The sequence below is a fragment of the Streptococcus sp. SCPM-O-B-15304 (M98) genome, from assembly GCF_058200215.1.
In genome coordinates this window covers 1-49,655 of record NZ_JBYQGQ010000015.1, presented here as the reverse complement: position 1 = coordinate 49,655, position 49,655 = coordinate 1, and the positions used below count along the sequence as shown (strand labels likewise).

The following is a 49,655-nucleotide window of genomic DNA, read 5'->3' as shown; positions in this document are numbered from 1 at the left end:
AGAAGAAATTCTTACGGTTTTTTGATTGGTCTACTTAATGGAAAAGTGGTAAATAAGCAAACAAGCAAAAAAACGTTGAGAATTTCAACGTTTTTAAAATATAATGGAGCCGGTGGGAGTCGAACCCACGTCCAAACACCTGCTAACATATTTGTCTACAACCATAGGTTATGTATTGTTTTAACAGCTCCTCGACACATAACTCAAGCCTAGGAACTGCGAGTCTATAAATCTCTTATCAAACTGCTAGACAAAGTTTGATCATATCTCGCTAATAATAAGACCTGTCATTGAACACGAGCGATCCAAATCGGGTCACGCCTGCTGGTTTTTAGGCAGCTAGAGCGTAAGAAGTGTTATTTTTTGCAGTTATATTTAACTGAGCGTTTACGTCGCCACACGAGTCGCAAAATATGCCTCATAATGCCTGTCGAATCCGTAACGACCCCAAAAGACAATACAATTATTATACCTTATCTGAGGGGAAATTGCAAAAGTCAAGTAAACAAATGGAAAGAGACTTTGGTATGTATATGTTTTATAAGTGGGTGCTTAGAGCGATGAAGAGTCATTAACTTAGTAAGAAAATCAAGAGAAAAACTGGAAATCATGTTATAATAAAAAGATAGAATCGTAAGAAAGAGTGGATGATTTTTTTGATAATTCCTACTTATAATTGGCAATTCACTCCGCAAGTTGAGGATGCGGATTTTACAAAGATAGCTAAGAAAGCTGGTTTGGGCCCTGAAGTAGCTCGTTTGTTATTTGAACGAGGCATCAAGGATGAGCCCAGTCTGAAAAAATTTTTAGAACCTTCTTTGGAGGATTTGCATGATCCCTACCTTTTAAATGATATGGAAAAGGCAGTGGAGCGGATTCGCTATGCTATTGAACAAGGGGAACTGATTCTCATTTACGGGGACTACGATGCAGATGGGATGACTTCGGCTTCCATTGTCAAGGAAAGTTTAGAACAGTTGGGTGCTGAGTGCCTGGTTTATCTTCCAAATCGCTTTACGGATGGCTATGGTCCAAATGCCAGTGTCTACAAATATTTTATCGAACAGCAGGGTGTGTCTTTGATTGTGACGGTGGACAATGGTGTGGCTGGGCATGAAGCCATTGATTTGGCCCAGTCTATGGGAGTGGACGTCATTGTGACCGACCACCATTCTATGCCTGAGGTTTTACCAGATGCCTATGCTATTATCCATCCTGAACATCCAGGGGCGGACTATCCTTTCAAGCATTTGGCGGGTTGTGGGGTCGCTTTTAAGTTGGCTTGTGCCCTTTTGGAAGAAGTACAGGTTGAGTTGTTGGACTTGGTTGCCATCGGTACAATTGCCGATATGGTCAGCCTGACGGATGAAAATCGTATCATGGTCCAATATGGTCTTGAGGTCTTGCGCAATACTCAGCGAATGGGATTGCAAGAAATGTTTGAAATCGCTGGGATTTCGAGTAGTGATGTGACAGAAGAGACAGTTGGTTTTCAGCTAGCACCGCGTTTAAATGCTCTAGGACGTTTGGATGATCCCAATCCAGCTATTGATTTGTTGACTGGATTTGACGATGAGGAAGTGCATGAAATCGCCCTTTTGATTCATCAAAAGAATGAAGAACGTAAGGAAATTGTTCAGTCCATTTACGATGAAGCCAAGGACATGGTGGATCCTGATAAAAGTGTTCAAGTTTTGGCCAAGGAAGGCTGGAATCCGGGGGTTCTTGGAATTGTAGCTGGACGCTTGTTGGAAGAACTAGGTCAGACAGTTATTGTGCTAAATATCGAAGATGGGCGCGCCAAGGGAAGTGCTCGAAGCATAGAAGCAGTCGATATCTTTGAAGCCTTGGACCCACATCGAGAACTGTTTATCGCATTTGGAGGTCACGCAGGTGCTGCAGGTATGACCCTCGAAGTGGATAAGTTGGAAGTCTTGTCTGATGTTTTGGAAGCATATATCCGAGAAAAAGGTGCAGATGCCCAAGGTAAAAACAATCTATTTTTAGACGAAGAACTGGATTTAGAGGCCTTGAGTTTGGAGACGGTGAAAAGTTTTGAACGTCTAGCTCCTTTTGGGATGGATAACCAAAAACCTGTCTTCTATATTCGAAATTTTCAAGTTGAAAATGCTCGCGTTATGGGGGCTGGTAATGCTCATCTCAAGCTGAAAATTTCAAAAGGTGAGGCCAGTTTTGAGGTAGTCGCTTTTGGTCAAGGGAAATGGGCGACTGAATTCTCACAGACCAAGCAACTGGAATTGGCAGTGACTCTCTCTGTTAACCAATGGAATGGACAAACAAGCTTGCAGTTGATGATGGTTGACGCCCGTGTAGAAGGTGTCCAGCTCTTTAACATTCGTGGCAAGAATGCCCTGTTACCAGAAGGGGTAGCCGTTTTGGATTTTAGGCAAGAGTTACCTGATGTGACCTCTTGTTCAGCTATTGTCGTTAAGAATATTCCTGAGGATATATCCCTTCTTAAGAAAATCTGTCAGGAACAGGAATTTTCAGCTCTTTACTTTAAAAATGATATAGCCAAAGCTTACTACTTGACGGGCTATGGCACAAGAGAGCAGTTTGCTAAATTGTATAAAACCATCTATCAGTTCCCAGAGTTTGACATTCGCTATAAACTCAAGGATTTGGCGGCCTATCTCAAGATTGAGCAAATCCTGTTAGTCAAAATGATTCAGATATTTGAAGAGCTTGACTTTGTGACCATTGAAAATGGAGTCATGAGGGTGAATAAAGAGGCTGAAAAGCGCAATATAGCTGAAAGTCAGATTTATCAAAAACTGAAACAAACTGTTAAAGAGCAAGAGATAATGGCGCTTGGAACAGTCCAAGAAATCTATGATTTCTTGATGGAAAAAAGTGAATAGAGATTGTAAGAGTTGGCTTGCTGACTCTTTTTGTTTGCTATCAAAAACTACATCAATGAAAGGGATTTAGTGCTATAATGAGAGGAGTGAAGGACTGTTGAACCTTGTTGAAGAAAGTTAAACTCTTCGAAAATCTCTTCAAACCACGTCAGCTTTATCTGCAACCTCAAAGCGGTGCTTTGAGCAACCTGCGGCTAGCTTCCTAGTTTGCTCTTTGATTTTCATTGAGTATTAGTATCAAAAGTACCAGAGAAGTTAGTCGGAGTAGAAAATGGATAAAGAGAATAAAAAGAAATTACTGGCAGAGTATAAGCAGCAACAAAAGAAAGAATTTGAAGCTAGTTTACCGATAACAAGGGAGATTTTTTTAGATTTGTTTGATTTTTTGGATCAGGAGTTAGAGTCGCTGACTTGTCCTGCTGATTTTACCTTGACTATATCCTTTCTAAAAGGGCGTGATTTATACTCTTCGAAAATCTCTTCAAACCGCGTCAACGTCACCTTGCCGTACTTAAGTACAGCCTGCGGCTAGTTTCCTAGTTTGCTCTTTGATTTTCATTGAGTATTAGAAGTGGAAGTGATTTTGGGATTTTTAGAAGCAAATGGAGCCTACTGTGACTGCGAAGTCCTTTATAATGTTGCTGACTTATTTGAAGATTAGACAGGATGGGAGCACCAATTGTCTCATTTGCCCCTCTTATTAGTGCTGCTTTGTCCGTTATTGAACGGAAAGAGGTAGTTGAAGTGCGATTATCTGTAAGATTCATTTTGAAAATTAGTAAAAAAATGGTATAATGAATGGAAAAGATTCGGTTGAAAGTGAATTGGACTTTCAGAAAAAGAGAGCTTTTAAAGCTCTACAAACAAGTTGAAGTGACTATTCGGAGGAAAAATGAATACTATTAAATTAACAACACTTGGGGGTGTGCGTGAAAATGGTAAGAACATGTACATCGCAGAAATTAACGACTCGATTTTTGTATTAGATGCAGGTTTGAAATACCCTGAAAATGAACAGTTGGGTGTCGATGTCGTTATTCCCAACATGGACTATTTGTTTGAAAATAGCGATCGTATTGCTGGGGTTTTCTTAACACACGGGCATGCGGATGCGATTGGCGCCCTCCCTTATCTCTTGGCAGAAGCTAAGGTTCCTGTATTTGGCTCAGAGTTGACCATCGAACTGGCTAAACTATTTGTTAAGGGAAATGACAGCGTCAAGAAATTTGATGATTTCCATGTGATTGATGAAAATACAGAGATTGATTTTGGCGGAACGGTAGTATCCTTCTTCCGTACAACTCACTCTATCCCAGAAAGTTTGGGTGTGGTCTTAAAAACGTCTGAAGGAAATGTTGTTTACACAGGAGATTTCAAGTTTGACCAAACGGCTAGTGAATCCTACGCCACTGACTTTGGACGTTTAGCCGAAATTGGTCGTGAAGGAGTCCTGGCTCTTCTAAGTGATTCTGCCAATGCAGATAGCAATATCCAAGTAGCCAGTGAAAATGAAGTTGGTGTAGAAATCACGCAAACCATCTCTGACTGGGATGGACGTATCATCGTTGCTGCAGTTGCAAGTAATCTTTCCCGTATCCAGCAGGTTTTTGACGCAGCTGCGGAGACAGGACGTCGTGTTGTCTTGACAGGATTTGACATTGAAAATATCGTCCGTACAGCTATTCGTCTGAAAAAATTGTCTTTAGCAAGTGAAAATCTTTTGATTAAACCAAAAGATATGTCACGTTTTGAAGATCATGAGTTGATCATTCTTGAAACTGGACGTATGGGTGAACCCATTAACGGCCTACGCAAGATGTCTATCGGTCGTCACCGTTATGTTGAAATCAAAGAAGGTGACCTAGTTTATATTGTTACAACACCATCAATCGCCAAGGAAGCGGTTATGGCACGTGTAGAAAATATGGTCTACCAAGCAGGTGGAGTTGTCAAGCCAATTACTCATAGCTTGCGTGTGTCAGGACATGGGAATGCGCGTGATTTGCAATTGATGATCAATCTCTTGCAACCTCAGTATCTCTTCCCGATCCAAGGAGAATACCGTGAGTTGGATGCCCATGCTAAGGCCGCTATGGCAGTTGGTATGCTACCAGAACGTATTTTTATCCCTAAAAAAGGGACTACTATGTCTTACGAGCATGGGGACTTTGTTCCATCTGGTGCAGTTACAGCAGGAGATGTCTTGATTGATGGGAATGCCATCGGAGATGTCGGTAATGTCGTCCTTCGTGACCGTAAGGTCTTGTCAGAAGATGGGATTTTCATCGTGGCTATTACTGTTAACCGTCGTGAGAAAAAAATCATTGCTAAAGCTCGAGTGCACACGCGTGGATTTGTCTATCTCAAGAAGAGCCGTGATATCTTGCGTGAAAGTACAGAGTTGGTGAACCAAACGGTTGAAGACTACCTCCAAGGTGAGGAATTTGACTGGGCAGACCTCAAAGGTAAGGTACGTGATCATTTGTCCAAGTTCCTCTTTGACCAAACCAAGCGCCGCCCAGCTATCTTGCCAGTAGTCATGGAAGCAAAATAGAATCAAATAGCAGGAGAAAGTCGAGTTTCGGCTTTTTCTTATCTTAAACGAATAAGGAGCAAGTTATGGCAGTAATGAAGATTGAGTATTACTCAGAAGTTTTAGATATGGAGTGGGGAGTGAATGTTCTCTACCCAGATGCGTCTCGGGTTGAGGAGCCAGATTCTACGGATATTCCTGTCCTCTATCTCTTACATGGGATGTCAGGAAATCATAATAGCTGGCTCAAACGGACCAATGTAGAGCGCTTGGTACGAGGGACTAATCTGATTGTTGTCATGCCTAATACAAGTAACGGTTGGTACACAGATACTCAGTATGGCTATAACTACTATACAGCTTTAGCAGAAGAACTGCCTAAAGTGCTCAAACGTTTCTTCCCTAATATGTCTAGCAAGCGTGAAAAGACTTTTATCGCTGGTCTATCAATGGGAGGCTACGGTTCCTTCAAGTTGGCCCTATCAACCAACCGTTTCTCACATGCAGCTAGTCTTTCTGGTGCTCTCAGTTTCGAAGAGTTTTCTCCTGAAAGCCAAGATTTAGGGACGCGTGCCTACTGGCGAGGTGTTTTTGGCAAGCTTGATAACTGGGAAACTAGCCCTTACTCACTTGAAACTCTTGCTAACAAGTCAGACAAGAAGACCAAACTCTGGGCTTGGTGTGGTGAACAAGATTTCTTGTATGCTGCCAATAATCTAGCAGTGAAGAATCTCAAGAAACTTGGTTTTGATGTGACCTATAGCCACAGTGCAGGGACCCATGAGTGGTATTATTGGGAAAAACAATTGGAACGGTTTTTGGCTACCTTGCCAATTGATTTTGTTTTGGAAGAACGCTTGTCTTAGTTTTAGTTTTCTTTCAGCTTACTTGAGTAAAATAAGGAATCTATCTTTAGAATGGGAAACCAGGACTAAAAGGTGGATTCTTATTTTTTTAGGAAAGGCGGGAAATCATGTTCTGGATTATTCGTGTTCTATGTCGATTGTTACTAGGGATTTGGCGCATGTTCTGGCGCCTTGTGTGGACTCTTGTAGTCTTAATTCTCATTGCTTTAGGGATTCTCTGGTATATGACAGGGGATTTATCTGGTGTCTTCAATCAAGCGGGGCAACTTGTTCAAGTTGGTCAGGCAGGTTGGCATCAATGGCAAGAAACTGGTAAGTTACAAGGTTTGTCTCAGACCGATCATCATCAAGATTCAGGAGTAAAATGGCCCCAAGCACAGGCGACAATTTATATTGATCCCCAAATGGATACAACCTTTCAAAAGGCTTATGCCGAAGCTATTGCCAATTGGAATCAGACCGGTGCTTTTAATTTTGTAGTTGTGACAGAACCTGACCAAGCAACTATTTTTGCGACTGAAATGAATGATGGTTCCACTTCTGTTGCCGGTGAGGCTGAGAGTCATACAAATCTCCTTACTAAACAATTTACTTCGGTAACAGTTCGTTTGAATCATTATTATCTATCTAATCCAAACTATGGCTATACCTATGATCGTATCTTGCATACAGCAGAGCATGAGTTAGGACATGCCATTGGGCTGGAGCATACTAATGAAGTGTCAGTCATGCAGCCAGCAGGTTCTTATTATGGTATTCAGGCTCAAGATGTTCAAGCGGTTCAAGAACTATATGAGTCTGGGGAATAAGTGATTTTCAACGAAAAATAGAGCTCCTTGATGTAAGCAATGAAGGGGGCTTTTTGCTATAATGGAACTATGAATAACTTGATTAAATCAAAACTAGAGCTCTTGCCGACCAGCCCTGGTTGTTACATTCACAAAGATAAAAATGGTACGATTATCTATGTAGGAAAGGCCAAAAATCTACGCAATCGTGTACGGTCTTATTTCCGTGGAAGTCATGATACCAAGACAGAAGCATTGGTATCTGAGATTGTAGACTTTGAGTTTATTGTTACGGAGTCTAATATTGAAGCCCTCCTTCTGGAAATCAACCTGATTAAGGAAAATAAGCCTAAGTACAATATTATGCTCAAGGACGACAAGTCCTATCCTTTCATCAAAATCACCAATGAGCGCTATCCTCGCTTGATTATCACCCGTCAGGTCAAAAAAGACGGAGGTCTCTATTTTGGACCCTATCCGGATGTGGGCGCAGCTAATGAAATTAAACGGCTATTGGATCGGATTTTCCCATTTCGCAAGTGTACCAATCCACCATCAAAGGTCTGTTTTTATTACCATATCGGCCAGTGCGTGGCTCACACCATCTGTAAGAAAGACGAGGCTTATTTCAAAGCCATGGCTCAAGAAGTCTCTGATTTTCTAAAGGGGCAGGATGATAAAATCATCGATGACCTCAAGGAAAAGATGAATGTGGCAGCTCAGAGCATGGAATTTGAGCGTGCGGCGGAATATCGTGATTTGATTCAGGCCATTGGGACCCTTCGGACTAAGCAGCGTGTTATGGCCAAGGATCTCCAAAACCGCGATGTCTTTGGCTACTATGTAGATAAGGGTTGGATGTGTGTTCAGGTATTCTTTGTCCGTCAAGGTAAGCTCATTGAGCGTGATGTCAACCTTTTTCCTTACTACAATGATCCAGATGAAGACTTCCTGACTTACGTTGGGCAGTTTTATCAAGAAAAATCTCATTTGGTTCCTAATGAAATTTTGATTCCTCGGGATATTGATGAAGAGGCAGTCAAAGCCTTGGTGGATACCAAGGTTCTCAAACCCCAACGTGGGGAGAAAAAACAACTGGTCAATCTCGCTATCAAAAATGCGCGTGTAAGCTTGGAGCAGAAATTTAACCTGCTAGAAAAATCAGTTGAGAAGACACAAGGGGCTATTGAAAATCTAGGACGACTTTTACAAATTCCAACCCCAGTCCGTATCGAGTCCTTTGATAACTCCAATATCATGGGGACTAGTCCAGTTTCTGCCATGGTTGTTTTTGTCAATGGGAAACCGAGCAAGAAGGATTACCGTAAGTACAAGATAAAAACAGTTGTGGGACCAGATGACTACGCAAGTATGCGAGAGGTTATTCGCAGACGCTATGGTCGAGTTCAACGTGATGGCTTGACACCGCCAGATTTGATCGTCATTGATGGGGGACAAGGTCAGGTTAATATCGCTAAGCAAGTTATTCAAGAAGAGTTGGGGTTAGATATTCCCATCGCAGGTCTGCAAAAGAATGACAAGCACCAAACACATGAATTGCTTTTTGGCGATCCGCTTGGGGTGGTAGAGTTATCTCGCAATTCTCAAGAATTTTTCCTCCTACAACGCATTCAGGATGAAGTTCACCGCTTTGCGATTACCTTCCACCGCCAACTACGTTCTAAAAATTCCTTCTCTTCTCAATTAGATGGAATTGAAGGTTTGGGTCCAAAACGCAAGCAGAATTTAATGAAATATTTTAAATCTCTGACAAAAATCAAGGAAGCCAGCGTGGATGAGATTGTCGCCGTTGGTATACCAAGAGCAGTGGCAGAAGCGGTTCATCACCACTTGAATCCTCAAGAGCGTGTAGAACTAGCTCAGGTAGTAGAGTCACCTGCTGAATACAAGTGATAAAGTAGTAAGAAAAGGTTTTTGCTTTAGCGAGTGCAAGCTAGTCAGAATTGTGGTAAAATAGATAAGATATGACTAAAGAATTTCATCATGTAACGGTCATGCTCCATGAGACCATTGATATGCTAGATGTAAAACCTGATGGTATTTACGTTGATGCGACCTTGGGAGGAGCAGGACACAGCGAGTATTTATTAAGTAAGTTAAGTGAGAAGGGGCATTTATATGCCTTTGACCAGGACCAAAACGCTATTGATAATGCACAAAAACGTTTGGCGCCTTACATTGAAAAGGGCATGGTCACCTTCATCAAGGATAATTTCCGTCATTTGAAGGACCGCTTACATGACTTAGGTGTGACTGAAATTGATGGAATTTGTTATGATTTAGGTGTGTCAAGCCCGCAGTTAGATCAGCGTGAACGTGGTTTTTCCTATAAGAAGGATGCACCACTGGATATGCGCATGAATCAGGAAGCTAGTTTGACCGCTTATGAAGTCGTTAATCACTACGACTATCATGACTTGGTGCGAATCTTTTTCAAATATGGAGAAGACAAGTTCTCCAAACAGATTGCTCGGAAGATTGAACAGGCGCGTGAGTTGAAGCCGATTGAGACAACAACGGAATTAGCAGAGATTATCAAATCTGCTAAGCCTGCCAAGGAACTCAAGAAAAAAGGTCATCCGGCCAAACAAATTTTCCAAGCCATCCGTATTGAGGTCAATGATGAACTTGGAGCTGCAGATGAGTCCATCCAACAAGCTATGGAATTACTAGCAGTGGACGGAAGAATCTCAGTCATTACCTTTCATTCGCTGGAAGATCGCTTGACCAAGCAATTGTTCAAGGAATCTTCGACGGTAGAGGTTCCAAAAGGCTTGCCATTCATCCCGGATGATCTCAAGCCTAAGATGGAATTAGTCTCTCGCAAACCGATTCTACCAAGCAAGGAGGAGTTGGAGGCCAATAATCGTTCCCACTCAGCCAAGCTACGAGTAGCTCGAAAAATTCACAAGTAAGGGGATAAAATGGTAGACAAAAGAGAAACGACGAGCCAATTACTGCAAGCTCGTATCAAGAGATTTTCACGTGTTGAAAAGGCCTTTTACCTTTCAATTGCCATTACAGCCCTTGTCTTAGCCATCAGTGTGGTCTATATGCAAACCAAGCTTTTACAAGTCCAGAGTGAACTAACGACTGTTAATGCTCAAATTGAAGAAAAGAAAACGGAGTTGGATGATGCTAAGCAAGAAGTCAATGAATTGATCCGTTCAGAGCGTCTGACAGGGATTGCAGATTCGCAAGAACTGAAATTAAATAATGAAAATATCCGATCGGCGGAGTAGTATATGAAAACCTGGAAAGAAAAAATAGTACACTTTGCCATTAAGAATCGCAAATCTCCCCTTGAAAACCGCAGACGAGTTGGGAAGAGTCTCAGTCTCTTGGCCGTCTTTCTCTTTGCTGTTTTTTTGGTTAACTTTGCGGTGATTATTGGTACGGGGAAGAAGTTTGGCGTTGACCTGGTCAAAGAAGCAAGTAAAGTTCACCAAACAACTCTAACAGTTCCTGCTAAGAGGGGGACCATTTATGATCGTAATGGAACTCCGATTGCAGAAGATGCAACATCCTATAATGTTTATGCGGTCATTGATAAGGACTATAAATCAGCTAATGGGGATGTTCTATATGTAGAGGAATCTCAGTACAATAAGGTAGCCGAAATTTTCCATAAGTACTTGGATATGGAGGAATCCTACGTCAAAGATCAACTCTCTCAACCAAATCTCAAGCAGGTTTCCTTTGGTGCTAAAGGAAATGGAATTACCTACGCTAATATGATGTCTATTAAACAGGACTTAGAAGCTGCCAAGGTCGAGGGTGTCAATTTTACCACTAGTCCCAATCGAAGTTATCCAAATGGAAAATTTGCTTCATCCTTTATTGGTTTAGCTCAGTTGCATGAAAATGAAGATGGTTCAAAGAGTCTCATTGGGACGTCTGGTGTCGAGAGTTCCTTGAATAGCTTGTTAGCGGGAACAGATGGTATCATTACCTATGAAAAAGACCGTCTAGGTAATATTGTTCCTGGTACAGAACAAGTCACCCAACAGACCGTAAACGGGAAAGACGTCTATACGACCCTATCTAGTCCTTTGCAGTCCTTTATGGAAAGTCAAATGGATGCCTTCCAAGAAAAACTAAAAGGCAAGTATATGACAGCAACCTTGGTCAGTGCTAAAACAGGGGAAATTCTTGCAACGACGCAGAGACCAACCTTCGATGCTGATACTAAGGAAGGGCTGACTAAGGACTTTGTTTGGCGTGATATCCTCTATCAAAGTAACTATGAGCCGGGGTCAACCATGAAGGTTATGACGCTCGCTGCTGCTATTGATAATAACACTTTCCCAGGAGGAGAAGTTTTCAATAGCAGTGAATTAAAAATAGCGGATGCGACGATTCGAGATTGGGATGTTAATGCTGGTTTGACTACTGGTAGGATGATGACTTTCTTACAAGGTTTCGCTCTCTCCAGTAATGTTGGAATGAGTCTACTTGAACAAAAAATGGGAGATGCTACTTGGTTGGATTATCTCAATCGCTTTAAGTTTGGGGTGCCGACGCGTTTTGGTCTGACTGATGAGTATTCAGGTCAATTGCCTGCAGATAATATTGTCGATATTGCCATGAGTGCATTTGGTCAGGGGATTTCTGTAACGCAGACCCAGATGCTACGTGCTTTTACAGCCATTGCGAATGACGGAGTTATGTTAGAACCAAAGTTTATTAGCGCCCTTTATGATCCAAATGATCAGTCAGTTCGGAAGTCGCAAAAAGAAGTTGTGGGTAATCCTGTTTCTAAAGAAACGGCTAGTTTGACTAGGGAAAACATGATTTTGGTTGGTACAGACCCTATTTATGGGACCATGTATAATCGTAATGATAATAAACCAGTAATTACTGTTCCTGGTCAGAATGTTTCTGTCAAATCTGGAACAGCTCAAATTGCCGATGAGCAAAACGGAGGATATTTAGTTGGGAAAACCAATTATATCTTTTCTGTAGTAACCATGCATCCTTCTGAAAATCCTGATTTTATTCTTTACGTAACAGTTCAACAGCCAGAACACTTTTCTACACCTTGGTTTGGAGAATTTGCTAATCCTATTCTTGAACGAGCTTCTGCTATGAAAGAATCTCTTAATCTTCAGTCTACAGCTAAAAATCTGGATCAAGTTACAACAACAACTAGTTATGCAATGCCAGCGACCAAGGACTATAGTCCGGGAGATATGGCAGAGGAACTGAGACGCAATCTTGTTCAACCAATCGTTATCGGTTCAGGAACAAAAATCAAGGACAGTTCAGTGGCAGAAGGAACAAATCTAGACGCTAATGAGCAAATCTTACTCCTTTCAGACAAGGTAGAAGAGATGCCTGACTTATATGGCTGGTCTAAGAAAAATGTTGAAACCTTTGCCAAATGGCTGAATCTTGAAGTTGAGTTTGAAGGTACAGGAGAAACTGTTAAAAAGCAAAGTGTTCGTTCCAATACAACTTTAAAAGATTTACAGAAAATAAAAATAACATTAGGAGATTAGAATGCTTATTTCTATCTTTGCTGGAGTGATTGCCTTTATTCTAACAGTCATAGGAATTCCAGCCTTTATCCGTTTTTACCATAAAGCACAGATTACCGGTCAACAGATGCATGAGGATGTTAAACAACACCAAGAAAAAGCTGGGACACCAACCATGGGAGGACTCGTCTTTCTCCTAGCAGGAGTTTTAGTTAGTCTGGTCCTTGCTCTCGTGACCAATCAATTAACCAATAATGTCGGAATGATCCTCTTTATCCTGGTCTTATATGGTTTGGTCGGTTTCTTGGATGATTTCCTCAAGGTTTTCCGCAAAATCAATGAAGGACTCAATCCTAAACAGAAGCTTTTGCTTCAGTTGGTCGGAGGGGTTATCTTCTATTTCTTCTATGAAAGAGGAGGAGATATCTTAAATGTATTTGGTTTTCCCTTGCATTTAGGTGTTCTTTATATTCTCTTTGCCCTCTTCTGGTTGGTCGGTTTTTCAAATGCAGTTAATCTGACTGACGGAATCGATGGCTTGGCAAGTATTTCGGTGGTGATTAGCCTATCTGCCTATGGAGTGATTGCCTATGTGCAAAATCAGCTTGATATCTTACTAGTGATTGTAGCTATGATTGGTGGTCTTCTTGGCTTCTTTGTCTTTAACCACAAGCCTGCTAAAGTTTTCATGGGAGATGTTGGTAGCCTAGCTCTTGGAGGGATGTTGGCGGCTATTTCCATGGCGCTACACCAAGAATGGACGTTACTCTTGATTGGTTTGGTCTATGTTTTTGAAACCACATCTGTTATGATGCAAGTTACCTACTTTAAGTTGACTGGAGGAAAACGTATCTTCCGTATGACACCAGTTCATCACCATTTTGAGTTGGGTGGTTTTTCTGGGAAAGGTCAAGCTTGGAGTGAGTGGAAGGTTGATTTCTTCTTCTGGGGAGTGGGCTTGCTTGCTAGTCTCTTGACTTTGGCTTTCATGTATTTATTCTAAAAATAGAATATTGATTATAAGAGAGAAGGATTTATGCCCTTCTCTTTTTCTATTTGTAGCAGTTTATTGCATCCCCATCTCAAAAATAGGTAAATTTATGGTAAAATGGAGAAAGAGAGTTGAAATGATGAGTTATTTTAAAAAGTATACATTTGATAAATCTAAGTTTAAGTTAGGGATGCGAACGTTTAAAACAGGGATCGCTGTTTTTTTAGTTCTCATGATTTTTGGTTTTTTTGGTTGGAAAGGACTTCAGATTGGAGCCTTGACTGCAGTTTTTAGTTTAAGAGAAGACTTTGATAAGAGTGTCCACTTTGGGACATCACGTATTCTCGGAAATAGTATCGGTGGTTTTTATGCCCTGATTTTCTTTCTCTTGAATAACTTTTTTCATGGAGCCTTCTGGGTAACCCTTCTTGTTGTTCCGATTTGCACCATGTTAACCATTATGACAAATGTTGCAATGAACAATAAGGCAGGTGTTATCGGTGGAGTTGCGGCTATGTTGATTATTACCTTATCAATTCCAAATGGTGAGACAGTTTTGTACGTATTTGCCCGAGTTTTTGAAACCTTTATGGGTGTTTTTGTAGCAATTCTTGTAAATTACGATATTGATCGTTTACGGAGCATTTTACTGAAAAAAACAAAATAATGTCACAAGATATAACATTATTGATTGACGATTGAATTTTTTTAGACTATAATAGACAGAAAGAAGGAAGTGTACATGAAGGAAAAAGAATTTCGTCGCAATATGGCAGTTTTTCCTATTGGTAGTGTTATGAAGCTGACCGATCTTTCGGCGCGTCAAATTCGTTATTATGAAGATCAGGACTTGATAAAACCTGATCGAAACGAAGGTAATCGCCGTATGTACTCGCTGAATGATATGGATCGGTTGCTTGAGATTAAGGACTATATCTCTGAAGGTCTGAACATTGCTGCTATCAAGAAAAAATATGCTGAACGTGAGGCGAAAGCCAAGAAACCAGTTAGTCAAACTGAAGTGCGTAGGGCACTTCGGAATGAAGTTCTTCAACAAAGTCGCTTTGCTTCTCAACAATCACCTTTTGGTCGCGGTTAGGCAACCGCAAATCGTCATATATAAGGAGAAAAACCATGCCAATCACAGCTGCAGATATTCGTCGTGAAGTTAAGGAAAAAAATGTAACCTTTATCCGTCTCATGTTTTCAGATATTTTGGGAACAATGAAAAACGTCGAAATTCCTGCTACAGATGAACAACTAGACAAGGTCTTGTCAAACAAGGCTATGTTTGATGGATCTTCTATTGAAGGGTTTGTTCGTATCAATGAATCAGATATGTACTTGTACCCTGACCTGGACACTTGGACTGTCTTCCCTTGGGGAGATGAGAACGGTAGTGTCGCAGGATTGATCTGTGATGTCTATACAACAGAAGGAGAGCCATTTGCTGGAGATCCTCGAAGCAACCTTAAACGAGCTCTTCATCACATGGAGAAAGTTGGATTCAAATCTTTCAATCTTGGTCCGGAACCAGAATTCTTCCTATTCAAGCTTGATGAAAATGGAGACCCAACTCTTGAGGTGAATGACAAGGGTGGTTACTTTGATTTGGCGCCTACAGACCTTGCTGATAATACCCGTCGTGAGATTGTAAATGTCTTGACCAAGATGGGATTTGAAGTAGAAGCCAGTCACCACGAAGTTGCCGTAGGTCAACATGAGATTGACTTTAAGTACGATGAAGTTCTTCGTGCATGTGACAAGATTCAAATCTTTAAACTTGTTGTAAAGACAATTGCGCGTAAACATGGTTTGTATGCAACCTTTATGGCTAAACCTAAATTTGGTATCGCTGGTTCAGGAATGCACTGCAATATGTCCTTGTTTGATGATGAAGGGAACAACGCCTTCTTTGATCCAAATGATCCAAAAGGAATGCAATTGTCAGAAACAGCTTATCACTTCCTTGGTGGTTTGATCAAGCACGCCTACAACTACACAGCTATCATGAACCCGACCGTTAACTCATACAAACGTTTGGTTCCAGGCTACGAAGCGCCGGTTTACATCGCTTGGGCTGGTCGTAACCGTTCACCACTTGTCCGCGTTCCTGCTACTCGTGGAATGGGAACTCGTTTGGAGTTGCGCTCAGTAGACCCAATGGCAAATCCATATATCGCTATGGCTGTGCTTTTGGAAGTTGGTTTGCACGGTATTGAAAACAAAATCGAAGCACCAGCGCCAATCGAAGAAAACATCTATATCATGACTGCAGAAGAGCGTAAAGAGGCTGGCATCACAGACCTTCCATCAACTCTTCACAACGCTTTGAAGGCCATGACAGAAGACGAAGTGGTTAAAGCAGCTCTAGGTGAACACATCTACACTAGCTTCCTTGAAGCTAAACGCATCGAGTGGGCAAGCTATGCAACCTTCGTTTCACAATGGGAAATTGATAACTACCTAGATCTATACTAATGATAAATCAGAAAGATTGTCCGTGAGGACGATTTTTTTTCTTGCAATTTATATCGAGATGTGATATATTTTATATAACGAGATGCGATATATCGAACTAAATAGGAGGTCTGATTAAATGGAATTAACAGATAAGATTAGGCGTGTCTACCTTCCCATGACTGAAACGGGTTTTTATATTCTGTTCTGTCTGCAAAAGGAGAACCATGGCTATGGTATTACTCAAAAGGTTAAAGAGATGACAGATTCGCAGGTTTCCATTAGTCCTGGGACCATGTATGGAACCCTGTCAAAGATGGAAAAAGATGGTTTGATTTCCTTTGTTAGAGAAGAGGAAAAACGAAAGATTTATCAGATAACTGACTTGGGTCAGAAAGTTTTAGAAATTGAAGTCAAACGTATTGAACGGCTCTACAGAAATAGTCGGGAGGAGCTTTGATGGAAAAGAAAGTTGTTTATAGAATTGCTACCATTGCGGATTATGATAGAGAGGCTCTCTATCTCGGAGAAATGCATGCTCAGGGCTGGAAACTTAAGGAAGTAAGCTACTCTAACTTAGTAGTTGCGGTTAAGTATACTTTTGAAAAGTGCCAACCAGAGCAGGTGGTTTATCAGTTGGACTTTTATCCTATGAAAAAATCAGAAAGAGCTTCCTATTTACAACTGTTTAAAGATTGTGGCTGGGAGCATATTACAGACTTTAATGGGTTTTCCTATTTTAGAAAGCTTTATTCTGGAGTTGAGTCGGATGCCGAGTTTGAAATTTATAATGACGCGGCCGGGAAGTTAGCCATGGTCAAGCGCATTTTAATAATGCGGATGCTTCCTATTTTGCTTCTCTTTTCAGCTCTACTACCGGTTTTCTCAAAGTTTGTCAGTGGAGGTAGTTCTTTCAGTTGGGGAATGTTCTTGATTGTTATCATAAACTGTACTTTATTGATAGTTTTCACGATTCAGATTTCTTATATTTTTTGGAGATTGCTTCAAAAGTGGAAAGAATTATCTGATAAATAAGACCATTTTGGAGGTTAGACAATGAATAGCAAAGTACAATTTCGAATGTTTACCATTTTTGATTTGGATAAGGTAGAAGATTATTTACATGAGATGCATCTGAAAGGTTGGAAATTTAAATCGAATCGTTTTGGCTTTTTCTATTTTGAGCAATGCCGACCAAATGATATGATTTACCGTGTGTGGGATACTAGCTACCTTAGAAAAAATGAGGTAGATTTACAAAGTATTAAGGATAGAGGATGGGAGTTTGTGGAAAATTGTTCTTATTCTGTGTTTCGAAAAGCAACTTGTGATGTAGATTCAAATGATCAATCTTTCATGGACAATCGTCTTCGATGGGCTGATGTGAAATCTAGACTTCGTACATCTACAGTTTCTATCTCTGGCGGTTTAGTTGTTTGTATGAGCTTGTTTCGCGAAAGTCTCTCTCAGTCTTTCTTCCTTATTTTTGCCCTTTATGCCCTCATGATTTCCTATCTAATCTATAGTTTTTACAGACTTAAAAAGAAATATCTTGTGAATGTAGGATGATTTTCTAGGTCCTCAGACCGATTTTTAGCACTCTTGATAAAAGAGTGCTAATTTTTTGAGTTTTTGTCTTGACATTCTTTTCTAAGGGTGTATAATAGAATCATAAGTTAGCACTTGGATGTGTCGAGTGCTAAAAAGATCTATCAGAGAGGAGTGACGAGATGGTTACGGAACGTCAGCAGAGTATTTTAAATCTGATTATTGACATCTTTACCAAAACGCACGAACCTGTTGGATCCAAAGCCTTGCAAGAGTCTATCAACTCTAGTAGTGCTACCATTCGAAATGACATGGCGGCTTTAGAAAAGCAAGGTTTGCTTGAAAAGGCACATACTTCCAGTGGTCGGATGCCGAGTGTGGCTGGTTTTCAATACTATGTCAAACACTCCTTATCCTTCGACCGTTTAGCCGAGAATCAAGTTTATGAGATTGTAAAAGCCTTTGATCAAGAATTCTTCAAGCTAGAGGATATTCTTCAAGAGGCAACGAGAATCTTGACAGACTTGAGTGGTTGTACGGTTGTAGCGCTGGATGTAGAACCAAGTAGGCAGAAGCTGACAGCTTTTGATATTGTTGTCCTCGGGCAACATACAGCTCTTGCTGTTTTTACGCTTGATGAGTCTAGAACAGTTACCAGTCAGTTTTTGATTCCGAGAAATTTCTTGCAGGAGGATTTAAATCGCCTCAAGACCATGATTCAAGAACGTTTCTTGGATCAGACTGTTTTGGATATTCACTATAAGATTCGGACAGAGATTCCGCAGATTATCCAACGTTACTTCACAACAACGGATAATGTTATGGATCTCGTCGAACATATCTTTAAAGAAATGTTCAATGAAAATATCGTGGTTTCTGGGAAAGTCAATCTCTTGAATTTTGCTAATCTAGCAGCTTATCAGTTTTTTGATCAGCCACAAAAGGTTGCTTTGGAGATTCGAGAAAATCTGATTGGCGACCAGATGCAAAGTGTCCGAGTTGCGGATAGCCAAGAATCCTGTTTAGCTGACTTAGCAGTGATTAGCAGTAAGTTCCTGATTCCCTATCGTGGATTTGGAATCCTTGCGATTATAGGTCCCGTTAATCTGGATTATCAACAATTGGTCAATCAACTCAATGTAGTTAATCGAGTTTTGACTATGAAGTTGACGGATTTTTACCGCTATCTCAGCAGTAATCACTATGAAGTGAATTAAGATTGAAATCATTAAAGGAGGCGAAAATGGCCCAAGATATTAAAAATGAAGAAGTAAAAGAAGAGGAAGTTGTGGAAACAGCTGAAGAAACAACTCCTGAGAAGTCTGAATTGGACTTGGCGAATGAACGTGCCGAAGAATTTGAAAACAAATACCTTCGAGCTCATGCAGAAATGCAAAACATTCAGCGCCGTGCCAATGAAGAACGTCAACTCTTGCAACGCTACCGCAGCCAAGATTTGGCAAAAGCAATTTTGCCATCACTGGATAACCTTGAACGTGCCCTTGCCGTCGAAGGTTTGACAGATGATGTGAAGAAGGGCTTGGAAATGGTCCAAGAAAGTTTGGTACATGCTCTGAAAGAAGAAGGAATTGAAGAAATTCCAGCAGATGGAGAATTTGACCATAACTACCATATGGCCATTCAAACAGTCCCAGCAGATGACGAACATCCAGCAGATACCATCGCACAAGTCTTCCAAAAAGGCTACAAACTCCATGACCGCATCCTAAGACCGGCTATGGTAGTGGTTTATAACTAGGCAATTCTGACGGTAGCTAAAGCAACTCGTCAGAAAACGGCAATCGCTATGGCGTTTGCCTAGCCTCCTTACTAACTCGTCGTCGAAATAATATCGATTTCGACTTCTCGTGTCGCAACTTATATACATTGAAACCTTGTCCGAAACGACAATAAACTATGAAAGAAAGATAAGAAGCAAGCCGGAGGCTTGCAAGGAAAATATCAAAAAGAAAAAAGAGAATAAATAACAAGGAGAAAAACACATGTCTAAAATTATCGGTATTGACTTAGGTACAACAAACTCAGCAGTAGCAGTTCTTGAAGGAACTGAAAGCAAAATCATCGCAAACCCAGAAGGAAACCGCACAACTCCATCTGTAGTGTCATTCAAAAACGGTGAAATCATCGTTGGTGACGCTGCAAAACGTCAAGCAGTCACAAACCCAGATACAGTGATTTCTATCAAATCTAAGATGGGTACTTCTGAAAAAGTTTCTGCTAACGGTAAAGAATACACACCACAAGAAATCTCAGCTATGATCCTTCAATACTTGAAAGGTTATGCTGAAGAATACCTTGGTGAAAAAGTAACTAAAGCAGTTATCACAGTTCCAGCTTACTTCAACGATGCTCAACGTCAAGCAACAAAAGACGCTGGTAAAATTGCTGGTCTTGAAGTAGAACGTATCGTCAACGAACCAACTGCAGCAGCTCTTGCTTATGGTTTGGACAAGACTGACAAAGAAGAAAAAATCTTGGTATTCGACCTTGGTGGTGGTACATTTGACGTATCTATCCTTGAACTCGGTGATGGTGTCTTTGATGTATTGGCAACTGCAGGGGATAACAAACTCGGTGGTGACGACTTTGACCAAAAAATCATCGACCACTTGGTAGCAGAATTCAAGAAAGAAAACGGCATTGATTTGTCAACAGACAAGATGGCGCTTCAACGTTTGAAAGATGCAGCTGAAAAAGCGAAGAAAGACCTTTCTGGTGTGACTTCAACACAAATCAGCTTGCCATTCATCACTGCTGGTGAGGCTGGACCTCTTCACTTGGAAATGACTTTGACTCGTGCTAAATTCGACGATTTGACTCGTGATCTCGTAGAACGTACAAAGGTTCCAGTTCGCCAAGCCCTTTCAGATGCAGGTTTGAGCTTGTCAGAAATCGACGAAGTGATCCTTGTCGGTGGTTCAACTCGTATCCCAGCAGTTGTTGAGGCTGTTAAAGCTGAAACTGGTAAAGAACCAAACAAATCAGTAAACCCTGATGAAGTTGTGGCCATGGGTGCTGCGATCCAAGGTGGTGTTATCACTGGTGATGTTAAAGACGTTGTCCTTCTTGACGTAACACCATTGTCACTTGGTATCGAAACAATGGGTGGAGTATTTACAAAACTCATCGACCGCAACACTACTATTCCAACATCTAAATCACAAGTCTTCTCAACTGCAGCAGACAACCAACCAGCCGTTGATATCCACGTTCTTCAAGGTGAACGCCCAATGGCAGCAGATAACAAGACTCTTGGACGCTTCCAATTGACAGATATCCCAGCTGCACCTCGTGGTATTCCACAAATCGAAGTAACATTTGATATCGATAAGAACGGTATCGTATCTGTTAAAGCCAAAGATCTTGGAACTCAAAAAGAACAAACAATTGTTATCCAATCTAACTCAGGTTTGACAGACGAAGAAATCGATCGCATGATGAAAGATGCAGAAGCTAACGCTGAAGCAGATAAGAAACGTAAAGAAGAAGTTGACCTTCGTAACGAAGTAGACCAAGCAATCTTTGCGACTGAAAAGACAATCAAAGAAACTGAAGGTAAAGGCTTCGATGCAGAACGTGATGCTGCCCAAGTTGCCCTTGATGAGCTTAAGAAAGCCCAAGAAGACAACAACTTGGACGAAATGAAAGCAAAACTTGAAGCATTGAACGAAAAAGCTCAAGGACTTGCCGTTAAACTCTACGAACAAGCCGCAGCAGCCCAACAAGCTCAAGCAGGAGCAGAAGGCGCACAAGCAACAGGAAACGCAGGCGATGACGTCGTAGACGGAGAGTTTACTGAAAAGTAAAACAATCCAGTGGATTGTTTTAGCGGAACCTCCTGAAATAAAGAAAGGTTCCGAGATTTTAGGATTCCTTTAATCCGAAACTCAATTCAGCTTAACTCGTTAAGAATGACTAATCACTAAAGTGATTGTCATTCTACGGCAATCGCTATGGCGACTTGCCTAAACGCCTTACTAGTTCAAAAACAAAGTATAATCGACTTTGTTTTTGAACGTCGTAATAATAAGAAGAAATCCAGAGGTTGCAACCCAGCCTCTGTTTTTCGGTAAAATAGAGGATGTTGCGAATGAAAAAAGTACTTTGTATCATTTATCCTAATTTTTCTCTCTATGAGATAACCGCTTTAACAAGTACTTTAGCTCTGTCTTTTGACGTCACGATTGATTATGTCGCTTCAGATCACTCGATGGTGGTCTCTGAGGATGGTTTGCCCTGTCAACCGACCAAAACACTGGATCAAATAAATCTAGAAGATTATTCTTGTGCCATTTTGCCAGGAATGGTAAACATAGGACCTGCCCTACAGGATGAGAAATTGATTTCGTTTTTGAGGGACCTTGGTGATCAAGATATCCTCATTGCAGCCATTTCTTCAGCGCCTCTTTTATTGGCGAAAGCAGGTCTGTTTAAGGACACGAAATTTACAGGTGGAATTTGGCAAAACTTCTTTGATTATTTTGAATTTCTTCCTCGTGAGAATTTCCAACCCAAACTGGTTGTGCAAGATAAACAAATCATTACGGCTATAGGCTTTGCGCACCAAGAGTTTGCAAGAAAAGTGATTCTAAGTTTAGGGTTGGCAGAGAATACGGATAACTATTTTAAAGAACAGAACGAGTACGCTGAAGAGGATTTGATATTTACTCTATCGGACCAAGAGTTTGATCAAGTGAAGCAGAGTATAGAAAACAGCCTCTAAAGATTACATGAAAATTATAGAAAGGAACAAAGAGCGTTCGGGGAATTGAACTCGAGTTCTAAAGTTTCTTACTCAATATGAAAGAAAGGAATTGAACCCGACCTAAATTCGTGGTTTGATTCACAACATCAATAGAAAGGAACAAAGAGCGTTCGGGGAATTGAACTCGAGCGGAAAGCTTGGAAATTAGATAAACCTCCTAAGAAATCAGGATTTCTTGTCGGTTTCCTAAATTTCAGTCGCTTTCTGTTCGCTCTTAGTATCTTGTATGAACAATACTGAATTTTATGACCGTTTGGGTGTTTCTAAGAATGCGTCTCAAGATGAGATCAAGAAAGCCTATCGGAAATTATCTAAAAAATATCATCCAGATATCAACAAGGATCCTGGAGCTGAAGACAAGTACAAGGAAGTTCAAGAAGCTTATGAAACTTTGAGCGATGAACAGAAACGTGCTGCCTATGACCAATACGGTGCTGCTGGTGCCAATGGTGGTTTTGGTGGTGCAGGCGGTTTCGGTGGCTTCGATGGAGCAGGTGGCTTTGGTGGATTTGAAGATATCTTCTCAAGTTTCTTTGGTGGTGGCGGTGCATCACGTAATCCAAATGCCCCTCGTCAAGGTGACGACCTCCAGTATCGCGTTCATTTGACTTTTGAAGAAGCTATTTTTGGTACAGAAAAGGAAGTCAAATACAATCGTGAAGCAAGCTGTCGTACTTGTAATGGGTCTGGTGCTAAACCTGGAACAAGTCCAGTCACTTGTGGACGCTGTCATGGTTCAGGTGTGATCAATGTTGATACTCAAACACCACTCGGTATGATGCGTCGCCAAGTAACCTGTGATGTCTGTCATGGCCGTGGTCAAGAAATCAAAGATCCATGTACAACTTGTCATGGAACTGGTCATGAAAAACAAGCCCATAGCGTACACGTAAAAATCCCTGCTGGTGTGGAAACAGGTCAACAAATCCGCCTAGCTGGTCAAGGTGAAGCCGGATTTAATGGAGGCCCTTATGGTGACTTGTATGTAGTAGTTTCAGTTGAAGCTAGTGATAAATTTGAACGTGAAGGAACTACTATCTTCTACAATTTGAACCTCAATTTTGTTCAAGCAGCACTTGGTGATACAGTAGACATCCCTACAGTTCATGGTGATGTAGAATTAGTCATTCCAGAGGGAACTCAGACTGGTAAGAAATTCCGCCTACGTGGTAAGGGAGCTCCAAGTCTTCGTGGTGGTGCCCTTGGAGACCAATACGTTACTGTTAATGTTGTAACACCAACAGGCTTGAACGACCGCCAAAAAGCAGCCTTGAAAGAATTCGCAGTTGCTGGTGATCTAAAAGTCAATCCTAAGAAAAAGGGCTTCTTTGACCATATTAAAGATGCCTTTGAAGGAGAATGAATCATAACCACCCGTGAAAACGGGTGGCTTGTACACCGGCTATAAGCCGTTTCTCTTCAGCGACGTCTAAAGACGCTCGCTGAACTTCGTTCAGGTCGTGCTATATTACTTGACTAATGCCCGTCACAACGGGCTTTTACCTTATTCTAAATCCACCATCAGAAAACGGATCTTCATATTCTTTTACACTCAGCTTATCGAGTGCAATGTCATTCTTTTCCTGCTCGCGAATATATTTAGCTACGGTCTTTTCGTTTAGTCCAACGGTACTTACATAGTATTCTCTAGCCCAGAACTTTCGATTTCCATACTTATATTTTAAATGAGCGTGCTTATCAAATATCATCAATGCACTTTTACTCTTGAGATACCCCATAAAATCGGAAATCGAAAGTTTGGGAGGTATCAGTACAAGCAGGTGTACATGGTCTGGCATCATATGACCTTCGATAATCTCCACGCCACGACAACGGCATAGATGTTTAATAATATCTATCAAATCCGACCTGACTTTGTAATATATCGCCTTACGGCGATACTTAGGTGTGCAAACTATATGATATTTGCACATTCATTTGGTATGTGATAAACTGTAACTGGTTTTAGCCATTTATTTTTCCTCCTTTATCTAACCTGAACAATTAGATTATACTTGAAAAAATAAATGGAAGCTAGAAGCCTTTTCAGCCACCAGCATAGCTGGTGGTTTTCTTGTTTTTCTCTATGAGAAAAACTGGCTTGAAACCATAAAAAGAAAAGCCCTTAGAAACTTGAGTTCTAAGGACTTTGTCTTAAATTTGAAACATCCAAGAAATTGGATGTTTTTTGTTGCAAGTATTATATTTAAGTTTTAAATGCAAAAAAAATTTGATATACTAAGATTATGGAGAGTGAAGAGGTATAATCAATTGATAGATAAAAACAATATGGATATTAATGATGTTAATGAAAAAATTGTAGCTACAAAAATTTTAAATGAGTTAAAATACAACAAGAGAATGTTTTACAATTGGTCAGCTTGGTTTAGTGGAGATAAAGAGGAAAATCTTCTAGATATGCTTGTTTCAAGAATTTCTTCTATTAAGAAGGAGTTAATAAGTCAGACAATTGAGCCTTGCTTAGACGAAATTAAAGCAGTTTCAATGTATAAAAAAGTTAGAGAAGAATCTGAAAATCAATCTCACAATGTTGTTACTTTTTCTTCATCTAAAAAAATATCAGGAAAGATCGAATTTAATTATTTTATTCAGATAAGTTTACAAGATTTTATTGTGAGTGCAATTTGGTTAGAAACTGTTGCTAGATTAATTGATAGTAGGCTTAAAGATGATGTATATGCTAATAGACTTTCTCAATCTCAAAGTAGTTTTTTTAACCCATATTTCGATGCTTATTCTGAATTCAGAGATTCGAATTTTAATAAGATGCGTCAATGGATAGAAGAAAAAGAAACAGGCATATATGTACAAACAGATTTGTCAAGATGTTATTACAATGTAAATGTCGAAAAGTTAAAAAAAGAATTAGTAGAAGAATTAGGACAAAATTATACAAAGAATTTTGAATTTATTACAGAGTATATTTTTAAGATTATAGAAAAGTATAATGAGTTAGAAGGAATAAGAGATTTTTTAAAAGATTCAAAAGTAGATAATAATTTAGTTTCTGAAACAGTTTTGCCAATTGGATTTTTACCCAGCAACATTTTAATCAATTTTTATCTATTAGATTTAGACAATAAAATAAAGCAAACGTTTTATCCAGTAAACTATAGTCGATATGTAGATGATATTGTTTTTTTGGTAAAAACAGATGTTTCTGAAAAATATAAACCAGGAGACTTGCCTGAAATAGATAATATAAAAGCAAAAATCACACAAATAAGAGATTCACTTAAATTAAATGAGAAGAAGTCCGTCAAACTTAGTGAAGATAAAACATTATTTTTTATTGTTAATAAACGGAACGATATCAATTATTTGAATAAATTCGCGAAAGAAACTCAACAACTTTCCAGTGATAGTTATAGATTAATAGACCCTAATGAATATGATAAAGAATTTGAAAATGCCTATAACTTAACGCAAGGACTTACGAAAATTTCAGACTTATTTACAATAGTCAGAGATAAAAAGTATATTAGTCGGACTATTTCTACGGTATTCAACTATATTTTTTGGAATCTTAAAGAGGACATTGATGAAGAGAATGTAAACTTGGCAAAGAAGTTTCTTAAATACTTTTACTCATTTGTTGATGATGAATTTTTTTTGAATTTATTTGATTATTGGTATCAGTTAATTATAATTGAATTAGTTTCAAATAAAATTCTATTGTGTGAAGAATTGGCAAAAAAATCTAGTATTAAATTGGATAAATTAGAATTTATGAAAAGGCTCCAGTCTCTAGAAGAAAATGTAGAGCCAAAAAGTAAGTTGTTTAAGATTTTTCTATCAAATTTCAAGAATAATCTTGAACATACTTTTAAAGCTCGATATGGTACTTCGTTATATCAAATACAAGAGTACTTTCGATATCCAAGATATAAATTAAGAAATATAGTTGAAAAGGACAGTCTATTTTATTTTGAGAAGCAATTAAGAAAATTGGCTGAATTTAGTTGCTCTAGATCATTAGTTGTTTCAAATGTTGACAAAAATTTTTTGGATGTAGTAAAAAAGAATTTTCGAAATAATTATCATAATGAAAAAGGTATTATTGTTTTTGATGGTAATGACGGAATAAAAATTGGGGATTATAACTATAAGAAAAAAATTGTGCTATCTCAGAGTAATTTTGAAACATATAGTCAGAGACTAAAATATTTTGAAGATTATTCAAAAAATAAATCCAATATAAAAGACATTATACTTACGCTAAATGAAGCAGATAGGAATAAAACAGATGTTTTATTGTATCCTGAACAAGGTATACCATTGCAAGAAATATATTCACTTGTCAGGTTTGCTAGAAAAACAAAAATATTAGTAATTGGTGGCTTGGATTTTATCTATCTAGAGAACGAGAATAAAGTATTAAATTTAACATTTATTATTAGACCCTTTAAAGTGTTGAAAGGAGAGAAAGAATATAAAGATACGGAGATTATTTTACTACCAAAATTATACCCTTCACCTATTGAATATGAAATATTTCAGGGAAGTAGGTTCAGTCGTAACAAAAATTGGGAAATTTATATTCCTGACTCATCCGATTGGGAAAATCAGCATATAGTAAAATTCAAGGATAGTACCCATGCGGTATTAAATTGTTATGAAGCAGCTTCTTTAGATTTGAAGTATGAAATATCAAAAGAAGAACCAGAGGTAGTACATTTAATTACTAATAATAAGGATATTAAGTATTATAAACAGATAGCAGAAAGTTTATCACGTGATTTGATGGCTGTGTCAACTATAACCAATTATTCACAGCTAGGGGGGGTTGAAGTGTTTAGCCCGTATAAGGAAGAATATAGAAGGCAGATTTCAATCCATAAGGGTGCCAAAAATACTCATGTTGATATTTGTGAGGTTGATTTAGATGCAATAAAATATAAACGATTACATAATCAAGATAACACTATGAAGCAGAATCCTCCAAAATACTATTATAGAAATTTAGGAAAATAAAAATGAATTTGAAAAAAAAGAAAGAAAGACAAGATATCATCCAACATATATTGAAGTGGCTCTTCCCCTGGGCATCAATATTTAGTTTTTTACAGTTTTTGCAACTTATTATTCCAAAATGTTATTTTCTACAATTTGAGTTGGCCATTGTTATGTTTTCATTGTTGGGAGCTTGGTTTTGGAATAAATACGTATTAGATAAAATACTAGAAAAATATTTATATCGTTATGTTAGTAAAGATTCAAAATTAATTTTAAATATATATTATGGGAATATATTTGATGAAGATTTCAATAAATTTATAAAAGTAATACCTATGGATAGAAATTTAGATTGTGATCAGGCTGATATACGAATAAAATCAGTTCAGTTTCAATTTAGAGATAACAATTGTATAGATAATCAAAGACTGAATGAACTAAAAGAATCAGAGGAAAGAATTATCGCTTGCGATAATTACTTTCTATTGAGGATAGCAGAGTATACAAATACCAATAATATTGAATTAAATACGTATACAGATTACTTTTCGATGATATATGAACTTTGTCAATTTATAGATGATAATGCACATGGGAAGGCAGTTGTTTGCTCTGTTATAGGAGGGAATATTCAATTTAAAGAAGGAAGTTTAAATTCTATGCAACGACTCCAGTTACTGAAACTTGCATTTGAATCATATAGTTTTCAACATGAAGTTGATATTCATATTGTTATAAAAAAAGACGAAGAGCGAATTGATAAGTATGATTTAACTATTTTATAACCATAAGTACATATTATAACAAGCGGTTAATGCTTTGAATGATGGAAAATTTTTACGATTATTTTCTTTCGTAGCTCATATTATTTAGTTTTGATTTAAATAATATTAATAAAAAAGAAGAACTTTTAATTTTGCTTGGAAGGCTGTCAAATACGTGAAATCAAATGATATCATCATGACGAATGACTACATAACACCCAGTGTTGGACTGGGTCGAACCAGCCAGGTGGATCTGTCCGTGATGAGGAGTCTATTATCGCAGATGATAAGCATGGCTTGACTATGATTTTCACCGGTCTACGGCATTTTAGGCTTTAAGAAATAGAAAAAATCTTCGGGTCAGCCGAGGATTTCAGACCGAAGACAAACATTCCAAATGGTGTTTGTCTTCAATCTGAAAAGAGCCGAATGGCTCTTTTTGTGTTATCTTTGAAAATTTAGCGTCGAAAAATCATTTTCCAGTTAGCCTATTATTTATACTTTTGCTTGAGTAAGCCTGCCGCATCCATATCCTGGATGAGTTGCTTGAACTCCGCTTCTTTGCCAGGCTTAACTGTGACGGTATCAATGCGCTTAGTCGCCGAATTATCCTGAATATCCACCAAGTTCAAAGCTTTTTCATAGAATGCGATTCCCTTTTTCAGACTTTCCTGATCCTGCCAAGATAGAATAAAGTAAGAAGGATTTGATTTCTTTCCGATTTCTTGGAAATACTTCCTGCTTTCCTCCTCTAAAAATTGGAATAAACCATGATTGAATAAGTTGTCTTCTACTGAATGGTAGGAAATATCTCCTGTGTTTAAGACATAGACTTTGAGTCGGTTTTTAGTGAGGTTGGGACTTTCTTTTAGGACAGGGTTGCTATTGATGACCTCATCTGAGAAAGTCACATAAAAATCTAAGCCTCCACCCTCGAATTGATAGCTTCCATTTGACTCTACTTTCTCAGGAGGCAGGTCAAGGGAGATGAAGATTTGTTTTAAGGCTTCATTTCCTTTTCTGATGTCACTCGGTGAGGCCTTGAACAGATTGGCCAGTATTAGAAATGCTAGGGCTACAAGAAGGCAGAGGCCACCACAAATAATCAGGATGATCCGCGTCAAAACTTTAAAAAACTGTTTCATTTTCATGCCCTCCCTTGTCTATTAAGATCTGATAACCCAAAATGGATTTAAAGGGGAACTAAGGAAATTGGAGTTTCCCTTAGTTTTCTTCAGTTTCCTGCAATTCTTTTAGTACAGCAAGTCTCGTTTGGACGTCTTTTTCCAAGACTTTAAACTTATAGGTCAAATCTTTTTGATATTCCTTGATGAGTTCTTTTTGTTGGTCGATAATTTGCAGGCTATCTTGGATGATATCCAAGTCATCCTTAATGGCTTCAACACGATCAGTTGTATCTAGAACCTCTTCAGTGATAGCTTGGCGATTCTTAACGAGGAGGTATGAACCGACTGCAGAGCCTGCAAAAAGTAGTAAGTTTGATAGTTTCATAGTGACTCCTTAAGCGTTTTTGATCGTTTCAGCGACTTGGGCAAGTTTGCCGAAGTCTGGTTCATGAGCGACAAAGTCAATTTTTAGGTCATCATCTGCGCCATAACGAGGAACGAGGTGGACATGGGTATGGAAAACAGTTTGTCCAGCAACTTCTTCGCAGTTGGCGATGATATTCATACCTTCAGCTTTGGTAGCTTTCATGACTTTTTGAGCAATCTTTGGTACTTGGGCGAAAAGTTGGCTGGCACTTGCAGCATCCATTTCTAAAAGGTTGCGATAGTGTTCTTTTGGTACGACCAAGGTGTGACCAGGTGTTACTTGTGAGATATCAAGGAAGGCAAGAACTTGATCATCTTCGTAAACCTTTGATGCGGGAATCTCTCCTGCGATAATTTTACAAAAAATGCAATCTGACATAAAATCTACCTCTACTGTATTGAATTTTGATATAATATAGCTACATTATACCAGATTTGGAGAAAATATGTTAGAAATTAAAAATCTGACAGGGGGCTATGTTCATGTTCCTGTCTTGAAAGATGTGTCCTTTACAGTCGAAAGTGGACAGTTGGTCGGTTTGATTGGTCTCAATGGTGCTGGAAAATCAACGACCATCAATGAAATTATTGGACTTTTGACACCTTATAGTGGAGAAATAAACATTGACGGGCTAACCTTAGGTGCCAATCCTCGTGAATATCGTCAGCAGATTGGTTACATCCCTGAAACTCCTAGTTTGTACGAGGAATTGACTCTCAGAGAGCATATCGAGACGGTTGCCATGGCCTATGGTATTGAGCAAAACCTAGCTTTTGAACGTGTAGAACCTCTTTTAAAAATGTTCCGTTTGGATCAGAAGTTGGATTGGTTCCCTGTTCATTTTTCAAAAGGGATGAAACAGAAGGTCATGATTATCTGTGCCTTTGTCGTGGATCCGAGTCTCTTTATCGTTGATGAACCTTTCCTTGGTCTTGATCCCTTGGCAATTTCGGACTTGATTCAGCTTTTGGATCTTGAAAAGAAAAAAGGCAAGTCTATCCTCATGAGTACCCACGTTCTTGACTCTGCTGAAAAAATGTGTGATTCTTTTGTCATTCTCCACAAAGGTCAAGTCAGAGCTAAAGGGGATCTTGAAGAGCTGAGACAAGCTTTTGCTATGCCGGAAGCAAGTCTCAATGATATCTATTTGGCTTTGACCAAAGAGGAGGACCGATGAAAGACTTGTTTCTAAAGCGAAAGCAGGCTTTTCGTAAAGAGTGTGTCGGTTATCTTCGATATGTGCTCAATGATCACTTTGTCTTGTTTTTACTGGTCTTAGTAGGTTTTCTAGCCTATCAGTATAGTCAGCTGCTCCAGCATTTTCCTGAGAATCATTTACCAATCCTAGGTTTAATTGGGATTGTCTCTGTTTTACTCTTACTTTGGGGAGGAATAGCAACCTATGTGGAAGCGCCTGATAAGCTCTTTCTCTTAGTAGCTGAAGAAGAAGTGAGAGAACACATCCAGAAGCAAAGTTTAGTTTCCTTCATCTTTTGGGTTAGTGTACAGACTCTCTTTTTGCTCTTTTTTGCTCCGTTATTTTTAGCCATGGGTTTAGGCTTAGGAGTTTTTGGGGTCTATGTTCTTCTGTTGGGAGTCGGGAAATATTTCCTGTTTCAGAAAAAAGCAGGCAAGTTTTTTAGTGCAAATCATCTGGACTGGGACTATGTGATTGCCCAAGAAAGTAAACGCAAGCAGTTTTTACTTCGTTTCTTTGCCCTCTTTACCCAAGTCAAGGGAATTTCAAACAGTGTCAAGAGACGAGCTTATCTAGATGCTATCCTAAGAGTAGTTCAGAAGGTGCCGAGCAAGATTTGGCAGAACCTCTATCTTCGTTCTTATCTGCGAAATGGAGATCTTTTTGCCCTCAGTCTTCGCCTCCTCTTCCTATCTTTGCTGGCGTTGATCTTTATCGAGCAGTCTTGGATAGCGACAGCAGTGGTAGTTTTATTTAACTATCTCTTGCTCTTTCAGTTATTGGCCCTCTATCATGCCTTTGACTACCAATATTTGACCCAACTTTTTCCGCTAGACAAGGGGCAAAAGGAAAGGGGATTACAGGCAGTTGTCCGAGGATTGACTGGTTTTGTTTTATTGGTTCAACTGGTAGTTGGGTTGATTACCCTCCAAGAAAAACTAGCCCTTCTAGCCCTCCTTGGAGCTGGATTGGTCTTGCAAATCTTGTATCTCCCTTATCAGGTGAAACGTCAGATGCAGGACTAATACTCTTCGAGAATCTCTTCAAACTAGGTCAGCATCCATCTGCAACCTCAAAGCGGTGCTTTGAGCATTCCTAGTTTGCTCTTTGATTTTCATTGAGTATAACATTGCTTATATGATACTAAAAAAGAAGTTGAGTTCAATCTGTCTCAGCTTCTTTTTAGTTACTACAGGATAATGGTTGGTCCGTAGAGACTCAACTTGGTCTTGACTTGGTCAAAGTGGAAGCGGTCATAGGCTCTCCAAGCGGCGCGAGTAGGAGCGTCTGGATTGAGAGCACTGAGGCCCATGAGAAGACTGGAAGTTTGGTAAAATTTTTCCAGCTCAATCAAGAATCGATTATCCACTGTCTCAGCTTTAGAGAGAAAGCGGAGGATATTGTCCAGTTGCTCCTGAAAACGGACATCGTCAGCTGTTGCCTGTTTGCAGACTTGGTAAGCTTTGTTTAACTCAGTTATCAGTGCCTGGGCAGTTTTGATTGGATCTGTATCCGTCATGAGAATTCCTCCTTTGTGATGGTTTTAAAGTTGTTTTAAGCCTTTGTCTTTCTATAATCCTAGCCTATCACTTTTTACTCTTTTTTTACCTACAAATCTTTAATTGTCATTGAAATTTCCTGAATGGTAATAGCGGGATTTTATGATAAAATAGTTGTAAGGTTATCATAGTTATTTCGGAAAAACTTCGACACTTTAGGAATTTTTGATAACCGTTTAGGATTTGGCAAAAAATGGATTCTAGACTTATGGTATCCTCTCTTCAGGAGGTTTTATCCATGAACTATATTATTATCCAAAAAGAGAAAGAAATTTTCAAATTAAACATAAAGGATATCTACTACATCCAAACGCATCCAAGTAAAGCCCATACCGTGCAGATTGTTACAGAAGACGCTAGCTTTGATTTGTTTCAAAATTTAAGCAATCTTGAGAAACAATATGGGGAAACCTTAACGAGATGTCATCGAAATTGTCTGGTCAACCTTGAACGAGTAAAATCCATGGAACTCCAATCGAAGACTCTTTTTCTTGGAGAAGAAGGTCGATATGCTGTTCAGTATTCCAGACGTCGTTATAGAGAAATTCGCCAAAAATGGTTGAAACAAGGAGAGTAAGAAGATGAGAATATTTGTTTTAGAAGATGATTTTTCCCAACAAGCCAGAATTGAAACGACGATTGAAAAACTTTTGAAAAAACAGAGCATCATTCCCAGTTCTTTTGAAGTCTTTGGCAAGCCAGACCAACTGCTGGCAGAAGTGCATGAGAAGGGGGCGCATCAGCTATTCTTTTTGGACATTGAGATTCGAAACGAAGAGATGAAGGGTCTGGAAGTGGCTAGAAAGATTCGGGATCGGGACCCCTATGCCCTGATCGTCTTTGTGACGACTCACTCAGAGTTTATGCCCCTGTCCTTTCGTTACCAAGTGTCTGCTTTGGACTACATTGATAAGGCCCTTTCGGCAGAGGAATTTGAATCTCGTATCGAGACAGCCCTCCTCTATGCCAATAGTCAAGACAGTAAAAGTCTGGCGGAAGATTGCTTTTACTTTAAATCAAAATTTGCCCAATTTCAGTATCCCTTTAAAGAGGTCTACTATCTCGAAACGTCCCCAAGACCCCATCGTGTTATTCTCTATACCAAGACAGACAGGTTAGAATTTACGGCGAGTTTAGAGGAGGTTCTCAAGCAGGAGCCTCGTCTCTTGCAGTGCCATCGCTCTTTTCTAGTCAATCCAACTAATGTAGTTCGTTTGGATAAGAAAGAAAAACTCCTTTTCTTTCCCAATGGCGGAAGCTGTCTGATCGCGCGTTATAAGGTCAGGGAAGTGTCTGAAGTTATCAATAACTTACACTGAGTGAGGAGAACTTATGTATAATATTTGGATGATATTGTATACACTTATTACTAATGGGCTAGAAATTGTCATGTTCTTTAAGGTGGATGGAATTAGCCTTACTTTCGAGAGGATTTTTAAGGCTTTTCTTTTTAAGATACTGTTGGCCTTAGTTTTTGTAACAATTAGCTATATAGTAGGAAATGTCTACCTATCTTATTTTATGGAACCCTTGTACGGCATAGGATTGTCTTTCTTATTGTTAAAAGGGCTTCCTAAAAAACTCCTTTTCTTTTATGGTCTCTTTCCAATGATATTGGTGAATCTCTTTTATAGAGGAGTCTCCTATTTTGTGCTTCCATTTTTGGGACAAGGGCAAGTATATGATGGCTACTCATTTACTGGGTTATGTATAATAATTTTCAATTTCTTCATTTCTCTAGCCTTTTTGAAATGGTTAGACTATGATTTCACTAGCTTGAGAAAGGAGATTCTCGATAAAGCTTTTCAAAAGTCCCTGACTAAGATTAACTGGATAATGGGGGGCTACTATCTAGTCATGGAAACTCTGTCTTTCTTTGAATATGAACAAGGTATTCAATCAAAGACTGTGCGCCATCTCATCCTAGTGTTTTACTTGCTCTTTTTTATGGGGGTTATCAAGAAATTGGATACCTATTTGAAGGACAAACTCCATGAGAGACTGAACCAAGAGCAGGACTTGCGTTACAGAGATATGGAGCGGTATAGTCGGCATATAGAGGAGCTTTACAAGGAAGTACGGAGCTTTCGTCATGATTATACCAACCTCTTGACCAGCTTACGTCTGGGCATTGAAGAGGAGGATATGGAGCAGATAAAAGAGGTCTACGACTCCGTCTTAAAGGACTCTAGCCAAAAATTGCAGGACAATAAATATGACCTTGGCAGATTGGTGAATATTCGTGACCGTGCCCTTAAAAGTCTCCTAGCAGGCAAATTTCTAAAAGCTAGAGAAAAGGAAATTGTCTTTAATGTCGAAGTTCCTGAGGAGATTCAAGTCGAGAGTATGAGTCTGCTTGATTTTCTGACTATTGTGTCTATCCTTTGTGACAATGCCATTGAAGCTAGTGCAGAGGCTAGTCAACCTCATGTCTCAATCGCCTTTATAAAAAATGGCGCACAGGAGACCTTTATCATTGAAAACTCCATCAAAGAAGAGGGTATAGATGTTTCTGAAATCTTCTCTTTTGGAGTTAGTTCTAAAGGGGAGGACCGAGGTGTTGGTCTCTATACCGTCATGAAGATTGTGGAAAGTTATCCCAATGCCAGTCTCAATACCACCTGTCAAGATCAAGTCTTTCGTCAGGTTTTGGCGGTTCATTTGCTGTCAAGTTCTGATTAGAGAATGTGTGAACAAGAGAACCGTGGCATTTTAGGTTGAAAAACACTGCAACGATTTATCCTTATCCAACCTGACTTTTTATAATATTCGAGGAAAAACAAATGAACCAGAAATTTTATTTTATAGCTTGTTCTGTACTGATCATCCTATCCAATCTTCTCATGTTTTCTCTAGTCAACGAAGGAGAAGGTACAGGAGCTAATCTGATTATAATTGTTTCAACCTGTGTCTTGCTACCAGCCTTTTTACATGCAGTTGAAAATCAGCAGACATCATTGGTTAGGGCAGAATCCTTGATCCTCATTCAGATGGCAGTGATATCCTTAGTCCGTCTCATCAGCCGAATAGAGAGGACACCTGAAATCTTACATACAGGCGTCACCCTTCTAGTTTTAGCAAGCTGGGTAGCCTTTATCGTCCTAGCTATCATGAGAATGTATCAGAAAAAAGGGAAGTAAGGATGAGAGCATTTTGATTGGTTATGGTTTATTAGGGCAAGCATATTTTTCGTGCTTGCTTTTTTTCTACAATTTAGGAGGTTTCGATGACCATTCATGATTTGGGTAAATTAAGGTCAAAAGGAGTGCTATACTGGCAGTGTAAAGGTTTTTGCTCAACAAATATTTAGGGGGAAGTCTTATGAAGAAAAAAATACTTGTCATTTTCATCTTGTATCTAATCATGTCTCCGCTTGGGGAGAGTAATTGGTATCATTTATTTTATACCATAGCCTATCTGATTGCAGTTATAATCTATTTTGCTTTAATGAAAAAGAAAGGAGTAAAGAAATGAAAACTATTCTTGCTAAAAAACGGAACATCTTCCTTGCGAGATTGTTCCTAGGGCAGTTACCTGTACTGATCTCTACTTATTTATTTCTATCTCGTCAGTTTTTACATTTTTCCTTGGTTTTCCAATTGCTTCTAGTGATTATCAACTTGTCTTCTATTTTGGTGATTGTTTACCTCACTAGAGAAATGAGAGTGAGAAAGTTTGAAGATGATGAGTTGGTCAATCCTAGAACCAATCAACTCATGTTCATCGGATTGACAGGTTTTATGTCTATTATCGGTTTGTATAGAGGTATGACGGCGGCAGAATCCTATCAACAACTGATTGGTTATATTGCTTCTGTTCTCTGCTTAATCATCATGCTGCTGCTCATTTGGGGCTTGAAGTATTATAAAAAGTAAGCTCACAAAAGAACTTACAGGCAGTGTTTTCAGACTGCTGGTCTTTTTTAAGAGAAATTCTTGTAATTTAAGAGTTTTTGACGACCGTTTAAGATTTGGATGCAAAACCTAAAAAAGCAGTGCTATACTGAGTGTGTAAAAGTTACAAGGATACCAATGCTAAACTGAAATAAAGGAGTGATTCTTATGGCGAAAAAAATAATTACGATTGTCATCTTGTATGTAATCATGCAAACTTGTCTTTATCCGCTTAGGGGAAATGAGTGGTATTATGTAATGGATGCACTAGCATACTTTGCTTCGGTTTATATCTTCGTTCAGTTCAATAAAAAATGGAGAAAAAGCCACTTTGAATCTTGAACATAGAAGTTTTATAGGTCTGTAATGGATCATCTAAATAGAATGAATAGTTTCAAATTAATATCTGCTAAGGATCATCTGTAAAATGCAAAATTCTTGCATCCTTATTTTGATGATTCTAAATAGGAGAGAGGTTGTGTTTATGGCCATTTTTAATAAATGTCATGCTGTGTTTGTTGGATTTTTAGCCTTTATAATAGTTACTACAGTAGGCTATACCATCAATCAAGGAGATTTTTTTCTAAACGAGTACCTATTTATTATAGCAAAGACTTTCTGGATTTCACTGAGTGTTGCCTATGCGAAATGGTTTGATATGGTTTCGCTAAGAAGGTTAACGAAGAAAGAAATTCTACTTTTTATTGGAAGCTTTCTTATTTGTGTGCTGGTAAATATAGGTTATTATAGTTTTTTTACAGTATCTTCTGGTGCTGGATATCAACACCTTGAGGCTACTGGTACAGGAATTTCCTTATCCTTTATTGCAAGCGTGACAGTTTTTGGGCCTATTCTGGAGGAATTTGTTTTCAGAGGTATCCTTCAAGGTGCGGTTTTTGAAAATTCTTGGTTGGGGCTTATACTGACTGCCTCTCTCTTCTCTTTCCTGCATGCTCCTTATGATGTTCCTTCATTTATCTATTATCTATTTGGAGGTTTGATGCTGGGCTTTGCTTATAAAAAGAGTCAAAATCTATCGGTGCCTATCTTAGTCCATATTTGTTACAATTGTTTATCATTCTTCTAGTAGTTGACAGTGGTTAAATTTACAAAGGAATGTAGAGGATGATCAGTTGGCATCATAGTGACTAGGGAACTGACCTGGTAGATGTGAAATCAATAGATGGAGGAATCAAATGAAAAAGTATGTCGAATTGTTAGATTTATTTGCCCGAGTTGTAATAATATTGCTATCTCTTGTTCTTTGTATAAGAGTACTCATGATTTCAACAGAACTCTGGAGAAATGTTCTTGTACTGGTAAGTACCCCTGTTACGATCTATAGTCTGGTAAAACATAGACCAGGTAAGAAGAACATAAAAACCCTGTGAGAGTCCTAAAAGAAAGATTAAAAAGATGCAAGCAAAATATAAAAATCAAATAGTAGAAGTTTGGGAAGTTGGTAAAGATACTCCTAAACCAGGTTGGGTAGAAGACGCTTTGCAAAAGAATTACATAGTATGGCTAGACAATCATGTCCGAATTTTAATGGCAGGACTTCAGTCTTCTCTTGTAACCAATCTCAAAATTGGTCTAGTCGGAACGGCAGGAGGAGGTTTTGCTGGTTATAGTATGTATGTCCTTGGCTATCCAGGAGATTATCTTGACCTCACAAATCATAGAGTGGTATCTGCCAAGGCTTTTCATCGAGAGTATCAAGTTTTATAAAATGATCGGGTCAAAAAGGGATGAGGTATTCTTGTTTGAAAAGATTGGCTGTAACCTGACGGAAAACGAGTGACTAACTAGGTACAGTTTCGAACAGCAACAAAAGTATACTACGGATAGAAGTATTGGCTTGTCAAAGGTTTAGTGAGAACTACCGAGACTGAATGCTGGAGGATTAAATGATAATTAGTGGCAGTTACGATAGCAAAGCTATTAGGGAGTTTCTATGAAAAAATATTCTATTCTTTTCAAAACGAGTGCAGTTCTTTCCTATTTATTTTTGTTTTTCGGGTTGTCTTGGACAACCCAATTTTGGAGAAATTATTGGGAGTTCTCGTCTTGGGTAGGAAATCTTATCTGGATTCGAAACATCATCAGTCTTCTCTTTATCGGTTTGATGATGTGGTTCTTGGTTAGATCGGGCCATGCTTATCTCTTTCGTATCCCTAGGAAAAAGTGGGTGAGTTATTCTGTTCTGACGATGTTAGCAGCTGTCGTTCTTATAAGCTTTAACTATCTGACAGCTAAACATGTTCAGGGGACAAACGAAGGTTGGAATTTGTTTATTGCTTATAGTGAGACCAATTTTGCAGAGTTCGGAGTTTACCTAACCTTAATAGTACTAGGACCTCTGATGGAAGAATTGGTATGTAGGGGACTACTTCAACATGCCTTCTTTAAGAATTCAAGATGGGGACTGGATATTCTATTCCCATCGGTTTTGTTCGCCTTACCTCATTTTTCAAGTTTTCCTAGTCTACTAGACCTTCTGGTTTATACAGCAGTTGGCTGTATTTTTGGTGGTTTGACACGCTATACCAAGACTATCTATCCTTCTTATACGATTCATATTGTTAATAATATCATCGCAAACTTACCATTTATCATGACTTTTTTACATAGGGTATTTGCATGATGAGAACCAGTTAAAAGCTTGAATTATCAGATTAAGCATAGATTTTTTCCTTACAATTTTCTGCTAAAAAAATTGAATGAGCAAGGCTAGGCAGATCTCTCTGCTTGCCTTTTTCTTTTAACAAAATTGGATAAAGGGCTTTTATTTGAGAATCAGGTCTGGACTGGTTGACGAATAGCCTAAAAACTAGTAGAATAGTAAGGAAACTTTATACGGAGGAAAGAAATGGACTTGGGTGATATTGAGCTAACGCTGACCCCTATACCTGGGAAAAGCGGAAAAGCTTATATGGGAAGCTACCCTGATGGGAAGCGCGTCTTTATTAAAATGAACACCTCTCCAATCCTACCTGGTTTAGCCAAGGAACAAATCGCTCCTCAATTATTATGGACTCGCCGTTTATCGGATGGGCGTGATATGTGTGCCCAAGAATGGTTGAATGGTAAAATTTTGACCCCTTATGATATGAATCGCAAGCAGATTATCAATATTCTGAGCCGCTTGCATCGTTCGCGTCCTTTGATGACGCAATTGACTCGTTTGGGCTATTCTTTAGAAACACCTTTTGACTTGCTTCAGGCTTGGTTAAAAGATGCTCCAGAATCCTTGAAGAACAATCAATATCTAAGAATGGTAGTAGAGGATTTGCGAGGAAGTTTGCCAAACTTTAGGGAAGATTATGCAACGATCGTTCATGGAGATGTACGACATAGTAATTGGATTGAGACAGAGAGCGGTCTTGTTTATTTAGTGGATTGGGATTCCGTTCGTTTAACGGATCGCATGTTTGATGTAGCGCATATGCTATGTCACTATATTCCAGACTATCAGTGGAAAGAGTGGTTGACTTATTACGGTTACAAATACAACCAAACAGTCATCAACAAACTATTTTGGTATGCTCAGTTATCCTTCTTGAGCCAGATTGCCAAATATTATACAAATGAAGATCTAGAAAATGTCAATCGGGAGATTTATGCCTTGCGTATTTTCCGTGACAAGTATGGAAAGAAGAGATGAGAGTTAGAAATCGTAAAGGGGCAACAGAATTACTAGAGGCTAATCCTCAGTATGTTGTCTTAAATCCTTTAGAAGCCAAAGGAAAATGGCGAGACCTCTTTGGAAATGACAATCCTATCCATGTTGAGGTTGGTAGTGGTAAGGGAGCCTTTGTGTCAGGTATGGCCAAGCAAAACCCTAATATCAACTATATCGGGATTGATATTCAAAAGTCTGTTTTGAGTTATGCCTTGGACAAGGTCTTGGAAGTTGCTATACCCAATATTAAGTTGTTGTGGGTTGATGGTTCTGATTTGACCGACTACTTTGAAGATGGTGAGATTGATCGCTTGTACCTAAACTTTTCAGATCCGTGGCCTAAAAAGCGTCATGAAAAGCGTCGTCTAACTTATAAGAGTTTCTTGGATACCTTCAAGCGTATCTTGCCTGAACACGGTGAGATTCATTTCAAGACAGATAACCGTGGCTTATTTGAATATAGCCTAGTGAGTTTTTCTCAATACGGCATGAAGCTCAATGGAGTTTGGTTGGATTTGCATGCCAGCGACTTTGAAGGCAATATCATGACAGAATATGAAGAAAAATTCTCAAGTAAGGGTCAGGTCATCTATCGAGTTGAAGCAGAATTTTAAGAAAAAGCTTAAAATCAAGCCTTCTGAGTGCTTATACTTTACATAAGTAGTCAAAAGTGCTATACTGTAAGTAAGAATATGAGAAAGTGAGGCGGGGAAATATCTTCGCCTCTTGCTTATGAGGAGGTGGACGCAATCGCAACTATCGTAGAATTAGTCAGAGAAGTCGTAGAACCTGTCATTGAAGCTCCCTTTGAACTCATTGATATCGAGTACGGAAAGATTGGCAGTGACATGATTCTTAGTATTTTTGTAGATAAACCAGAGGGAATTACCTTGAACGACACAGCGGACTTGACAGAGATTATCAGTCCTGTCCTAGATACTATCAAGCCAGATCCCTTCCCAGAACAATATTTCCTAGAAATCACCAGCCCAGGCTTGGAGCGTCCTTTGAAAACCAAGGAAGCAGTCGCTGGAGCGGTTGGGAAATACATCCATGTTGGACTTTACCAAGCCATCGATAAGCAAAAGGTCTTTGAAGGAACCTTGCTAGCCTTTGAAGAGGATGAGTTGACTATGGAATATATGGACAAGACACGTAAGAAAACGGTCCAAATCCCATACAGTTTGGTATCAAAAGTACGTTTAGCAGTAAAATTATAGTAAAAGAAAGGAAGCTTTTGAAGATTCAAAAGTGAATAGAAGATGAGTAAAGAAATGCTAGAGGCCTTCCGCATTTTGGAAGAAGACAAGGGAATCAAAAAAGAAGACATCATTGATGCAGTGGTGGAATCACTTCGTTCAGCCTATCGCAGACGCTATGGTCAATCAGACAGTGTAGCCATTGATTTTAACGAAAAGACAGGTGACTTTACAGTTTATACTGTTCGTGAAGTAGTTGATGAAGTATTTGATAGCCGTTTGGAAATCAGCTTAAAAGATGCTCTTGCCATTAACTCAGCTTACGAGCTTGGGGACAAGATTAAATTTGAAGAAGCACCAGGTGAGTTTGGTCGTGTAGCAGCTCAATCTGCCAAACAAACCATCATGGAAAAAATGCGCAAGCAAACACGTGCCATTACCTACAATACTTACAAAGAGCATGAGCAAGAAATTATGTCAGGTACAGTGGAGCGCTTCGACAATCGCTTTATCTATGTCAACCTTGGCAGCATCGAAGCTCAATTGTCAAAACAAGACCAAATTCCTGGAGAAGTCTTTGCTTCTCACGATCGTATCGAAGTTTATGTCTACAAGGTTGAAGACAATCCTCGTGGTGTGAATGTCTTTGTAAGTCGTAGCCACCCAGAAATGATCAAACGCTTGATGGAACAAGAAATTCCTGAAGTTTATGACGGAACAGTTGAGATCATGAGCGTGGCTCGTGAAGCAGGTGACCGTACAAAGGTTGCTGTTCGTAGCCACAATCCAAACGTGGATGCGATCGGGACAATCGTCGGACGTGGTGGTGCTAACATCAAGAAAATTACTAGCAAATTCCACCCAGCTCGCTACGATGCTAAGAGCGATCGTATGGTTCCAATCGAAGAAAACATCGACGTTATCGAATGGGTAGCAGATCCAGCTGAATTTATCTACAACGCTATCGCTCCTGCAGAAGTTGACCAAGTTATCTTTGATGAAAACGACAGCAAACGTGCCTTGGTGGTTGTTCCTGATAACAAGCTTTCTCTTGCGATCGGTCGTCGTGGACAAAACGTTCGTTTAGCAGCTCATTTGACAGGCTACCGTATCGATATCAAGTCTGCAAGTGAGTTTGAAGCCATGGAAGCAGCAGAACAAGCTGACCAGGTAGAAACAGACGAATTGGTCGAAGAATAAGAGCTGATCAGAGGAGGGAAGGATGAAAACTAGAAAAATCCCTTTGCGTAAGTCTGTTGTGTCCAATGAAGTGATTGATAAGCGTGACTTGCTCCGTATTGTCAAGAACAAAGAGGGACAGGTCTTTATCGACCCGACAGGCAAGGCTAATGGTCGTGGCGCTTATATCAAGCTAGACAATGCAGAAGCCCTTGAGGCCAAAAAGAAAAAAGTCTTTAACCGTAGCTTTAGTATGGAAGTTGAAGAGAGCTTTTATGACGAGTTGATTGCCTATGTCGATCACAAAGTGAAAAGAAGAGAGTTAGGACTTGAATAAGCAAAAAATTGCCAATCTCTTGGGTCTTGCTCAGAGAGCAGGGAAAATCATCTCGGGTGAAGAAATGGTGGTCAAGGCTATCCAAGACCAGAAAGTAAAACTGGTATTTCTTGCCCATGATGCAGGTCCAAACCTGACCAAGAAGATTCAGGATAAAAGTCATTATTATCAAGTAGAAGTTATTACCGTGTTTTCAACACTGGAATTAAGCATAGCAGTCGGAAAATCAAGAAAAGTTTTGGCTGTGACAGATGCTGGATTTACAAAGAAAATGAGGTCTCTTATGGAATAGAAGAGGAGGACATGATTTGTCTAAGAAAAGATTGTACGAAATCGCAAAAGAACTTGGAAAAGAAAGTAAAGAAGTTGTAGCGCGTGCAAAAGAGTTGGGCTTGGATGTAAAAAGCCACTCATCAAGTGTGGAGGAAGCAGCTGCTTCAAAAATCGTAGCAAGTTTTAAACCTGCTCCTGCTCCAAAGGTAGAATCGAAACCTGTGGCTCCAAAACCAGTTGTCACTAAGGAAGAGGCAAAACCAGCAGCAGCTGTTGCCCCTAAAGAAGAAAAAGTGGTACCAGTAAAACCGCAGAGTCGAAACTTTAAGGCTGAGCGTGAAGCACGTGCAAAAGAGCAAGCAGAGCGACGCAAGCAAAACAAGGGCAATAACCGTGACCATCAACAAAATGGGAATCGTCAAAAAAATGATAACCGTAATGGTGGTAAACAAGGTCAAGGCAATCGTGACAACCGTCGATTCAATGATCAAGGTAAAAAACAACAAGGTCAGCAAAATCGTGGGAATGATCGTCGTCAGCAAGAGGACAAACGTCCAAATCAGGCTGGACCACGCATTGACTTCAAAGCCCGTGCAGCTGCTCTAAAAGCAGAGCAAAATGCGGAATATGCTCGTTCAAGTGAGGAACGCTTCAAGCAGTCTCAAGCTGCCAAAGAAGCCTTGGCTCAAGCAAACAAACGCAAGGAACCTGAGGAAATCTTTGAAGAAGCTGCTAAGTTAGCTGAACAAGCGCAGCCAGTTCAACCAGTGGTTGAAGTAGCTCCTGCAGCTAAAGAACCTGTAGTGGATACACGTCGTAAGAAACAAGCCCGACCAGACAAAGATCGTGATGATTACGATCACGAAGAAGATGGTCCTAGAAAACAACAAAAGAATCGAAGTAGTCAAAATCAAGTGAGAAATCAAAGAAATAGTAACTGGAACAATAACAAAAAGAATAAAAAAGGCAATAACAAAAATAACCGTAATCAGGCACCAAAACCTGTTACAGAGCGTAAGTTCCATGAATTGCCAACAGAATTTGAATATACAGATGGTATGACCGTTGCGGAAATCGCAAAACGTATCAAACGCGAACCAGCTGAGATTGTTAAGAAACTCTTCATGATGGGTGTGATGGCGACACAAAACCAGTCCTTGGACGGTGAAACAATCGAACTCCTCATGGTAGATTACGGTATTGATGCGAAACAAAAGGTTGAAGTCGACAATGCTGATATTGAACGTTTCTTTGCTGAAGAGGGTTATCTCAATGAAGATGAACTCGTAGAGCGTCCACCAGTTGTAACGATCATGGGACACGTTGACCATGGTAAAACAACCCTTTTGGATACCCTTCGTAATTCTCGTGTTGCAACAGGTGAAGCCGGTGGTATCACTCAGCATATCGGTGCCTATCAGATTGAGGAAAATGGTAAGAAGATTACCTTCCTTGATACACCAGGACACGCAGCCTTTACCTCTATGCGTGCGCGTGGTGCCTCTGTTACCGATATTACCATCTTGGTCGTAGCGGCAGATGACGGGGTAATGCCTCAAACTATCGAAGCCATCAACCACTCAAAAGCAGCTAATGTCCCAATCATCGTAGCTATCAATAAAATCGATAAACCAGGTGCTAATCCAGAACGTGTTATCGGTGAATTGGCTGAACATGGTGTTATGTCAACAGCTTGGGGTGGCGATTCTGAGTTTGTAGAAATCTCAGCTAAATTCAACCAAAATATCGATGAACTCTTGGAAACTGTTCTACTTGTGGCTGAAATCCAAGAACTCAAAGCAGATCCAACAGTTCGTGCCATTGGTACTGTTATCGAAGCCCGCTTGGATAAAGGAAAAGGTGCAGTTGCGACCCTCCTTGTCCAACAAGGTACTTTGAACGTTCAAGATCCAATCGTTGTCGGAAATACTTTCGGACGTGTCCGTGCTATGACCAACGATCTCGGACGTCGTGTCAAGGTCGCAGGCCCATCAACACCAGTATCGATCACTGGTTTGAACGAAGCACCAATGGCGGGTGACCACTTTGCTGTTTACGAAGATGAAAAATCTGCGCGTGCAGCTGGTGAAGAACGTGCCAAACGTGCTCTTATGAAGCAACGTCAAGCTACTCAACGTGTCAGTCTTGAAAACCTCTTTGATACCCTTAAAGCAGGAGAACTCAAGTCTGTTAATGTCATCATCAAGGCAGACGTACAAGGTTCTGTTGAAGCTCTCTCTGCATCACTTCAAAAGATTGATGTTGAAGGGGTTAAAGTAACTATTGTTCACTCAGCAGTAGGTGCTATCAATGAATCCGATGTGACTCTTGCCGAGGCTTCAAATGCCTTTATCGTTGGTTTCAACGTACGCCCTACACCACAAGCACGTCAACAAGCAGAAGCTGACGATGTAGAAATCCGTCTCCACAGCATTATCTACAAGGTTATCGAAGAGATGGAAGAGGCCATGAAAGGGATGCTTGACCCAGAATTTAAAGAAAAAGTTATCGGTGAAGCAATTATCCGCGAAACCTTCAAGGTATCTAAAGTGGGAACAATCGGTGGATTTATGGTTACCAGCGGTAAAGTTACCCGTGACTCTAAAGTCCGTGTTATCCGTGATGGTGTTGTTATTTACGATGGAGCTCTAGCTAGCTTGAAACACTATAAAGATGACGTTAAAGAAGTTACAAACGGCCGTGAAGGTGGTCTTATGATTGATGGCTATAATGACCTCAAGATGGATGATGTGATTGAAGCCTATATCATGGAAGAAATCAAGAGATAAGATTTTTGCTCCTTTCTTAGGTGGTGAGGGACGCAAGCAAACCGATGGTTTCATTGCTTATTTTTGAGCCTAGAGTCTCAAAAATCCCCAGTGATTGAACTGAATTATCAGTCCAATCACTTTCACCACGGCGAAAGAAGCAGATAAGTTCAAATTGAACTTCGTTTCAATTTGAATTGAAAATCAATAAGTTTAAAAATAGCTAGGTCTGCTGGCCTAGCTTTTGGTTCAATTGAGAGAAAGGAAGAAGCATGGCAAATCATTTCCGTACGGATCGTGTGGGCATGGAGATCAAGCGCGAAGTCAATGAGATTTTGCAAAAGAAAGTCCGTGATCCGCGTGTCCAAGGTGTGACTATCACTGATGTTCAGATGCTAGGTGATTTATCTATGGCTAAGGTTTACTACACCATTTTGAGTAATCTTGCCTCAGATAATCAGAAAGCTCAAGTCGGGCTTGAAAAAGCAACTGGCACCATCAAACGTGAACTTGGTCGCAATTTGAAATTGTACAAAATTCCAGACTTAACTTTCGTCAAAGATGAATCCATCGAATATGGAAACAAGATTGACGAGATGCTACGCAATCTGGATAAACATTAAGCAGAAAGAGGGGCAACCCTCTTTTTTGTGGCTATAAGTCGGTCATTGTCTAGTCAGATTATATAAATAGAAATTCAGAAAATAAAATAAATCTTGAAAATATCATTTATTCCATAAATATGATAAGATAAAGCTTGATATGAATGAAAAATGGAGATAGAGATGGCTAAAGAAGATGTGGCGATGCAAGTGTTGCAACAGGTAGTAAAACTTCCTGTCGTTAAAGTGAACCGGTCAAAATTTTTAATGGACAAATTCTCTAAGGAAGTGGCTTCAAAGGATATTCCTAGATTATTGGAAGAAGGGCCGACAGCTTTATTACCTCAGGAAACCTTAGATCGAGTAGCTAATGCATGTATTAGAGATAATGTATTGCTAGCAAGTGGGACATCTGTTTTGGCTGGATTACCTGGAGGTATTGCCATGGCCGTTACAATTCCGACAGATGTAGCCCAGTTTTACGCATTTTCACTGAAACTAGCTCAGGAGCTAGGCTATATTTACGGCTATGATGATCTCTGGGCTTCACGAAATGAGCTGAGCGAAGAAGCTAAAAATACCCTCTTGCTCTATCTGGGAGTGATGTTGGGAGTAAATGGTGCGGGAGCTCTCCTTCGTTCTGGTGGTGTTACAGTTGCTAAGCAAGTGATGAAAATCGTGAATAAAAAGGCTTTAACAAAGACTCTTTGGTATCCAATTTTGGAAAAAGTTCTGAAAATCTTTGGAGTGAATCTGACCAAGGGAGGATTGGCTAAGGGGATGGGGAAAGTTATTCCTATCTTAGGTGGAGTCCTATCAGGTGCCTTAACCTTTGCGACCATGAAACCCATGGGAGAAAGATTGCAAAAAGAATTGTCCAAATTGATTAACTACGATGAAGCACAATATCAAAGAGATGTTGCCACTATCCGAAAAGAAGTGGAAATCATAGAAGGAGAATGACATGGGGATTATAACAATACTGGCCAAAACCTACGGTAATTATCTTCTTACAAGGCAAGCTTTAAAAGTTGCAGAAACTATAAAGAAAGATGAAAACATAGTTGTTAGTTTGGGAAAATTATTTCTCGTAGATAAGCTTATGGATACAGCTACTTGGTTGATGAAGCCGGAGGATAAAGAATGAAATCTTTTTGGAGGTTCTTTACTCTTCTTTTTATAACACCAATTGTTGGTCTGATAAAAATACTCTGGTTCCTAATCTCTTTCGCCTTCCAATTACTGTTCTATAAGATTCTTTTCAAGATCATAGATTGGTTTTTCAAACTTCTCTGATGATCATGGTAAGGATAAGACTTTGAGGTTTTACTAGGAAAAGTCTATATAATTAGAAATAATGAAATTATACGAAATAAACTAGCAAGTCTTCTACTGCTAGTTTTTTAATCTTTGCCCTTGTGGTATAATAAAAAAGAAAAAACTGTTAGAGAATATGATGGAGGTTATGATGGACAATATCGTTGATGTATCTATTCCTGTTGCGGAAGTTGTGGACAAGCATCCAGAAGTTTTAGATATCCTAGTAGAACTCGGTTTTAAACCTCTTGCAAACCCTTTGATGCGAAATACAGTCGGACGAAAAGTATCGCTCAAACAGGGGTCTAAGCTGGAGGGAACTCCTATGGACAAGATTGTACGCACACTTGAAGCAAATGGTTACGAAGTGATTGGAATAGACTAATGGCAGATGAACGTATTCATATCCTACGGGATATTTTATTAGAATTGCATAATGGAGCCTCCCCTGAATCCGTTCAGGAACGCTTTGATGCAACCTTTACAGGTGTATCAGCTATCGAGATTTCTCTCATGGAGCACGAGTTGATGAACTCTGACTCAGGCGTAACCTTTGAAGACGTCATGGAGCTCTGTGATGTCCATGCCAATCTCTTTAAGAATGCTGTTAAGGGTGTCGAAGTTGAAGATACAGAGCATCCAGGTCATCCTGTGCGAGTCTTTAAGGATGAAAATCTAGCCCTCCGTGCTGCCTTGATTCGGGTTCGTAGATTGCTCTCGACTTATGAATCTGTGGACGATGAGGAAATGCTTGCAGAGATGCGTAAGGGGTTGGTTCGTCAGATGGGGCTTGTAGGTCAGTTCGACCGTCACTACCAGCGCAAGGAAGAACTCTTCTTTCCTATCATGGAGCGTTATGGACATGATTCGCCTCCAAAAGTCATGTGGGGAGTCGATGACCAGATTAGGGAACTCTTTCAAACAGCTTTAGCGGCAACTAAGTCGCTCCCAGAAGTGCCAATTTCCGCCGTAAAGGAAGCTTTTGAAGCTTTTGCGACTGAATTTGAGAGTATGATTTTCAAGGAAGAGTCCATCCTCCTCATGATTCTGCTCGAATCCTTCACCCAGGATGACTGGATTCAGATTGCAGAGGAAAGTGATGCTTATGGCTATGCCATTATCCGTCCGTCTGAGAAATGGGTTCCTGAACGTCAAAGTTTTGTTGAGGAAAAAAGTGTAGAAGAACCAACTCAGCCAGAAACTGTAGATGGACAGGTTCAACAAGTGATTGATACGCCAGAAGGTCAGTTTACTATCACCTTCACACCTAAGGAAAAGGAAGCGGTAGTAGATCGCCATAGTCAACAGGCTTTTGGTAATGGCTATCTCTCAGTCGAGCAGGCTAATCTTATTCTCAACCATCTGCCAATGGAAATTACCTTTGTTAATAAGGATGATATTTTCCAGTATTACAATGACAATACGCCAGCAGATGAGATGATTTTCAAGCGGACACCTTCTCAAGTCGGGCGCAATGTTGAGCTTTGTCACCCGCCCAAGTACCTTGATAAGGTAAAGACCATTATGAAAGGTCTTCGTGAAGGGAAAAAAGACAAGTACGAGATGTGGTTCAAGTCAGAATCACGGGGCAAGTTTATTCATATCACTTATGCTGCTGTACACGATGAAAATGGAGAATTTCAAGGAGTCTTGGAGTACGTTCAGGATATCCAGCCTTACCGTGAGATTGATACAGATTATTATCGAGGAATAGAATAAGGAGAAACAATGAGTTACGAACAAGAATTTATGAAGGAATTTGAAGCCTGGGTTAATACCCAAATCATGATTAATGATATGGCGCTCAAGGAAAGCCAAAAGGTCTATGAAGAAGATCAAGATGAGCGTGCTAAAGATGCCGTGATTCGCTATGAAAGCCGCTTGGACGCCTACCAGTTCTTGCTAGGCAAGTTTGAAAATTTCAAGACAGGCAAGGGATTCCATGATTTACCAGAAGGTTTGTTTGGTGAGAGAAATTATTAATTTTCAGAAATTAGA

Annotated in this window: 52 protein-coding genes, 1 other RNA gene and 1 pseudogene; 48 read left to right on the top strand and 6 right to left on the bottom strand. The window is 39.5% G+C overall.

Going from position 1 to position 49,655, the window contains the following annotated elements:
* Positions 1-101 precede the first annotated feature (101 nt).
* Positions 102-449: a transfer-messenger RNA gene (ssrA, locus tag AC3E7H_RS08825) on the bottom strand.
* 207 nt (positions 450-656) lie between these two features.
* On the opposite strand from ssrA, the gene recJ reads away from it, so the two are divergent.
* From recJ to dnaJ, 22 genes are all read left to right on the top strand, one after another.
* Positions 657-2,882 carry a single-stranded-DNA-specific exonuclease RecJ gene (recJ, locus tag AC3E7H_RS08820; protein WP_490676415.1) on the top strand — a complete coding sequence of 742 codons (2,226 nt, stop codon included), beginning with the start codon at positions 657-659 and terminating at the stop codon, positions 2,880-2,882.
* A 271-nt stretch (positions 2,883-3,153) separates the two neighbouring features.
* On the top strand, positions 3,154-3,414 hold the full coding sequence (locus AC3E7H_RS08815; protein ID WP_490676413.1) for a hypothetical protein: 261 nt from the start codon (positions 3,154-3,156) through the stop codon (positions 3,412-3,414).
* Between the two features lie 39 nt (positions 3,415-3,453).
* Complete coding sequence (locus AC3E7H_RS08810) at positions 3,454-3,543, top strand: DUF2695 domain-containing protein (protein WP_083500971.1); 90 nt, start codon at positions 3,454-3,456, stop codon at positions 3,541-3,543.
* 231 nt (positions 3,544-3,774) lie between these two features.
* Entirely contained in the window at positions 3,775-5,436 is a 1,662-nt protein-coding gene (locus AC3E7H_RS08805) for a ribonuclease J (RefSeq protein ID WP_490676412.1), read from the top strand.
* 65 nt (positions 5,437-5,501) lie between these two features.
* Positions 5,502-6,281: an alpha/beta hydrolase gene (locus tag AC3E7H_RS08800; RefSeq protein ID WP_414313148.1), complete on the top strand. Its 780-nt coding sequence runs from the start codon at positions 5,502-5,504 to the stop codon at positions 6,279-6,281.
* A gap of 107 nt (positions 6,282-6,388) precedes the next feature.
* Positions 6,389-7,090, top strand: a complete 702-nt coding sequence (locus AC3E7H_RS08795) for a M57 family metalloprotease (protein ID WP_490676411.1) — start codon at positions 6,389-6,391, stop codon at positions 7,088-7,090.
* Between the two features lie 69 nt (positions 7,091-7,159).
* Entirely contained in the window at positions 7,160-8,983 is a 1,824-nt protein-coding gene (gene uvrC / locus AC3E7H_RS08790) for an excinuclease ABC subunit UvrC (RefSeq protein ID WP_490676410.1), read from the top strand.
* A 71-nt stretch (positions 8,984-9,054) separates the two neighbouring features.
* The gene (gene rsmH / locus AC3E7H_RS08785) at positions 9,055-10,005 is read left to right on the top strand and encodes a 16S rRNA (cytosine(1402)-N(4))-methyltransferase RsmH (RefSeq protein ID WP_490676409.1); all 951 of its coding nucleotides are present in this window, start codon (positions 9,055-9,057) and stop codon (positions 10,003-10,005) included.
* A gap of 9 nt (positions 10,006-10,014) precedes the next feature.
* Positions 10,015-10,332 carry a cell division protein FtsL gene (gene ftsL, locus AC3E7H_RS08780; protein ID WP_049526909.1) on the top strand — a complete coding sequence of 106 codons (318 nt, stop codon included), beginning with the start codon at positions 10,015-10,017 and terminating at the stop codon, positions 10,330-10,332.
* A 3-nt stretch (positions 10,333-10,335) separates the two neighbouring features.
* A complete protein-coding gene (gene pbp2x, locus AC3E7H_RS08775; protein WP_490676408.1) occupies positions 10,336-12,591 on the top strand; it encodes a penicillin-binding protein PBP2X in 2,256 nt (751 codons plus the stop codon).
* A gap of 1 nt (position 12,592) precedes the next feature.
* Entirely contained in the window at positions 12,593-13,573 is a 981-nt protein-coding gene (gene mraY / locus AC3E7H_RS08770) for a phospho-N-acetylmuramoyl-pentapeptide-transferase (RefSeq protein WP_490676407.1), read from the top strand.
* Positions 13,574-13,700: 127 nt separating this feature from the next.
* Entirely contained in the window at positions 13,701-14,228 is a 528-nt protein-coding gene (locus AC3E7H_RS08765) for an FUSC family protein (RefSeq protein ID WP_490676414.1), read from the top strand.
* 75 nt (positions 14,229-14,303) lie between these two features.
* Positions 14,304-14,660: a MerR family transcriptional regulator gene (locus AC3E7H_RS08760; RefSeq protein ID WP_075230046.1), complete on the top strand. Its 357-nt coding sequence runs from the start codon at positions 14,304-14,306 to the stop codon at positions 14,658-14,660.
* Positions 14,661-14,695: 35 nt separating this feature from the next.
* The gene (glnA, locus tag AC3E7H_RS08755; RefSeq protein ID WP_004251784.1) at positions 14,696-16,042 is read left to right on the top strand and encodes a type I glutamate--ammonia ligase; all 1,347 of its coding nucleotides are present in this window, start codon (positions 14,696-14,698) and stop codon (positions 16,040-16,042) included.
* 118 nt (positions 16,043-16,160) lie between these two features.
* The gene (locus tag AC3E7H_RS08750) at positions 16,161-16,481 is read left to right on the top strand and encodes a PadR family transcriptional regulator (protein ID WP_070460245.1); all 321 of its coding nucleotides are present in this window, start codon (positions 16,161-16,163) and stop codon (positions 16,479-16,481) included.
* Positions 16,481-17,056, top strand: a complete 576-nt coding sequence (locus tag AC3E7H_RS08745) for a DUF2812 domain-containing protein (protein ID WP_490676406.1) — start codon at positions 16,481-16,483, stop codon at positions 17,054-17,056. The genes AC3E7H_RS08750 and AC3E7H_RS08745 overlap by 1 nt, the downstream gene beginning before the upstream one ends.
* A gap of 21 nt (positions 17,057-17,077) precedes the next feature.
* Complete coding sequence (locus tag AC3E7H_RS08740; protein ID WP_490676405.1) at positions 17,078-17,590, top strand: DUF2812 domain-containing protein; 513 nt, start codon at positions 17,078-17,080, stop codon at positions 17,588-17,590.
* Between the two features lie 161 nt (positions 17,591-17,751).
* Positions 17,752-18,786, top strand: a complete 1,035-nt coding sequence (hrcA, locus tag AC3E7H_RS08735; RefSeq protein ID WP_316108642.1) for a heat-inducible transcriptional repressor HrcA — start codon at positions 17,752-17,754, stop codon at positions 18,784-18,786.
* Between the two features lie 26 nt (positions 18,787-18,812).
* On the top strand, positions 18,813-19,328 hold the full coding sequence (grpE, locus tag AC3E7H_RS08730) for a nucleotide exchange factor GrpE (RefSeq protein WP_045763635.1): 516 nt from the start codon (positions 18,813-18,815) through the stop codon (positions 19,326-19,328).
* A 244-nt stretch (positions 19,329-19,572) separates the two neighbouring features.
* Positions 19,573-21,396 (top strand): molecular chaperone DnaK, encoded by a 1,824-nt coding sequence (gene dnaK, locus AC3E7H_RS08725; RefSeq protein ID WP_490676404.1) that lies wholly within the window; start codon positions 19,573-19,575, stop codon positions 21,394-21,396.
* Positions 21,397-21,680: 284 nt separating this feature from the next.
* Positions 21,681-22,313: a DJ-1/PfpI family protein gene (locus tag AC3E7H_RS08720; protein ID WP_485681304.1), complete on the top strand. Its 633-nt coding sequence runs from the start codon at positions 21,681-21,683 to the stop codon at positions 22,311-22,313.
* A 268-nt stretch (positions 22,314-22,581) separates the two neighbouring features.
* Positions 22,582-23,718 carry a molecular chaperone DnaJ gene (gene dnaJ / locus AC3E7H_RS08715; protein ID WP_490676403.1) on the top strand — a complete coding sequence of 379 codons (1,137 nt, stop codon included), beginning with the start codon at positions 22,582-22,584 and terminating at the stop codon, positions 23,716-23,718.
* 136 nt (positions 23,719-23,854) lie between these two features.
* On the opposite strand, the gene tnpA is transcribed toward dnaJ, so the two are convergent.
* Positions 23,855-24,289, bottom strand: a complete 435-nt coding sequence (gene tnpA / locus AC3E7H_RS08710; RefSeq protein WP_075228513.1) for an IS200/IS605 family transposase — start codon at positions 24,287-24,289, stop codon at positions 23,855-23,857.
* A 355-nt stretch (positions 24,290-24,644) separates the two neighbouring features.
* Between tnpA and AC3E7H_RS08705 the strand changes: the two genes are divergently transcribed.
* The 3 genes and pseudogenes from AC3E7H_RS08705 to AC3E7H_RS08695 form a co-directional block, all read left to right on the top strand.
* Positions 24,645-27,350, top strand: a complete 2,706-nt coding sequence (locus AC3E7H_RS08705; RefSeq protein ID WP_075228532.1) for an RNA-directed DNA polymerase — start codon at positions 24,645-24,647, stop codon at positions 27,348-27,350.
* Between the two features lie 2 nt (positions 27,351-27,352).
* Positions 27,353-28,117, top strand: coding sequence for a hypothetical protein (locus AC3E7H_RS08700; RefSeq protein ID WP_075228512.1), 765 nt, complete (start codon positions 27,353-27,355; stop codon positions 28,115-28,117).
* A gap of 130 nt (positions 28,118-28,247) precedes the next feature.
* Positions 28,248-28,435: pseudogene (locus AC3E7H_RS08695) on the top strand (bifunctional phosphoribosylaminoimidazolecarboxamide formyltransferase/IMP cyclohydrolase); the annotation flags it as partial.
* Between the two features lie 152 nt (positions 28,436-28,587).
* Here the strand turns inward: AC3E7H_RS08695 and AC3E7H_RS08690 are convergent.
* The 3 genes from AC3E7H_RS08690 to AC3E7H_RS08680 all read right to left on the bottom strand — a co-directional run bounded on the left by AC3E7H_RS08690 (position 28,588) and on the right by AC3E7H_RS08680 (position 30,028).
* On the bottom strand, positions 28,588-29,241 hold the full coding sequence (locus AC3E7H_RS08690) for a hypothetical protein (protein ID WP_490676402.1): 654 nt from the start codon (positions 29,239-29,241) through the stop codon (positions 28,588-28,590).
* 79 nt (positions 29,242-29,320) lie between these two features.
* Positions 29,321-29,608: a hypothetical protein gene (locus tag AC3E7H_RS08685; RefSeq protein WP_045763640.1), complete on the bottom strand. Its 288-nt coding sequence runs from the start codon at positions 29,606-29,608 to the stop codon at positions 29,321-29,323.
* 9 nt (positions 29,609-29,617) lie between these two features.
* Positions 29,618-30,028 carry an HIT family protein gene (locus AC3E7H_RS08680; protein WP_490676401.1) on the bottom strand — a complete coding sequence of 137 codons (411 nt, stop codon included), beginning with the start codon at positions 30,026-30,028 and terminating at the stop codon, positions 29,618-29,620.
* Positions 30,029-30,095: 67 nt separating this feature from the next.
* On the opposite strand from AC3E7H_RS08680, the gene AC3E7H_RS08675 reads away from it, so the two are divergent.
* Both AC3E7H_RS08675 and AC3E7H_RS08670 read left to right on the top strand, forming a co-directional pair.
* Entirely contained in the window at positions 30,096-30,827 is a 732-nt protein-coding gene (locus AC3E7H_RS08675) for an ABC transporter ATP-binding protein (protein ID WP_049508263.1), read from the top strand.
* Positions 30,824-31,873, top strand: a complete 1,050-nt coding sequence (locus AC3E7H_RS08670; RefSeq protein WP_000653797.1) for an ABC transporter permease — start codon at positions 30,824-30,826, stop codon at positions 31,871-31,873. Before AC3E7H_RS08675 ends, AC3E7H_RS08670 begins: the two co-directional genes overlap by 4 nt.
* Positions 31,874-32,037: 164 nt before the next feature.
* Here AC3E7H_RS08670 and AC3E7H_RS08665 read toward each other — a convergent pair whose 3' ends face one another.
* Positions 32,038-32,367 carry a helicase BlpT gene (locus tag AC3E7H_RS08665; RefSeq protein ID WP_490676400.1) on the bottom strand — a complete coding sequence of 110 codons (330 nt, stop codon included), beginning with the start codon at positions 32,365-32,367 and terminating at the stop codon, positions 32,038-32,040.
* Between the two features lie 278 nt (positions 32,368-32,645).
* Here AC3E7H_RS08665 and AC3E7H_RS08660 point away from each other — a divergent pair, with 278 nt between their 5' ends.
* From AC3E7H_RS08660 to AC3E7H_RS08560, 21 genes are all read left to right on the top strand, one after another.
* Positions 32,646-32,984 (top strand): LytTR family DNA-binding domain-containing protein, encoded by a 339-nt coding sequence (locus AC3E7H_RS08660; protein ID WP_490676399.1) that lies wholly within the window; start codon positions 32,646-32,648, stop codon positions 32,982-32,984.
* Between the two features lie 4 nt (positions 32,985-32,988).
* Entirely contained in the window at positions 32,989-33,726 is a 738-nt protein-coding gene (locus AC3E7H_RS08655; protein ID WP_490676398.1) for a response regulator transcription factor, read from the top strand.
* Between the two features lie 13 nt (positions 33,727-33,739).
* Complete coding sequence (locus AC3E7H_RS08650) at positions 33,740-35,089, top strand: sensor histidine kinase (RefSeq protein ID WP_490676397.1); 1,350 nt, start codon at positions 33,740-33,742, stop codon at positions 35,087-35,089.
* A gap of 101 nt (positions 35,090-35,190) precedes the next feature.
* Positions 35,191-35,547 (top strand): hypothetical protein, encoded by a 357-nt coding sequence (locus AC3E7H_RS08645; protein WP_049527003.1) that lies wholly within the window; start codon positions 35,191-35,193, stop codon positions 35,545-35,547.
* 330 nt (positions 35,548-35,877) lie between these two features.
* Complete coding sequence (locus AC3E7H_RS08640) at positions 35,878-36,282, top strand: hypothetical protein (protein ID WP_049508531.1); 405 nt, start codon at positions 35,878-35,880, stop codon at positions 36,280-36,282.
* A 502-nt stretch (positions 36,283-36,784) separates the two neighbouring features.
* On the top strand, positions 36,785-37,387 hold the full coding sequence (locus AC3E7H_RS08635) for a CPBP family intramembrane glutamic endopeptidase (protein ID WP_000974185.1): 603 nt from the start codon (positions 36,785-36,787) through the stop codon (positions 37,385-37,387).
* A gap of 329 nt (positions 37,388-37,716) precedes the next feature.
* On the top strand, positions 37,717-38,028 hold the full coding sequence (locus AC3E7H_RS08630) for a hypothetical protein (protein ID WP_001148182.1): 312 nt from the start codon (positions 37,717-37,719) through the stop codon (positions 38,026-38,028).
* Positions 38,029-38,254: 226 nt separating this feature from the next.
* Positions 38,255-38,944 (top strand): CPBP family intramembrane glutamic endopeptidase, encoded by a 690-nt coding sequence (locus AC3E7H_RS08625; RefSeq protein ID WP_075228503.1) that lies wholly within the window; start codon positions 38,255-38,257, stop codon positions 38,942-38,944.
* 225 nt (positions 38,945-39,169) lie between these two features.
* Positions 39,170-39,964, top strand: coding sequence for a cell cycle regulator CcrZ (gene ccrZ, locus AC3E7H_RS08620; protein WP_000362994.1), 795 nt, complete (start codon positions 39,170-39,172; stop codon positions 39,962-39,964).
* On the top strand, positions 39,961-40,596 hold the full coding sequence (trmB, locus tag AC3E7H_RS08615; protein ID WP_490676396.1) for a tRNA (guanosine(46)-N7)-methyltransferase TrmB: 636 nt from the start codon (positions 39,961-39,963) through the stop codon (positions 40,594-40,596). The genes ccrZ and trmB overlap by 4 nt, the downstream gene beginning before the upstream one ends.
* Before the next feature lie 126 nt (positions 40,597-40,722).
* Positions 40,723-41,202, top strand: coding sequence for a ribosome maturation factor RimP (gene rimP, locus AC3E7H_RS08610; RefSeq protein ID WP_490676395.1), 480 nt, complete (start codon positions 40,723-40,725; stop codon positions 41,200-41,202).
* A 42-nt stretch (positions 41,203-41,244) separates the two neighbouring features.
* Positions 41,245-42,381, top strand: a complete 1,137-nt coding sequence (nusA, locus tag AC3E7H_RS08605) for a transcription termination factor NusA (protein WP_000032287.1) — start codon at positions 41,245-41,247, stop codon at positions 42,379-42,381.
* A 22-nt stretch (positions 42,382-42,403) separates the two neighbouring features.
* Complete coding sequence (rnpM, locus tag AC3E7H_RS08600; RefSeq protein ID WP_000857562.1) at positions 42,404-42,697, top strand: RNase P modulator RnpM; 294 nt, start codon at positions 42,404-42,406, stop codon at positions 42,695-42,697.
* On the top strand, positions 42,690-42,989 hold the full coding sequence (locus AC3E7H_RS08595; protein WP_223140590.1) for a YlxQ-related RNA-binding protein: 300 nt from the start codon (positions 42,690-42,692) through the stop codon (positions 42,987-42,989). The genes rnpM and AC3E7H_RS08595 overlap by 8 nt, the downstream gene beginning before the upstream one ends.
* A gap of 16 nt (positions 42,990-43,005) precedes the next feature.
* Positions 43,006-45,759 carry a translation initiation factor IF-2 gene (infB, locus tag AC3E7H_RS08590; protein ID WP_490676394.1) on the top strand — a complete coding sequence of 918 codons (2,754 nt, stop codon included), beginning with the start codon at positions 43,006-43,008 and terminating at the stop codon, positions 45,757-45,759.
* Between the two features lie 251 nt (positions 45,760-46,010).
* Positions 46,011-46,361 carry a 30S ribosome-binding factor RbfA gene (gene rbfA, locus AC3E7H_RS08585; protein WP_049527021.1) on the top strand — a complete coding sequence of 117 codons (351 nt, stop codon included), beginning with the start codon at positions 46,011-46,013 and terminating at the stop codon, positions 46,359-46,361.
* A gap of 162 nt (positions 46,362-46,523) precedes the next feature.
* On the top strand, positions 46,524-47,303 hold the full coding sequence (locus AC3E7H_RS08580) for a hypothetical protein (RefSeq protein ID WP_490676393.1): 780 nt from the start codon (positions 46,524-46,526) through the stop codon (positions 47,301-47,303).
* 1 nt (position 47,304) lies between these two features.
* Positions 47,305-47,487 (top strand): hypothetical protein, encoded by a 183-nt coding sequence (locus AC3E7H_RS08575; RefSeq protein WP_490676392.1) that lies wholly within the window; start codon positions 47,305-47,307, stop codon positions 47,485-47,487.
* 321 nt (positions 47,488-47,808) lie between these two features.
* Positions 47,809-48,042 (top strand): DUF1858 domain-containing protein, encoded by a 234-nt coding sequence (locus tag AC3E7H_RS08570; RefSeq protein ID WP_485715016.1) that lies wholly within the window; start codon positions 47,809-47,811, stop codon positions 48,040-48,042.
* Positions 48,042-49,376, top strand: a complete 1,335-nt coding sequence (locus AC3E7H_RS08565; RefSeq protein ID WP_490676391.1) for a DUF438 domain-containing protein — start codon at positions 48,042-48,044, stop codon at positions 49,374-49,376. The genes AC3E7H_RS08570 and AC3E7H_RS08565 overlap by 1 nt, the downstream gene beginning before the upstream one ends.
* 9 nt (positions 49,377-49,385) lie before the next feature.
* On the top strand, positions 49,386-49,640 hold the full coding sequence (locus tag AC3E7H_RS08560; protein ID WP_414257846.1) for a DUF1912 family protein: 255 nt from the start codon (positions 49,386-49,388) through the stop codon (positions 49,638-49,640).
* The last annotated feature ends 15 nt before the right edge of the window (positions 49,641-49,655 follow it).

Excerpts from the sequence above, each read along its gene's own strand:
- AC3E7H_RS08685 (WP_045763640.1), bottom strand. The coding sequence starts at position 29,608 with ATGAAACTATCAAACTTACTACTTTTTGCAGGCTCTGCAGTCGGTTCA.
- AC3E7H_RS08800 (WP_414313148.1), top strand. The coding sequence starts at position 5,502 with ATGGCAGTAATGAAGATTGAGTATTACTCAGAAGTTTTAGATATGGAG.
- AC3E7H_RS08655 (WP_490676398.1), top strand. The coding sequence starts at position 32,989 with ATGAGAATATTTGTTTTAGAAGATGATTTTTCCCAACAAGCCAGAATT.
- rbfA (WP_049527021.1), top strand. The coding sequence starts at position 46,011 with ATGGCAAATCATTTCCGTACGGATCGTGTGGGCATGGAGATCAAGCGC.
- AC3E7H_RS08570 (WP_485715016.1), top strand. The coding sequence starts at position 47,809 with ATGGACAATATCGTTGATGTATCTATTCCTGTTGCGGAAGTTGTGGAC.
- AC3E7H_RS08760 (WP_075230046.1), top strand. The coding sequence starts at position 14,304 with ATGAAGGAAAAAGAATTTCGTCGCAATATGGCAGTTTTTCCTATTGGT.
- ccrZ (WP_000362994.1), top strand. The coding sequence starts at position 39,170 with ATGGACTTGGGTGATATTGAGCTAACGCTGACCCCTATACCTGGGAAA.
- AC3E7H_RS08700 (WP_075228512.1), top strand. The coding sequence starts at position 27,353 with ATGAATTTGAAAAAAAAGAAAGAAAGACAAGATATCATCCAACATATA.
- AC3E7H_RS08635 (WP_000974185.1), top strand. The coding sequence starts at position 36,785 with ATGGCCATTTTTAATAAATGTCATGCTGTGTTTGTTGGATTTTTAGCC.
- pbp2x (WP_490676408.1), top strand. The coding sequence starts at position 10,336 with ATGAAAACCTGGAAAGAAAAAATAGTACACTTTGCCATTAAGAATCGC.
- AC3E7H_RS08720 (WP_485681304.1), top strand. The coding sequence starts at position 21,681 with ATGAAAAAAGTACTTTGTATCATTTATCCTAATTTTTCTCTCTATGAG.
- AC3E7H_RS08690 (WP_490676402.1), bottom strand. The coding sequence starts at position 29,241 with ATGAAACAGTTTTTTAAAGTTTTGACGCGGATCATCCTGATTATTTGT.
- AC3E7H_RS08670 (WP_000653797.1), top strand. The coding sequence starts at position 30,824 with ATGAAAGACTTGTTTCTAAAGCGAAAGCAGGCTTTTCGTAAAGAGTGT.
- mraY (WP_490676407.1), top strand. The coding sequence starts at position 12,593 with ATGCTTATTTCTATCTTTGCTGGAGTGATTGCCTTTATTCTAACAGTC.
- tnpA (WP_075228513.1), bottom strand. The coding sequence starts at position 24,289 with ATGTGCAAATATCATATAGTTTGCACACCTAAGTATCGCCGTAAGGCG.
- AC3E7H_RS08560 (WP_414257846.1), top strand. The coding sequence starts at position 49,386 with ATGAGTTACGAACAAGAATTTATGAAGGAATTTGAAGCCTGGGTTAAT.
- AC3E7H_RS08650 (WP_490676397.1), top strand. The coding sequence starts at position 33,740 with ATGTATAATATTTGGATGATATTGTATACACTTATTACTAATGGGCTA.
- AC3E7H_RS08745 (WP_490676406.1), top strand. The coding sequence starts at position 16,481 with ATGGAAAAGAAAGTTGTTTATAGAATTGCTACCATTGCGGATTATGAT.
- AC3E7H_RS08580 (WP_490676393.1), top strand. The coding sequence starts at position 46,524 with ATGGCTAAAGAAGATGTGGCGATGCAAGTGTTGCAACAGGTAGTAAAA.
- AC3E7H_RS08675 (WP_049508263.1), top strand. The coding sequence starts at position 30,096 with ATGTTAGAAATTAAAAATCTGACAGGGGGCTATGTTCATGTTCCTGTC.
- nusA (WP_000032287.1), top strand. The coding sequence starts at position 41,245 with ATGAGTAAAGAAATGCTAGAGGCCTTCCGCATTTTGGAAGAAGACAAG.
- AC3E7H_RS08640 (WP_049508531.1), top strand. The coding sequence starts at position 35,878 with ATGAAAACTATTCTTGCTAAAAAACGGAACATCTTCCTTGCGAGATTG.
- dnaJ (WP_490676403.1), top strand. The coding sequence starts at position 22,582 with ATGAACAATACTGAATTTTATGACCGTTTGGGTGTTTCTAAGAATGCG.
- dnaK (WP_490676404.1), top strand. The coding sequence starts at position 19,573 with ATGTCTAAAATTATCGGTATTGACTTAGGTACAACAAACTCAGCAGTA.
- AC3E7H_RS08795 (WP_490676411.1), top strand. The coding sequence starts at position 6,389 with ATGTTCTGGATTATTCGTGTTCTATGTCGATTGTTACTAGGGATTTGG.
- AC3E7H_RS08565 (WP_490676391.1), top strand. The coding sequence starts at position 48,042 with ATGGCAGATGAACGTATTCATATCCTACGGGATATTTTATTAGAATTG.
- ftsL (WP_049526909.1), top strand. The coding sequence starts at position 10,015 with ATGGTAGACAAAAGAGAAACGACGAGCCAATTACTGCAAGCTCGTATC.
- rnpM (WP_000857562.1), top strand. The coding sequence starts at position 42,404 with ATGAAAACTAGAAAAATCCCTTTGCGTAAGTCTGTTGTGTCCAATGAA.
- AC3E7H_RS08625 (WP_075228503.1), top strand. The coding sequence starts at position 38,255 with ATGAAAAAATATTCTATTCTTTTCAAAACGAGTGCAGTTCTTTCCTAT.
- AC3E7H_RS08680 (WP_490676401.1), bottom strand. The coding sequence starts at position 30,028 with ATGTCAGATTGCATTTTTTGTAAAATTATCGCAGGAGAGATTCCCGCA.
- AC3E7H_RS08660 (WP_490676399.1), top strand. The coding sequence starts at position 32,646 with ATGAACTATATTATTATCCAAAAAGAGAAAGAAATTTTCAAATTAAAC.
- hrcA (WP_316108642.1), top strand. The coding sequence starts at position 17,752 with ATGGTTACGGAACGTCAGCAGAGTATTTTAAATCTGATTATTGACATC.
- AC3E7H_RS08765 (WP_490676414.1), top strand. The coding sequence starts at position 13,701 with ATGAGTTATTTTAAAAAGTATACATTTGATAAATCTAAGTTTAAGTTA.
- AC3E7H_RS08575 (WP_490676392.1), top strand. The coding sequence starts at position 47,305 with ATGGGGATTATAACAATACTGGCCAAAACCTACGGTAATTATCTTCTT.
- AC3E7H_RS08815 (WP_490676413.1), top strand. The coding sequence starts at position 3,154 with ATGGATAAAGAGAATAAAAAGAAATTACTGGCAGAGTATAAGCAGCAA.
- trmB (WP_490676396.1), top strand. The coding sequence starts at position 39,961 with ATGAGAGTTAGAAATCGTAAAGGGGCAACAGAATTACTAGAGGCTAAT.
- AC3E7H_RS08805 (WP_490676412.1), top strand. The coding sequence starts at position 3,775 with ATGAATACTATTAAATTAACAACACTTGGGGGTGTGCGTGAAAATGGT.
- AC3E7H_RS08705 (WP_075228532.1), top strand. The coding sequence starts at position 24,645 with ATGGATATTAATGATGTTAATGAAAAAATTGTAGCTACAAAAATTTTA.
- uvrC (WP_490676410.1), top strand. The coding sequence starts at position 7,160 with ATGAATAACTTGATTAAATCAAAACTAGAGCTCTTGCCGACCAGCCCT.
- AC3E7H_RS08750 (WP_070460245.1), top strand. The coding sequence starts at position 16,161 with ATGGAATTAACAGATAAGATTAGGCGTGTCTACCTTCCCATGACTGAA.
- AC3E7H_RS08740 (WP_490676405.1), top strand. The coding sequence starts at position 17,078 with ATGAATAGCAAAGTACAATTTCGAATGTTTACCATTTTTGATTTGGAT.
- AC3E7H_RS08630 (WP_001148182.1), top strand. The coding sequence starts at position 37,717 with ATGCAAGCAAAATATAAAAATCAAATAGTAGAAGTTTGGGAAGTTGGT.
- AC3E7H_RS08665 (WP_490676400.1), bottom strand. The coding sequence starts at position 32,367 with ATGACGGATACAGATCCAATCAAAACTGCCCAGGCACTGATAACTGAG.
- AC3E7H_RS08645 (WP_049527003.1), top strand. The coding sequence starts at position 35,191 with ATGAACCAGAAATTTTATTTTATAGCTTGTTCTGTACTGATCATCCTA.
- glnA (WP_004251784.1), top strand. The coding sequence starts at position 14,696 with ATGCCAATCACAGCTGCAGATATTCGTCGTGAAGTTAAGGAAAAAAAT.
- grpE (WP_045763635.1), top strand. The coding sequence starts at position 18,813 with ATGGCCCAAGATATTAAAAATGAAGAAGTAAAAGAAGAGGAAGTTGTG.
- rsmH (WP_490676409.1), top strand. The coding sequence starts at position 9,055 with ATGACTAAAGAATTTCATCATGTAACGGTCATGCTCCATGAGACCATT.